We start from the raw sequence: 55,266 nt of genomic DNA on the forward strand, positions 1-55,266 counted from the left end.
CTATCGCTTTCGTTTCGAACCATGAAATCCGGCCATCTCGTTTGTCGTCACCCGGCTACCGAATTTGTCGTTGCACATGTCTGCCGTTCGAGGTCGGCCTCCACGCCTTGCCGGAGGAACGAATGGCGCTGTCAGCGCCCACTCCGCGTCCGTCATATCCGATGGATATCGCAGTCCCTCCCGGCTATGCTCGCGCCGGGCAATACCAGTCCATGTCACCATTCACTCCATCTCTTCGCAAAGAGGTGTGAATCACAACATGCTGGTATTGCTCAACAACTTTCGGTTCGGGCACTGAGCCGCGGACGGCTCTCACTGTGACCATTTTTGTGACCTGACACCTCCAGCTTTTCTGGGCAGTTAGACTTTTTCGTGTCTGTGACCGGATTAATCAGCGGGTCTGTGCCCGGTAAAATCAGCTGGTCGGCATAGGGCTGGAGATGCTTCACCGACATGTGCGCATAACGCCGCACCATCGACTCCGATTTCCATCCCCCCAGCTCCTGAAGCACCCAGGTGGGCACATCATTCTGCCGGAGCCAGGTCGCCCAGATGTGCCCCAGATCGTGTCGGCGCAAATCCTCGATCCCGCAGGCCTTCAATGCCGCACGCCAGGTCCGCGTGTTCGCATCGGCAAGGCGCTTGCCCCGAAATGTGAACACATGAACCGGATGCTTGCCCCTCTGCCGCCGTAACACGCCAAGGGCACCCTCGTTCAGGGGAACGCCAAGCGCCTCCCCGTTCTTGGTCTCGCCATGCCCGATCGTGACGATGCGCCGGGTCATATCGACCTGATCCCATCGCAGATGGAGTATGTTGCCCTGACGCAGGCCGGTCGACAAAGGGAACAGCACCACCTTGCGCTGGTGTTCAGGAAGCCGATCCATGAGCTCGGCAGCCTGATCGTGGGTGAGAAACCGCACCCTGACCCGGCCACTACGCGCATAGGTCTTGAACGCTGGCACATGCGCAATCCATTCCCATTCCCGCATCGCCTTCCGGAAGATCGCGCGGATGGCCCAAACAGTGCTTCGAGCTGCTCGCGCGTGGTCATGTAGGTCATAAATTCTCAGCTTTCAGCCATGCGCCCAGTAGGGCCCCTGAACGCCATGCTACTTGTATTGCGCTGATCTTGAGCCCCCCCTGCGCCAAAGGACGATCCAGCCAAGCAAAATCTGGCGCTTCCGTCTGACCATCCGAGCGAAGACCTACAGGATGGCCTTGAACTTGAGGTAGCAAAATGCCACCTCTAAAATAAGAGGTGATCCATGGCCCAGTCCATCAAGCTTGGCGACGACATCATGAAGATCGTGCGCCGGGAGTCCGAGTTGCAGAGCCGCTCGATTGCCGGCCAGATCGCGCATTGGGTCCGCATTGGCCGCGCTATCGAAAAATCCGGCAATTTCGATCACGCCCGCATTACTGCGGCCCTGGCTGGCGAGATGGAGACCACCGACCTCACCGACGAGGAGAAGGATGTCTGGCTCGACAGCTTTGTCGAGCAAATGGGGCAGCCCAGTCCGGACGAGACTGCCTTCTTTGCCCGGCGGCGGCTTGGTCTGGGCGTTGGTCTCGATGAGAGCGGCAATCTGGTGCGTGAGAAGACTGCACGCAAGGCATGAAGCCGACGATAATCGTGCTTGCCGGGCCAAACGGTGCTGGCAAGTCCACGCTCTACGAGACCCGCGTAGCGCCGGGTTTCGCCGGTCCGTTCATCAACGCCGACATCATCCAGCGCGACGAACTGCGCGACCCCTCCCCAGCCGCGTCCTACGAAGCGGCCAATATCGCTTCTGCGCGCCGGGCCGACTATCTCGCCCAGGGCCGTGATTTCGTGACCGAGACCGTCTTCTCGCACCCGTCCAAGCTTGAACTCATCGACAAACGGGCAACCGAGGATTCACGGTCATCGTGATGCATGTGGGCGTCGATACGCCGGACATCTCCGTCGCACGTGTCGGCACGCGCATCCAGGAAGGCGGGCATATCGTACCCGAGGGCAAGATTCGTACCCGTTATGCGCGCGGCGCCCCTCTCATCCGCGCCGCAACCCTCAACGCGGATCGCGGCATGGTCTTCGACAACTCCCGCCTCAACCAGCCGCCGAGCCATTGCCTGACATTTGCGAGCGGGCGTCTGGTCTTCGCGTTGCCGCGCCTTCCTGGCTGGATCAGATCGATTTATGAAGCCAACCTTGAGGTCTATGGCACCACAGTCGGTAAGACGGGGCCGGAAAACCAGTGAATGGCGTAGCGCTAACCAAGCACGCAAAGCCGATGTGGGTCCGGTCCGCGAACTCCCATACGGGGGCCGCAGCCATAGGCTGCATCGGAGGCCGGACAGACGAGAGCAGCTAACTACGTGCCAGACCTCATTTAACGCTTACATCTATCGGGGCGTCCACAGACGATCAATCGGCATCGGATTACTCGCGGACATGAAAGGATGGGTTGCCGACCTTTGCGCCATGAACGAAGCCCGAAGGTGATGTGCCAAAGCTCTTGAACGGAATAACAGATGGAAAAGACAACGGCTGAAATGCTCGGACAGCACATCGCTGGTCGGCTTGTCGCCGGGGAAGGCATGCATTCATCGCGGAGTGCGCTGGCGCAGATATTTTCCCGCGATCCGGCGCAGGACAGCTTCATCGTGCCCGCAGTCGCCGAACCGCTGCTGGTCTGTTTCCTCACTGGCATGGTGTCCGTGGAGGAAAGATCACCGGGCGAGGACTGGCTGGGGAGCGAGGTCGGCGCGGGCAGCTTCTTCATTATTGATTCAGATGAACCCTATGCGCTGCGCTGGCGGTCGCATTCGGGCGAGCCGTTCGACGTACTGCACCTTTATCTGAGCTTGCCAATGCTGGAGCGCGCAGCAAGCGAGCTTTCCGGCACGGCCGAACGTCCGGCGCTTCGCGAGGTATCCGGTGCGCGCGACGCGGCCCTGGAACGTCTGATCGCGACACTGTTGGACGAACTTACCGCGCCGCACCCGAACAGCGCGCTTGTGATCGACAACATCGCGCAAGTCATCGCCATACATCTGGTGCGTCACTATCGTGATCCGGCACGTCGCACGGTTCATCGTCGCAACGCGCTACCCGCCCTCAGGCTTCGCCGCGCTACCGAGCTGATGGCGGCGGAACTGACCGAGGATTTCAGTCTCGCTCGCTGCGCGGCGGCGGCCGGGATGAGCGAGGCGCATTTCAGCCGCCAGTTCAAGCGCGCGACCGGCTATGCCCCATCGCAATATTTCATCCGGATGCGGATTGCCGAGGCACGCCGCTTGTTGCGCGAAACCAATCGATCGATCATCGAGATCGGCATGGAAGTCGGTTATTCCAGCCCAAGCCATTTTGCGCAGGTGTTCCGCAAGGAAACTGGTCGATCGCCAAGTGCCTATCGCAACGGCTGATTTGAACGCCACAATTCACGCCTTCATCAATTCGATTTGAGCAAAATGCCGACAGGGTCCGCAAGACCCCAAGCGAAGTGCCCGCCAGTCAGCGGCATATCGGCCGAGACGCCACCAAGGCGACGGGCCAAATCGTTCAGGGGATCAGCGCATTGGCCATATTCAGCAGCGATCCCAATCTGGAGAAATTCAATGACCAGCATCGCATCGAATATAAATGAGGTGGGCGGCAAGGTCGCCATTGTTACAGGCGCGGCCAGCGGCATCGGGCGGGCCATCACCGAACTGCTGCATGCGCGCGGTGCCAAAGTTGTGGCCGAGGACATCCACCCGGCAGTCAAGGAACTGGAACGTGATGGCATCGTCACACTGGTCGCCGACGTGACGGTTGATGGGACAGCCGAACAGGCCGTTGCTCTGGCACTCAGCACGTTCGGAACGCTCGACATCCTGGTAAACAATGCCGGTCGCATCCTGTACAAGAACATGGTCGACATGACTCGTGAGGAATGGGACTGGCAGATGCAGACCAACGTCACCGGCGCCTTCATGCACTCCCGCGAAGCGCAAAAGGCGATGATGGCCAACAGGTCGGGCGCTATCGTCAACATTGCCTCTTATGCGTCCTACTTTGCCTTTCCCGGCATCGCTGCATACACAGCGTCGAAGGGCGCGCTCGCCCAGTTGACCCGTACCCAGGCGCTGGAAGCCATAGAATATGGTATTCGCGTCAACGCAATCGGCGTGGGAGATGTCGTTACGAACATCCTCAACCATTTCCGCGACGATGGTCGCGAGTTCCTTGCCGAACATGGCAAGTCGGCCCCGATCGGTCGTGCGGCCGACCCGCTTGAAATTGCTGAGGTGGTTGCCTTTCTGGCCTCAGATCGAGCGAGCTTCATCGTCGGCGCGGTCGTCATGGCTGATGGCGGTATGACTGTCCCTGTCGGATGATAGTGACGACGGCATGGCTTCCAGCGGACCAGGAGTTCCTACGACCATCAATGGCAAGGCTGAAAATGCCGCCGCAAGGATCATGAACCTTACCGATGGACAAAGAGTGGACCGCATCGTCGGGGTCGATTTTGGCACCAATCTCGACCTCGACGTGGCAGTTCTCAAGTGCAACGCAACGATTGCGGCATATTCATCGATCGACAGCCGCGAACCAGTGCTGCCGTTCATGCCAATTGAATCATCAAGGCATTTCGAGAGGAAGATACTACCTACGCATTCGTGCCCAATCGCAAATTTTTCGCCGCAAAATCTAATATTTTGTTTCGTCCGCTCCGCATACATACTTCTCTGCGCTTCGCAGAGCTTTTCACGGGCGATCAGATCAAGCCTCGAAAGGCCAAAGCAGGGGCTGATCAGCCGCCGGAAACAAAAAAAGATATGTGACCAGGTTTTTTCGATATACCCAGATCAAACAACAAGGTTGATGCAGATGCTCATCCGCCCTCTTCGGGCATATGCGAGTTTTTGCGGCTGTCCCGGCTACTCACTTGTTCATCACCTTGCCTGCCATAGACCCTCTCTTTCAGGAGCGGTGCCTCCCAACAAACGCCGCGCGATTCACTTCTCGCTAAGCATCCAGCTTAACGTATCGCGCAAATCACAAAGAGGGCGTTGCCCCAACACGCCCTCAAGCTTGCTGCGGTCACCCCATAATGTTTTGACTTCATTCGCCCGAACAAAGGCCGGATTGACCCTGACCGAAAAGTCATGCCCTGAAATCTGCTGGATCAAGGCGATCACATCGCGCAGGGAATAGGCAGTGCCGGAACATATGTTGAACGTTTCGCCCAGAGCCGCAGGCTGATCCAAAAGCGCGGCATAGGCCGATGCAACATCTCGCACATCGGAGAAATCACGGGAAACATCCAGATTGCCCAACTCAATCTCCTTCGCGCCCTGTCGCACATGATGGACGATTTTGGGTATGAGGAAATCGATCGACTGCCCGACGCCTGTATAGTTGAACGGCCGGGCGATGATGATGGGCAAACGATCGCGATAGAGTTTCGCAACAAATTCCATCGACAATTTACTGACCGCATAGTCATTGACGGGGTCAGGGGAAACAGTTTCGGATATCGCCCCACTGACGCGATTGCCGTAAATGTTCGCACTGCTCGCCAGCAGTACGGCATCCACATTGCCGACCGTGTTGACAGCCTCCAGCAGATTGCGACTACCCAAGATGTTCGTGCGATATATGTCTTCGACAACCCCATGCGCGACATAGGCGATCGCCGCCAGATGGACGACCTTATCAGGCTTGAGGTCTGCAACCGCATCCGTAAGTGCTTGCGTATCGGTCAAATCGCACACGCGCGACGCCAATAAACCGTCGACAGGATTGCTTGCTGGCTTGTGCGACAGGCCCATGACGTCATGGCCCTGGCGGGCCAACAGGGGGGTCAGATAGCGTCCGGTGAACCCATCTGCGCCTGTGATCAATATTCTGCTCATAGGTTTCCCACCCTGGCTGCGACATCGGGACGATGGCGGTTACCCATGCGTTGGGCGATCGCCGCGCACCTGATTTTTACCATCGACTGTTCGTACGAGCATCAGAATGATGCGTTCATCCGATTTCGTACAATGTCAGCGTCCACCATCATCTTGCACAGTTGTTCCAAGCTCGTCTCCGGCTTCCAGCCAAGTTTGGCGGTCGCCTTTTCGGGATTGCCGATCAAAAGATCGACCTCCGCCGGACGATAAAAACGCGGATTTACGCGCATGACGGTCTTGCCCGTGGCGACATCCTTGGCGACTTCCGTATCTTCGGCACCGGAAAATTCGACCTCAATCTCCGCAGCCTTGAATGCCATCCGCACGAAATCGCGGACCGTCTCCGTGCGGTTAGTGGCCAGTACATAGGTGTCAGGCTCATCAGCCTGCAGCATGCGCCACATGCCTTCGACATATTCCTTGGCAAAACCCCAGTCACGCTTCGGGTCGAGATTGCCCAGTTCCAGGCAATCCAGCTTGCCGAGTTTAATCTTGGCAACCGCGTCGGTGATCTTCCTGGTCACAAACTCACGGCCGCGCAGCGGGCTTTCATGGTTGAACAAAATGCCGCTACACCCGAAAATATCGTAGCTTTCACGATAGTTCACGGTGATCCAATGCGCATAAAGTTTGGCGACGCCATAGGGGCTGCGCGGGTAAAAGGGTGTATCCTCGGCCTGCGGCACGGCCTGGACCTTGCCGAACATTTCCGAGGTACTGGCTTGGTAGAAACGGATTTTGGGGTCTACGATCCGGATCGCTTCGAGAAGGTTAAGCGGTCCAACGCCCGTAATCTGGGCGGTGGTGATTGGCTGATCGAAGGAAACCCCGACAAAGCTCTGCGCGGCAAGGTTATACACTTCGCTCGCATTGGCGGTCTGCAACAGGCGGATGCTTGAAGCCAGATCCGTAAGATCATATTCCACAAGCTTGAGATTGGGATGCTGGCTGATCCCAAGCTCTTCAATCCGCCAGAAATTAACGGAGCTGGTGCGGCGATATGTGCCGTAAACTTCATAGCCTTTTTCCAAAAGCAATTCGGCAAGATAGGCACCGTCCTGACCAGTTATGCCGGTAATTATTGCGGACTTCATATAGACCTCACGATGAATATTTTGTTTATTTCTAATTTAATTAAATAATATTCAAATGCTTATCTGGCGACATGTCATCTTTATCCAAAGATTTCATACCCCTTTTTCGGCATTGTCCCTGACAATTCTCAATACCGCACCATTGAGCGATGCCGCCCGTTCGCTATCCGCGCTTTCCGTATAACAACGCAATTCGGGCGCATTGCCGCTGGGGCGCAGGTGAACAATATCGCCGCTGTCAAAAGAAATACGCAAACCATCGGTTGTGTCGAAATGGATGGCTTGTCCGCATAGTGCGCCAAACATATGCGTAAGACGAGCCAAAATATCCGCGTCACTGCCCGTTTGAAGACGGCGGATCAGCGACTGACTTTGCGCCGTTGGAACATTCTGCAGGCGATCGCTGAACGTGTAGCGCTGCGGCAATTGATCCTGCAACATGGACAGCGCCAGCCCTCGTCGCTTGGCATCCACCAGCACGGCCATGATCGGCAACACCGCGTCGCGCGTCGGCAGCGCGGTCAGATGCCGCCCCCCCATGTCGACCGGCGTGGCCAGCAGGAAACCGCCATTGGCTTCATAGCCGCATATCGTGGTATGCTTGGCCTTAGCCAATTCCTGCATGGCCTCTATGACGAAGGGAGAGCCGATGCGGGTTCGGCGCACGTCGTCGAACATGCCGCACAGTTCAACCGCACTGTTGCAACTGACCGGCGTGGCCACTGCCTTAATCCCTAAGGCGCGGGCACATAAGATACCCAGTATATCGCCCCGCATCCAGTTGCCATTTTCATCCGCCAGCAACGGCCGGTCCGAATCGCCATCGGTGGAAAGGATTGCATCCAGATGCAATTCGTCAGCCCATTGGCGCGCCAATATCTGATCTTCCGGGCGAACAGCTTCGGTATCAACCGGAATGAATGTCTCGGACCGGCCCAGCCGATAGGCCTGCCCGCCCATCTGTTCGACCAGCATGACCAGCAAGTCACGACCGACGGCCGAATGTTCATAAATGCCCAGACGCAATCCTTGCAGCGCCTGCGCACCGAAAAAATCGACGTAACGCGCCACATAGGCCGCCGTGACATCGACAAGCGGGTCCATCTCCGGGGTCGCCAGCAGCATTTCGTGCGCATCGAATATATCCGGCACGTTCACACGCTGGGCGCGCATGGCCAGTTCGTCCGCCTTGAGGATTTCGCCATCCGGGCGATTAAATTTGATGCCATTGCGATCGTCCGGAATATGGCTGCCAGTCACCATCATCGACGCCATGCCCCGTGCAAAGCCGTAGGCTGCAACGGCAGGCGACGGCACGAAGCCGCAATAGTCGACATGGCCGCCCATATGGATGATGGCTGCGGCACAGGCCGCCATGATCCGGGTTGAAGACGGGCGAAGATCGCCGGCGATGGCAACATGCTGGCCGGGCGAAAACAGTCCTTCCGCTTCAAGATGTTGCAGAAAACCCATAGTGTAGGCGAAGCATACACGATCGGTCATGGCGCTCACCAGGCCACGGGCACCGCTTGTCCCGAACGCAACCCCCGAATGGGACATGATATCCGCGACGGACATATTCTGCGTCATAAAATCCCATATGTGCCAGTGATGATAATATTGGTGCAGGGAACAAAGATTATTGCACGACCCGTTGCCCTGCGTTCTTGATCGCTTCCGTGACACTGCGGACCTTCTGAGAGTCACCGCGACGCATTATCATGACCTCGCCCTTGGACACTATGACGATAAGATCGTCCATATCCACCAAGGTAACGCGCGGTCCATCGCTGTGGACCAGGCAGTTACGCGCGTCCAGCAACAGGGCATCCCCGCGCACGGCATTATCCTGCGCATCCTTTGCGCTGACCGCATGCAAAGAGTCCCAACTCCCTACGTCGGACCATCCCATATTGACCGGCGCGCAGGCGATGCGCGCTTCACGCTCCATGATCGCATAGTCAATCGAGTCCGATGGGCAGGCGGCAAAAGCCTCCGGCGCAGGGAAAATATGCAGGCCCTTGCGTTCGGCTTGCACCATAGAGGCCTCTACCGCAGCCATCATCTCTGGCTGGTGATGCGCAAGCGCCTCCAGATAGGCACCTGCACGGAACAGGAATATACCGGCATTCCAGACATATGTTCCAGCCGCGACCATCTTTGCCGCCGTCGCCGCATCCGGCTTTTCGACAAAACTGACCACTTTGTGGACCAGAGGGCCGACAGGATCACCCATCTCGATATAGCCATAGCCCGTCTCCGGGGACTCGGCCTCAATCCCGAATGTGACAAGCAGGCCTTCGGAAACCAATGGCAGCGCGCGGGTTATGGCATCGTGAAAAGCTGGCAGATCAGCGATGATATGATCGCTCGGCATAACGAGCAGAATATCGTCCGGTCTTGCGTCCAGCGCGGCAAGTCCGATCGCAGGGGCCGTGTTGCGGCCTGATGGTTCGAGAATGAGGCGATAATCATCGACCCCGATCGCGCGCAACTGCTCATCGACAACAGCGGCATGCGCGGCATTGGCGACGATAATCGGATTGCCCACCAAAGCACCGGCATAGCCAGCCGTGCGTTCTACCGTAAGTTGCAGCATCGTCTCATCCGCCGTCAACGGTAGTAATTGTTTGGGCCTTTCGGGCGTAGACACTGGCCACAACCGAGTTCCCGATCCACCAGAAAGAATAACCGGGATAATACACACAGATTTGCTGGCCATATTTCGCCTAGTTAGCACATCAAACTTTAATCGCCTGTAACGCTATCGTAACAGTGTTTTATCGACGATATGCCGTCCTATGAGCGTAAATCGCAGACTTGCCAAGCCTTTACGGCGAGCGGAAAGCAAAGCCCGGCAGACATAATTGGCGGGCAAAGCGGACCCCAAGGAGGGGCCGTTCGCACAATGGACGGCAGAAACCGACCGAGGCGTTCCAAAGCCGGGCCAACCTGCGTTGCGCCGCCAAGGGCATGGTTTTGGGCATAGCCAAAATTCCCATCCTCATGACCTTGATCGCTCTGCTTTACTGTCGGCATGATGGATACAGATAGATTGGGGCCTGGAATGCCTGCCCCTCCCCGCCACATCCCCCTTGCAACCCCTACGACACCCCGCCTATCAGCGGCGCAAAGGGATAAAGAGGATTGCGGGCCGATGAGCTATTATGATGTTCTGATCGTGGGTGCGGGCCATGCCGGGGCGCAGGCGGCGATTTCATTGCGCCAGCATGGCTTTGAAGGCAGCGTCGCGATGATCGGCGACGAAAAAGACCCGCCCTATGAGCGCCCACCCTTGTCCAAGGAATATTTCGCAGGCGACAAGAGTTTCGACCGCATCCTGATCCGTCCGGCCACCTTCTGGGGCGAACGCAATATCGACATGTTGCTGGGCCGCCGCGTCAAGAGCGTCGATCCGGTCGGCAAGTTCGTGACGGTGGGTGGCGAAGAAATCGGCTATGGCAAGCTGATCTGGTGCACCGGCGGCACCCCCCGCATGCTGACCTGCAACGGCGCGGATGCGTCCAACGTCCATGCCGTCCGCCGCCGCGACGATGTCGATGCGATGATGGCGAAGCTCGACAGCATCAGCCATGTCACGATCATCGGTGGCGGCTATATCGGCCTGGAAGCCGCCGCCGTGCTGACCAAATTCGGCAAGACCGTAGTTCTGCTCGAAGCACTCGACCGCGTGCTGGCGCGGGTCGCGGGCGAACAATTGTCGCGCTTCTACGAAGCCGAACATCGCGCCCATGGCGTCGACCTGCGCACCGGCGCGCGAATGGATTGTATCGAAGTGGTCGACGGTAAGGCGACCGCTGTCTTGATGGAAGATGGCGAGCGGATCGAGACCGACATGGTGATCGTCGGCATCGGCATCATCCCCGAAACCGGCCCGCTCATCGCGGCGGGCGCGGCGGGCGGCAATGGCGTGGATGTCGACGAATATTGCCGCACCAGCCTGCCCGACATCTATGCCGTGGGCGATTGCGCCGCCCATGCCAACCGCTTTGCCGGTGGCGCGCAGATGCGGCTGGAGTCGGTGCAGAATGCCAATGATCAGGCCAAGGTCGCGGTCGCGCACATATTGGGCAAGGAAGAGGCCTATGACGCGGTGCCCTGGTTCTGGTCGAACCAATATGATCTCAAGCTCCAGACCGTCGGCCTCTCCACCGGCTTCGATCAGGCGATCACCCGCGGCGACCCGGCGACGCGCAGCTTCTCCGTCGTGTATTTGAAAGGCGGCAAAGTCATCGCGCTCGACTGCGTCAACATGGTCAAGGATTATGTCCAGGGCCGCGCCCATGTCCTGTCCGGCGCGGCACTCGACCTCACACAACTCGCCGATGCCAGCGTGCCGTTGAAAGAAGTCGGGCTGGCCTGAAAATCTCATCCTCCCCTGGTAGGGGAGGTGGCTGGCCAAAGGCCAGACGGAGGGGTGTCACGCCATCAAGCTGGTGACACCCCTACCCCCGAAAACTGGCCTTCATCGCCAACTCCCACGGCCCCCCGCGATAATGCCACGCCGCCAGCCCGGCGATCGCGAACGGGCGTGGCACAAATTCCGCGCGTAACCGCTCCGCCAGCGCCTTCGCCTCGGCCGGCGCAACTTTGTTCTGCACGGTAACATGCAGCCGGGGTCGCGCCTGGTCCTGCGGCGTCAACAGGCCCGTAAACGCCTCCGCCAATTCGTCGCGCATGGCCGCCAGTTCCGGGCTGTCGATGCGATACCCCACCCCCCGCCCCAGCATCATGACCTCGCTCAACCGGGCAGCCGGTGCCGGGCCACGACACAAGGCCTTGAGCCGATCGCTCACCTCCCCCAACAGCGAAGGCGGCAAATGATGGAACAGCGTGATATGCGCCGACAGAAAATTGCGCTCCGGCGGAAAATGCGCGCGGCGCAGCCCGTCCGCCCAGGCGAAGTCCGCCGCCCCCATCAGCGCGCTGACGATGATGGGGGCCGGTGAGGCCGCCTCAACCAGCCGGATGCGCCTTCAGCCATTCCAGCACGGGTTCGGGCTGGGTTTCGCCATAGGGGTCTTCATCTTCGCCGCTATCGTTGATCCCCGGTTCCTCGAACCAGGCGACGATCTTGCCGTCTTCCACGACCATGGCGTAGCGCCAACTGCGATCGCCAAAGCCCAGATGGTTCTTCTTGATCAACATGCCCATCCGCCGGGTGAAATCCCCCGACCCATCGGGCAACAGCTTCACATTTTTGAGGCCCAATTGCTTGCCCCACTGGAACATGACGAAAGCGTCATTGACCGAGATGCAATAGACATCATCTACGCCCACCGCCTTGAAATCCTCATAATAGCGTTCGAACGCCGGGCATTGCTCGGTCGAACAGGTCGGCGTGAAAGCACCGGGCAGCGAGAACACCACGGCGCGCTTGCCCGCGAACAGATCGCCGGTCTGGACATCCTGCCAGCGATAGGGGTTCGGCCCCTCGACGCTTTCGTCGCGCACCCGCGTCTTGAGCGTCACATTCGGTACGGTTCTTCCCAGCATAGCGCGTCTCCAGATAAGGACTGCCACTTTTGCGCGGCGGCAATTGGGTATATGGTGCCTCTGCGGCGGAACGGCAATCGCCCGCCGCTCCTTGGGGGAGGAGGATATCCATGCACACGCCACGATTCTTCATCATCATCGCCGTCATCCTGCTGCTATGGAACCTGATGGGCGTCGCCGCTTTCATCATGCAATATGGCGCGGACCTGACCGAACTGGCCAAGACCGATCCGACCACTGCCCAGGCCTTCGCGACCATGCCCAACTGGGTCTGGCTGATCTACGCCATTGCGGTCGGCGCGGGGGCGATCGGCGCGTTATTGCTGTTGATGCGCAAGGCAGCAGCGGCAAGCCTATTCCTCGTCTCGCTGATCGCGGTGCTGGTCCAGTTCGGCTATACGCTGCTGGGCACCGATCTGGTCGCGATCAAGGGGGTAAGCGCTTTAACCTTCCCCGCGGTGATCATCCTGATCGCGGTCGTACAACTCCTCTATGCCCGCGCCTTGGTGGCAAAGGGCGCGCTGCGCTAAGGGCGTCAAAGCTCGCCGCGCGCCCGGCGAATCTCAAACCATTTGCGCACATTCTCATTATGCTGCTGATAGGTGTCGGCAAAAATGTGGCCGCCCTTCCCGTCCGCAACAAAATAGAGCGCCTTGGTTTCGGCCGGATGCAGCACGGCGAGGATCGACAACCGCCCCGGATTGGCGATCGGCCCCTTGGGCAGGCCGACCATTGCATAAGTATTATAATCGTTGACGTCGGCAATCTCCGACTTGCGGATGCGACGGCCCAGCGGCTTGCCGCGCGTGATCGGGTAGATGATCGTCGGGTCAGCCTGCAACATCATATTGGCGCGCAGGCGATTGCTGTAGACGCCCGCCACCGTTGGCCGTTCGGCGGCAACAGCGGTTTCTTTCTCGACGATGCTGGCCAGTATGATGGCTTCCTTGGGCGTCTTGGCAATCGTGTTGGGCGCGCGTTCGGCCCATAATTTGGTGAGTTCCTTGTCCATCGCCGCCTGCATGCGCTTCAATACGGCCGCGCGCGGCTCACCCTTGTCAAAGGCATAGCTGTCGGGCAGCACGCTCCCCTCCTCCGGCACGGGAATGTCGCCAGTCAGTTGGTCGTTCGCCATCAACCGCTCATGCACCAATATGGAGGGCATGCCTTCGGGAATGGTGATGAGCCGGGTCAGCGTCTTGCCACCCTGCAGGATGGACAGGATGTCGCTGTTGCTGGCCCCGGCGGGAATGACGAACTCCCCCGCCTTGATCGGCTTACCCGCCCCGAATATCTTGGCCCGCGTCAGGAAGGCATCGGCCGACCGCACCGCGCCCGCCTGTTTCAGCAACACCGCCGCATCGGACAGCGTAGACCCTTCGCGCACGACCACGCTGACATCCTGGGTAGCCGGTCCCTGTTCGGTCCAGCCAGCGACAAAGCGAAAGGCAATGAAGGCCGCAACGGCCAGGCCGATCAGCAGGACGATACAGCCCAGTCGTTGCTTCGAATTCCGGCCAGATCGTCTTGCCATCATCACCATCGCCCCAGAGGAATATCCACGACCCTAAATCTTCCTCTTATATGCAGGGCTATCGTATATGGCACCCAACCTATCAAAAGTCGTCACCCTGAACTTGTTTCAGGGTCCATTTCTCCCCACGAGCCGCCGCTGGTGGGGCATAATGGATGCTGAAACAAGTTCAGCATGACGAAGGAAAATGGGGGCGTTCCATATGCGATAGCCCTCCCCTTACGGGGGAGGATTTTCGTCCTCAGATCGCCTTCATGATCAGCGAAGCATTTGTGCCGCCAAAGCCGAACGAATTGTTCAGCACCGCGCGAACCTTCCGCTCCTTGGCGACATGCGGGACGAGGTCGACCCCCTTGCAGCTTTCGCTTGGTTCATCCAGGTTCAGCGTCGGCGGCACGATGCCGTCGCGCATGGCGAGGATACAGAAGATGCTTTCCACCGCGCCCGCGCCACCCAGCAAATGGCCGATCGCCGACTTGGTCGAACTCATCGACATCGCGCCGATCTGGTCGCCGAACAACTTGCGCACCGCGCCCAGTTCCAGTTCGTCGCCCATCGGCGTCGACGTGCCATGCGCATTCACATAGTCAATATCTTCAAGGCTCAGGCCCGACTTTTTGAGCGCCATCTGCATAGACCGGAACGCGCCGGAGCCTTCCGGATGCGGCGCGGTAACATGGTAAGCATCGCCCGACAGGCCATAGCCCAGCACTTCGGCATAGATTTTCGCGCCGCGTGCCTTGGCCCGCTCATATTCTTCCAGAACGACGACGCCCGCGCCTTCGCCCATCACGAAGCCATCCCGGTTGACGTCATAGGGACGGCTGGCGCGCGTCGGATCGTCGTTGAAATTGGTGCTGAGCGCGCGCGCCTGCGAGAAACCGGCGATACCGATCGGGCAGATCGCGCTTTCCGCGCCGCCCGCCAGCATCACATCGGCATCGTCCATCGCGATCATGCGCGCGGCGTCACCGATCGAGTGGGCGCCGGTCGAGCAAGCGGTGACGACCGCATGGTTCGGCCCCATCAGGCCATATTTGATGCTGACCTGGCCGGAGATCAGGTTGATCAGGCGGCCATGAACGAAATGCGGGCTGACCCGGCTCGGTCCCTTGTTCGCCAGCACCAGCGATTCGCTCTCGATGCCCGGCAGGCCGCCGATACCCGACCCGATCGAACAACCGGCGCGCAGCCGCTCTTCTTCGGTCATGTTGAGCAGGCCCGCGTCGCGCAGCGCCTCGCTCGCGGCGGCGATACCGAAGACGATGAACAGATCGACCTGGCGCTGAATCTTGTGATCCACTTCCAGATAGGGGTCGAAGCCATATTCATGCTCTTTGGGCTTCACTTCGCACGCGATGCGGCACTTATAGTCGGTCGGGTCGAACCGCGTGATCGTCGCCGCGCCCGATTTGGACGCAATGATGTTCTTCCATGTGGTTTCCACATCCCCGCCAAGCGGGCTGACCATGCCAAGGCCGGTTACGACGACGCGACGCATATATTTGCTCCGAAATAGTCTCTTTGACGCAATGTAGGTATGGCCAATCCGCCCTGCAAACGCTGCATCAGATACGAAAAAGCTCCCCGCGCTCCGGGGTTACCGGACAGGAGGAGCCATTTCCTAACACGAAAGGCGGCCCGCATCTGCGGGCCGCGAAACGCCTTACTGCTTGCTGTCGATATAATCGATGGCATCCTTGACGGTGGCGATCTTCTCGGCCGCATCGTCGGGGATTTCGACGCCGAATTCTTCTTCGAACGCCATGACCAGCTCAACGATGTCGAGGCTGTCAGCGCCCAGATCGTCGATGAAGCTTGCATCCTCGGTCACCTTGTCGGCTTCAACGCCCAGATGCTCGACGACGATTTTCTTTACGCGATCCGCGGTCTCACTCATGAGTGGTCCTTCTTGACTGGTATCGTTGGTGGTTGTGAATAACCGTTAAGGCAATGCCCTAGTGCCATGCGCCGATAGAGGCAAGAGGCAAGGCCGCCAAGTCCTTTTCAATCTGCCGGTCGATCATTTCCCAACGATCTCGACCTTATCGCGCCATTTACCAAAATTTCAGCCGGATCTGCAAGGGTGGCCGCCATGGCCGCCCTCTCCCTTACCGATCAATGGGTCACACGCGCGCGGACGCGGCTGGTGGCCTGCTGCATGCTGGCGGCCACCATCCTTGGCCTGCTCTTCCTGTTCGCAAGCGCGCACGGCACGGTGGATTCGCTGGGGCGGCCGCTTGGCACCGACTTCTCCAATGTCTGGACCGCCGGGTGGATGGCCGATCATGGCCGCGCTGCGGAGGCATGGGACTGGACGATCCAGCATGATGTGCAGCGACAGGTGCATCATGATCCGGCCATTCCCTTCTATGGCTGGCATTATCCGCCACCCTTTCTCATCATTGCCACCTTGCTGGCGCAACTTCCCTATGTCGCGGCATTGCTGATCTGGCAGGGCGTGACGCTCTCGCTCACCCTGTTGCTGGTCAAGCATATCCTACCTGCGGAACGCGATGCCTGGCTGCTGGCGCTGGGTGCGCCTGTGGTGTTGATCTGTCTTGGCCATGGCCAAAATGCCTTCCTCACGGCCAGCCTGCTGGGCGGCGGGATGCTGCTGCTCGATAGGCGCCCCTGGGTGGCAGGCATGTTGCTTGGTGCGCTCGTCTACAAGCCGCAATTCGCTGTGCTGATCCCCGTCCTCATCCTGGCGCGCGGCAATCTGCGCGCCTTCATCGCGGCGAGCCTGACCGTCGTCGCGCTGTGCCTGCTGACATGGGCGATATGGGGTTGGGCGGTGTGGCAGGCGTTCATCGATTCCCTGCCGCTGACCCGCCATATCATCGTCGAAGCGGGCGCGACCGGCTGGGCAAAGATTCAAAGCCCCTTCGCCGCCATCCGCCAATGGGGCGGATCAATCCCCCTCGCCTATGGCGTGCAGGCGGTGGTTACCATCTGCGCCATCATCGCCGCAGCACTGATTGCGCGCCGGGGGAGCATGGCCTTGCGCGGCGCGGCCGCCCTCAGCGCGGCCCTGCTCTGCACCCCTTATGTGCTGGATTACGACCATGTGTTGCTCGGCGTCGCCATAGCCTTTGTCGCGGCGGACATGCTCAAACGCGGCACGTTGCGGTGGGAGCCGACATGGCTCGCTTATGCCTGGCTCGCGCCGCTCTTCGGACGGGCGGTGTCTGACCTGACCCTGATCCCCGTCAACCTGATCGCGGCGATCGCGATCCTCGCCATCACCGCACGTCGCGCAGCACATTTCGACGCGCTGACCTTGCCATGGGCCGCGCGCCTCACCGCCTATCGGCAATAGCCTTCCTGCCCGGCTACCACGATCAGGCAATCGGTCTTGTCGGCGAGATATTTGAATCCCGTCTCCGCGCCCGTGCCCGGCCGGATCGTCAGCGCCACCCCATCGCGCGTAAAGCGGATCATCGGCCCCTCAGCCATGCCCGCATAATCGCCCTGCCGATCGAGAGTATCCTTGTTGGTCAACGCATAGCTGCCGGGCTTGCCGTCAGGGGCGGGCTGAATATCGAGGAACAGCCCTTCCGGCCCCGTCCAGCGGCCGATCCAGTCATCGGTGGGCAAGCGCCCAGCCGGGCCATCCGCGCTATTGATCGCATCGCTATCCTCGATCGTCTCGACCGTCGGCACGCTGGCCGTGGCGTTAGCGACATTGTTCGTCTCGGCGCCAGGACCACATCCGGTCAGCAGCGCGCCAGTCAGCAGCAACGGCAGCGTGAAGCGAGGCGAAAGGCGGCAGGTCATCGGTCAGTCTCCTTGGCTATCGGGACGAACAAGTCGCGAAACGGCACATTCGATCCCTCTGCGCCAAGACGTCACCTTGCCAGCGCCGCCGTCTATCGCCAAACAGGCCATGTGTGGGGGATGGCGATGATGGGCAGCAAATATAGACCAAGGGCGAAGTTCGTCCGGGAAACACCCGACGTCCGGCGTCAGGCATTGATCGAGGCGACAGCCCGCTGCCTCGCGGAAAAGGGCGTCGGCGGAACCTCCGTCCGCGCAATCTGCGCCCGCGCTGGCGTGTCCTCCGGCCTGCTCACCCATTATTTCGAGGGCGTCAATGCGCTCATCCTCGCCACTTATCTTGATGTCGGCGCGACCGTCTCCGCCGCGCTCGACCAGGCGGTGGAGGAGGCCGGCGATGACCCGCGCGACCGGCTGCGCGCCTGCCTCCAGGCCAATTTCCGCGCGCCCATATTGGACCCGGACCTGCTCGCCACCTGGATCGCCTTCTGGAGCCTTGTCAAAAGCGATCCCGCCATCGCCGCCGTCCATGCGCAAGTCTATGCCGCCACCCGCGCCCAGCTCGAAACGCTGCTGCTCGCCGCCGTGCCGGAAATGCCGCCCGCCCGCGCCCGGCTCGCCGCGATCAGCCTGACCGCGCTGGTCGATGGCCTCTGGCTCGAAATCTGCCTCGATCCCTCGACCTTTTCGGCGGAAGAAGCCCAGGCCATGGTCGAACGCGCGATGATGCTGGCGCTTGGCCAATGGCGCGGTGAGTGGGTCGATCAATCCGATCGGCTGTGATCGCTTTTCTCACTCACCCCATCCGAGAAAACCAATTTCCCTCGACTCGCCCGCTTCCCTACATGGGTCAGGCAACAGCAACCCACATAAGGAACTGGACAGCCCATGGCTCTCATCAACACCACCATCAAGCCGTTCGCAGCGACCGCCTATAAGGAAGGCAAGTTCGTCGACGTCACCGATGCCGACGTGAAGGGCAAGTGGGCGATCTTCTTCTTCTACCCCGCCGACTTCACCTTCGTCTGTCCCACCGAACTGGAAGACCTGGCCGGCATCTACCCGACCCTCCAGTCGCTGAACGTCGAAGTCTATTCGGTCTCGACCGACACGCATTTCAGCCACAAGGCCTGGCACGACACCTCGCCCGCCATCGGCAAGATCAACTATTACATGCTGGGTGACCAGTCGGGCCAGATCACCAACAATTTCGATGTGATGCGCCCCGGCGTCGGCCTCGCCGACCGCGCGACCTTCCTGGTCGATCCCGAAGGCGTGATCCAGTTCATGGAAATTACCTCGGAAGGCGTCGGCCGCAACGCGACCGAACTGCTCCGCAAGGTGAAGGCTGCGCAGTACGTCGCCGCCCATCCCGGCGAAGTATGCCCCGCCAAGTGGGAAGAAGGCGAAACCACCCTCGCCCCTTCGCTCGACCTCGTCGGCAAGATCTAAAAGACGATCCGCAGCGCGGCCCCTTGGTCGCGCTGCCCTGAACGGCCGCCGGGTTGCCCCAAAGGGCACGGAACCCGGCGGACCCTTCAACGCTATCTAAACCGTCATCCTATTCTCATCGGGGTCTTTGGGTCGCACCATCCCCCGAAGGGCCGCCGCACGCCCCCCTCCCTCATATGCGGCGGCGGCCCGCTTTCATGCAACGGAGCAAGGCACGATGTTGGACGCAAATCTCAAAGGACAGCTGAAAGGCTATCTGGCGAACATCACTCAGCCGATCGAGCTGGTGGCTTCGCTGGATGAAGGCGCAAAGTCGCGCGAACTGGGCGAATTGCTGGGCGACATCGCCGAGCTGTCGGACAAGGTGACTATGGTCACCGGCATCGACAAGCGCGTCCCCAGCTTCATGATCCGCCGCGTGGGCACCGACATCGGCGTGCGGTTCGCGGGCCTGCCGATGGGCCATGAATTCACTTCGCTGGTCCTGGCGCTACTGCAGGTCGGGGGCCACCCGTCAAAGGCGGCGCAGGACTTGATTCAGCAGATCAAGGACATTGACGGCGATTTCGCCTTCGAAACCTATTTCTCGCTCTCCTGCCAGAACTGCCCCGACGTGGTGCAGGCGCTCAACCTCATGAGCGTCCTCAACCCCCGCATCAGCCACGTCGCCATCGACGGCGCACTGTTCAAGGATGAGGTCGACAGCCGCAAGGTCATGGCCGTCCCCACCGTCTTCCTCAACGGCGAACCCTTCGCCAGCGGCCGGATGGAACTGGAACAGATCGTCGCCAAGATCGACAGCGGCGCCGCCACCCGCGCCGCCGAAAAGATCAAGGCCCAGGAACCCTTCGAAGTCCTCATCGTCGGCGGCGGTCCCGCAGGCGCAGCGGCGGCCATCTACACCGCGCGCAAGGGCATCCGCACCGGCGTCGCAGCCGAACGGTTCGGCGGCCAGGTGCTCGACACGATGGATATCGAAAATTTCATCTCCGTCTCGCGCACCGAAGGGCCAAAGCTCGCCTCCGCCATGGAAGCGCACGTCAAGGATTATGACGTCGAGATCATGAACCTGCAAAAGGCGGCGAAGCTGATCCCGGCCCGCACCGAAGGCGGCTATCATGAGGTCGTGCTGGAAAATGGCGCTTCGCTGAAGGGCCGCACCCTCATCCTCTCCACCGGCGCGCGCTGGCGGCAGATGGGCGTGCCCGGCGAAGAGGAATATCGCAACAAGGGCGTCGCCTATTGCCCGCATTGCGATGGCCCGCTCTACAAGGGCAAGCGCGTCGCGGTGATCGGCGGCGGCAATAGCGGCGTCGAAGCCGCGATCGACCTCGCCGGCATCGTCGCCCATGTGACGCTGATCGAATTTGACAGCCAGCTCCGCGCCGACGCGGTGCTGCAACGCAAGCTCGCCAGCCTGCCCAACGTCAAGATCATCACCTCGGCGCTCACGACCAAGGTGGATGGCGATGGCGACCGCGTCACCGGCCTGTCCTACAAAGACCGCAACAGCGGAATCGAACATGACGTCGCGCTGGAAGGCATCTTCGTCCAAATCGGCCTCGTCCCCAACACCGAATGGTTGAAGGACGCGGTCGCTTTGTCCCCTCGCGGCGAGATCGAAATCGACGCCCGCGGCGAAACCAGCGTCCCCGGCGTGTTTGCCGCAGGCGACTGCACGACGGTCCCCTACAAGCAGATCGTCATCGCCATGGGCGCGGGCTCGACGGCGGGGTTGTCGGCGTTCGATTACCTGATCCGCCTGCCCGCGAGCGAAGAGGCGGCGCAAGCGGCGTGAGGCCGGGTGCATTGTGCAGGGTTTGAAAGAACGGCCGATCCGGCAACGGGTCGGCCGTTTTTTTGTGAGGGATGAAGAGTGGCTGTTTTGCGTACTTTGCCGCCGTTAAAATGCGCGAGTGGCGATCTGCAATGCAGTCATGTAAGCTCAGTAAGCTCGCCCGGATTGGCTGATCTGCCTTTACTAAGTCTGCAAAGGGTGCCGCGGAAGCGTATAAGACCAGCATACAATCGGTCTCATAGAAACATACCCATAACGGACCAGCCTATCTCGAACTCCGCGTCAGCCCGATTGCGCCGAACACTGCCATGGAATAGCTAAGACACATAGCCGGTCGATTTCTCGATAGGCCGAAGGAGAATTTTTTGATGCTGCTGGAGAGCATTAAGCTCGTCAACTTCCTGAGCTACGGGAAGGACAATCAGGCAATCGAATTGCGGCCGTTGAACGTCATCGTCGGCCCTAACGGGTCTGGCAAATCCAACCTCATGGAAGCAATTGAGCTTCTGCGCGCCACGCCGAAGGATCTGCTAACTCCCATTAGAGACGGCGGCGGGGTGAGAGATTGGCTGTGGAAAGGCGCTACGAAGCCTGTCGCAGAGATAGAGGCTGTGGTGGCTTACCCCAAGCGTAGCGTACCACTTCGCTATATCTTGCGATTTACAGAAGTCGGCCAGCGCTTTGAGATAGTTGACGAACGACTAGAAAACGAAAAGCCAGATCAAGGCCACAAAACGCCTTATCTATACTATCGTTTTGAAAACGGCCACGGCGTTCTGAACATAAATGGAACTAGCCGCCAGCTTCAACACGAGGATATTGACCCAGTTGCATCTATCTTATCGCAAAGAAAAGACCCAATTCAATATCCAGAGCTGACCTATTTGGGAAACACCTTCGGTAAGATACGCCTTTATAGAGAATGGAGCTTTGGGCGTTATACGGTGCCTCGTATGCCTCAGAAGGCGGATTTGCCGAATGAACATCTTGAACCAGATGGCAGCAACCTAGGATTAGTTTTAAATCGACTCCGAAGGGACCCCATGGTCAAGAAGAAACTTCTTGAAGCCCTTCGAACACTGTACGATGGTATTGATGATTTTGATGTGCAAATTGAGGGCGGCACTGTGCAAGTGTTCTTCCACGAAGGGCGATATACAGTTCCGGCGACAAGATTATCTGATGGAACTTTGCGCTACCTCTGTTTACTTGCCGTCCTATGTCACCCCGACCCTGGCCCCCTAATTTGTATAGAAGAACCTGAACTTGGCCTGCATCCTGACGTGTTACCGAAACTTGCCGAGCTTTTAAAAGATGCATCCACTAGGACGCAGTTGATTGTGACGACTCACTCTGATGTACTAGTCGATGCGATGACTGATATGCCGGAAGCAGTGATGGTGGCCGAACGAACGAATGAGGGCACTCGGCTCGAAAGACTGGATAGTAAGAAGCTCAAACCTTGGCTGGAGAAATACCGCTTAGGGCAACTATGGACGCGGGGCGATATTGGGGGAACTCGCTGGTGAAACTTTTTGTAGAAGGCGGCGGAAGCTCAACAGCGTTGAAGTCTGAATGCCGGGAAGGTTTCAAAAACTTTATAACCAACGCTGGAATTGGGAAACGTCCACGCATCGTAGCTTGTGGGAGCCGGTCTGAAGCATATAGTGACTTTTGCACAGCGATAAAAAATAAAGAAGATGCGATGCTTTTAGTTGACAGCGAAGAAGGCGTTTTATCGGGAAGTCAAGAAGGTAATGATAAATCCCGATGGCTACCATGGAACCATCTTGTTAAGAGAGAAGGTGATCTATGGACAAGGCCAAAGGGTAGCGTCGATCTTGACTGCCATATGATGGTTCAAATTATGGAAAGCTGGTTTCTTGCTGATCGCCGCGCGTTGGTAGCATTTTTTGGCAGCGGTTTTAAGGAGGGAAAGCTGCCGGCCGCAGAGCGTGCGGTAGAGGAGATTCCGAAGAACGAAGTATATCGGTCTCTCAAGGATGCCACTGCTGACTGCAAGACCAAAGCACCATACGGTAAGGGTGCCCATTCCTTTAAAATTTTGGCGAGCCTTGATCCCGCGATTGTCACTGCGGCCTCTCCCTGGGCAGCGCGATTTGTAGACGCGCTCAAACAGAAAATGGTATGAAATGAAGAAAGCTGAGTATCTTGTCTGACAATTAAACCACATTTTGGTAACACGGGTTCATGAGTGGCGGCTTTTTGCGGTCACTGCCCCACAAGCGGCCTCTGAAATCCGCTAGTGTTCGCCAAAAGCTCTTCAGTTTTTGACCACCGCCTCTTTCTATCAAACCACCTCCTGCAACCGCCGCACCACCGGCTGCCCATTCTCACGCGCACGCCAAAGGTCGTAATTGGCCTGCATGGCCAGCCACGCGCGCGCTGTGCTTGTCCCCGCCTGTTCCAGCCGCAGCGCCAGATCAGGGCTGATCGCCGCTTTGCCATTCAGCACGCGCGAAAGGGCGACGCGCGAAAGGGCGAGACGGCTGGCCGCTTCGGTGACGGACAGGCCGAGCGCCACAATGACTTCATCACGCAGCAATTCGCCGGGATGGGGAGGGTTATGCATCATCATCATGGCCTCAATGATAATCCTGATAATCGACAAGTTCGGCATCGGTGCCGACAAAGCGGAACGTCACGCGCCAATTGCCATTGACCCACACCGACCAGTGCCCCTTCAAATCGCCCTTCAGCGCGTGCAGTTTGAAGGACGGCAAATTCATATCCGCTGGCCCCGCCGCCACGTCGAGCAGGCCCCGGATATTGCGAATTTTCTTCGCATGGGCAGCCTGGATGCCCCGCGTCGTGCCGCTGGTATAAAAGGCCTCAAGCCCCTTGTGCCGGAACCCGATGATTGTGACAGATTGTATCGCGTATCGTTACACGATGCAAGTGCGATTGGGATGGGCCTTGATCCCGGTCGATACCCCTGTCCTACATCCCCCAACCTATGCCATGCTCGCCCGGCTCTTTCTCCCGGTCCGCCCTCTCATCCCTTTCGCGCGCCCGCACGCCACCCCACACTTCGCAAAAATTCTCCTATTGCGAAGTTCACGCCACCCGTCCGTCCCCCGCACAAACGCTGGGCCAGCGACGGTGTGAACTTCGCATATTTGGCAAGCGCCGCCGCATTGCGGCGGGAACGACACCTATGCGATGGACGTTGCACGCGGAATGACAGGATAGTGGCGAGATTTTTGGAACCTGCATGATCACTTGCCTCTCCCTGCGCCAAGGCGGCAGGGGATTTCGATGGATAGTGGCGGGCGCGGCCCTGACCCTCGGTCTGGCTGGCTGCGCCGTGGAACCGCCGTCCCGCATCATGGCCTGTAGCGCGGCCACCCCGCCCCAGGTCACCGTCTCGCCAGACGGGCGAACGGCCAGCACCATGCTGAGCGTCCTGACCTATAATATCGAAGGTCTGGGCTGGCCCGCGCGCAAAGGCCGGGCGCGGAAACTGGCGGAGATCGGCGAAAGGCTGTCGGCCATGCGCGCGGCCGGAACAGCCCCGGACATCGTCATGTTTCAGGAGATGTTCAGCGGCGCGGCCAAGAACGCCGTCGACGCGGCGGGCTATCCGGCCTTGGTCGCCGGACCCCGCCGAACCACCCGGCCGCAAGATCCGGTAACCGAACCGCTACCGGGCAAAGCGAAGGCAAAGCGCGGCGAGCTTGGCCTTCACCTGCTTGGCAGCGGTCTTGCCATCGCATCGCGCTATCCCATCATCCACAGCGACCAGCGCGCCTATGGTCGCCGCTCCTGTGCCGGGTTCGACTGCCTCGCCAACAAGGGAATTGTGCAGGCGCGTATTCAGATCCCCGGCGTGCCGACCCCGGTGGATCTCTACAATACGCATATGAATGCCCGCCGGGCGTCCCGCGCGCCGCCGCGACGGCATCTGGCGGCCCATGAGCGGCAGGTGCTGGAAGCATCGCGTTTCATCGAGCGAAACTATGACCAAAGCCACCCGTTGATCTTCGGCGGTGACTTCAACATGCGAAGCTCGGAGGAACGGTGGGAGAGTTTCTCCCGCTACCAATCGCTCCTGCTGGTCCACCGCCTATGCGCCGACCCGGCCTCAGGCTGCGATGTCCGCCTGTCCTGGGATGGCGATGCGCCATGGATGGACACGCAGGATCTGCAGTTCTTCTGGAGCGGATCGCTGGTGTCGGTTCGACCGATCCGGGTCGAAGCCATGTTCGACGGCGGCGATAGCGGCCCGTTGCTGTCCGATCATGATGGCTTTCTGGTCACCTACCGGCTGGAATGGCCTGCAACCGCCAAAGCAAGGGTCGGCTGCTGACCAGGCTGCCTGGGGTTTAGCGAAAAATACCGGGATCAATGGCCAGCACCGGCACCCGGCCGATCCCCGTGCCGCCCCCCATCCCAAAGGTCACCACGCTGCTGCCAGCATCACCCAGCACCAGCGGATCGAGCATCAGCGCGGCGCTCAGCCGGTCGGTCGTCACTTGCGTCAACGTGCCGATCTGCGTCAGCGCAAACAGCTTTTGCGCAAAAGCATAAGGGAGCCGGATGCAGCCATGGCTGGCGGGATAGCCCGGATTATGCCCCGCATGCAGCGCGATCCCGTCCCAGGTCAGCCGCTGCATGAAGGGCATCGGCGCATTGCTATAGAGGTTGGAGCGGTGCCACTGCCGCTTTTGCAGGATCGGGAAGCTGCCGGTCGGCGTGGCCTTGTTTTTCGTCCCCGTCGACACGCTGGCCGCGCCGATCAGCCGATCACCGCGATAGACATGGACCTGTTGGCGCGCGAGGCTGACGATCAGGTAGAGCGGCCCGTCCGCGACCCCATCGTCGCTCCAGCTAAATGCCCCCGGCTTGAGCGGCCCATCGGCAACCTGCGCCCGCACGGACGGCACACAGAAAGATGCGCAACACAGGAGAATAAGCAGCCGGAAGAAAAGCATAAGCCTTTCTTAACCATAACCCCGCCCCGCGCCAGAGGCAGACAAGCGCTTTATCGCATCGGTCCCGCCTTGGGACAGGGAGATAAGGTTGGATCAGGAGAGTAAAGATGAACATTGATCCCGCGCGACCAAACCCCTCCCCCTTGAGGGGGAGGTTGGGTGGGGGTGTACCGCCGCCAGCGTGGACGCTCGGCTTCGCCTCACTCCCCCTCCCCCGGCCCCTCCCCGCCGGGGAGGGGAGAAAAGTCACAGTGGCGCGTGGCGCTGCGGGAATGCCCCCCTAAAGCAGCACCAATTGCGCAACCGGCGCAAAGCTGCGCCGATGCAACGGGGTCGGCCCATGCGTCCGCAGCGCCGCGAGATGCTGCGCGCTGCCATAGCCCTTGTTGCTCGCCCAGCCATAATGCGGATGCCGCACTGCTGCCTCAACCATCATCCGGTCCCGCGCTTCCTTGGCCAGGATCGAGGCCGCAGCGATCGACAGGCTCTTGGCATCGCCGCCGACAATCGCGCTCGATGCATGCTCCCAGTCCGGGCAGCGATTGCCATCGACCAGCACATGCGCGCAATCCCGCCCCAGCGCAGCAACCGCACGGGTCATGGCCAGCATCGTCGCCCACAAGATGTTGAGTTGGTCAATCTCCTCGACACTGGCAACCCCCAGCCCCCAGCACAGCGCCCGATCCTTGATCTCCACCTCCAGCGCGGCGCGGCGGGTCGCCGACAATTTCTTGCTGTCGTCCAACCCTTGCGGACAATCTTCAACGCGCAAGATCACGGCAGCGGCCACCACCGGCCCCGCCAACGGCCCCCGCCCCGCTTCATCCACCCCGGCGACGAGGCCGGGATGGTGCAGGCTTTCATGCGCAAAATCAGGCATGGAAAGTGAACGGTGCCCCCATCGGCCCATGCCCACCGCCAAAGCCCGGCGCCAGCATCAACGCCGCCCGCACATAGTCCCGCGCCCGCGTGGTCGCGCCGGTCAGGTCCATCCCCTGCCCCAACCCGGTCGCAATCGCGCTGGCCATGGTGCAGCCGGTGCCATGCGTGTGCGGCGTGTCGATCCGCACATCGCTCCATGTCTCTGCGACGCCATGGGGGCCGATCAGCCGGTCAGTGAGCATCGCCCCCTCCCCATGCCCGCCCTTGGCGAGGACATGGGTGCCAAATCGCGCCGCGATCTCCTCCCCACCAAGCGCCGCCAGTTCAGGAATATTCGGCGTGACCAAAGTGGCGATGGCCATCAACTTGTGGAACGCGGCAATCGTATCCGCATCCGCCAACAACGACCCACTCGTCGCGACCATGACAGGATCGAAGACGATCGGGATTTCTCGCTCACCGCCCCCTATCCCAACCCTGTCATCCCCGCGAAGGCGGGGATCCATCTCCCCGCCTTGCAGCGCGGGGGTAGATTGGGAGATGGGTTCCCGCCTGCGCGGGAATGACGTCGTAAGAAGCTCCGCCACCGCCATCGCCGTCTGCGCCGACCCGATCATACCGATCTTGATCGCATCAACGCCGATGTCGCTGATACAGCTTTCCATCTGCGCCAGCACCATGTCGGTCGGGATCGGATGAACGCCCTGCACCCCCAACGTATTCTGCGCCGTGATCGCCGTGATCGCCGTCATGGCAAAGCCGCCCAGCAACGTCACCGTCTTGAGGTCCGCCTGAATCCCCGCGCCCCCGCCACTATCAGACCCGGCGATGATCAAAATCCGCGCAGGCGTCATGGCTTATACCTGCGCACGGTGGCAGCAGGATTGGCGGCCAGCGCCTTGCCCGTTCGCGTCGGCCGGTCCATCAACTCGCCGCCGCAATTGGGGCAACGATCGTCCAGCGCCTCCGCACAGGTCGCGCAAAAGGTGCATTCGAACGAACAGATAAACGCGCCCGGCACATCGGCCGGCAAGTCCGCGCCACAGCGCTCGCAATCGGGGTGCATGTCAAGCATCGCCCATCTCCGTCATGCCAGCGCACGCTGGCATCTCTCTTTTCTTTTTGCTCGAACCAAAACAAGCAAGATCCCAGCGTTCGCTGGGATGACGGCGGGAATGGAGACTCACGCCGCCGCCTTCTCGACCGCGGCGCAGATCCGCTCGACCACGTCCCTCACCTGATCCGCGCTGTCGCCCTCGGCCATCACCCGGATCACAGGCTCCGTCCCCGACGGGCGGATGACGAGGCGACCCACACCGGCCAGTTCCGCCTCCGCCTCCGCAATGACGCGCTGCACGTCTCCATGCTCCAGCGGCTTGCCCCCGGCAAAGCGCACATTTTTGAGCAATTGCGGCACCGGATCGAACTGATGCAACGTCTCGCTGGCGGGCTTGCCGGACCGGACCAGCGCGGCCAGCACCTGCAACGCCGCGACCGTGCCGTCGCCGGTGGTCGCATAGTCGGACAGGATCATATGCCCCGACTGTTCACCCCCGACATTGAAGCCCCCCTCGCGCATCCGCTCCAGCACATAGCGATCGCCAACCTTGGTCCGCTCCAGCGCGATCCCCTGCCCGGCCAGACAGCGTTCCAGCCCCAGGTTCGACATCACCGTCGCCACCAACCCGCCGCCGCGCAACATCCCGTCGCGCGCGAAATTGGTCGCGATCAGCGCCATGATCTGATCGCCATCGACGATCTGGCCTTTCTCATCGACCACGATCAGCCTGTCCGCATCGCCGTCCAGCGCAATGCCGATATCCGCGCCCGACGAGACGACCGTTTCCTGGCACAGCAAGGGCGATGTCGATCCACAGCCGTCGTTGATATTCGTGCCATTGGGGCTGACCCCCACCGCCACGACGGTCGCGCCCAATTCCCACAGTGCGGACGGCGCGACCTGATAGGCTGCGCCATTGGCACAATCGACCACGATCTTGAGGCCGTCGAGCCGCAAATCTGCAGGGAAGCTGGACTTGACCGCATGGATATAGCGCCCGCGCGCATCCTCGACCCGGCGCGCGCGACCAATATCCTTGGATGGCGCGAGCGGAATCTCCTGCCCGATCAGCGCCTCGATCTTCAGTTCATCCTCATCCGACAGTTTGTACCCATCCGGCCCGAACAGCTTGATACCATTGTCGAAATAGGGATTGTGGCTGGCCGAAATCATGACGCCCAGGTCCGCGCGCATTGAATGGGCAAGCAGCGCGACGGCCGGCGTCGGGATCGGCCCGAACTGCACCACGTCCATGCCAACGGCCGTAAAGCCCGCGACCAGCGCATTTTCGACCATATAGCCCGACAGCCGCGTATCCTTGCCGATCACCACGCGATGGCGATGGGCACCGCGCAGGAAATGCGTGCCCGCCGCCATGCCGACCTTCATCGCCAGATCGGGGGTCATGGGCCATTGGTTGGTACGCCCGCGGATACCGTCGGTGCCAAAATATTGCCTGCTCACATATTTCTCTCATGCTTTGGGGATGATCCCCATAAATCCGTTCGTCCTGAGTAACCGCTGAGCGAAGTCGAAGCGGTGTATCGAAGGACATGTGCAGCGCGAGACCCTTCGATACGGGCCTTCGACTTCGCTCAGACCCTACTCAGGGCGAACGGAGGGGGAAAGAGCAATCTTTGTTCGACTTTCTCGCAGGCACGCGCCATCGGCGCAGGATGGAAAATTTCAACGCCATCGTCGATGCCATCTCGGCCGCCGTGTTCTTCAAGCTGCCGATGTTGGGCACGCAGATCGAACTGATCGTCCTCTACCTCGCGCTGCCGATGCTCTTCTTCACGCTATGGCTGGGCTTCCCCAATATCACCCAGGTTGGCCGCGCGATCCGCATCCTACGCACCCAGCCCGACAAGGGCGAAGCGCAGGGTGATGTCAGCCAATGGGCCGCGCTCAGCACCGCGCTGTCGGGCACGATCGGCCTTGGCAATATTGCGGGTGTCGCCGTCGCCCTGACGATGGGCGGGCCGGGCGCGATCCTGTGGATGTTCGTCATCGGCTGGTTCGCGATGACGGTGAAGATGGCGGAAGTCACGCTCGGCCTCAAATATCGCGTGTTCGACGCGCAGGGCCATGTCCATGGCGGGCCAATGTATGTCTTGAAGGCCGTTGGCGCAGCGCGCGGCTGGCCCAAGGTCGGGCTTGCACTGGGCGGCGCCTACGCCTTCTTCGCGCTGTTCGGGGCGATCCCGATGGTGCAGGTCAACCAGAGTTTCGCGCAGGTGAAGGTCGTCACAGGTCTCACCAACGGCTGGGGCTACGGCATTTTCCTGGCCTGTGCCGTGGCGCTGGTGACGCTGGGCGGTGCGGCCTGGCTGGGCGAAGTCGCCAAGCGGCTGACCCCGCTTAAAGTCGCGATCTATCTGTTCGGGGTGTTTGCGATTCTGATCCTGCACCTGGGCGCCATCCCCGGTGCGCTGGCGCTGATCTGGGACGGGGCATGGACCGGCAATGCGGCCACCGGCGGCGCGGTCGGCACCTTCGTCGCAGGCATGCGCCGCGCGGTGTTCGCCAGCGAAGCCGGTGTCGGCTCAGCGGTGATGGCGCACAGCCTCGCCCGCGCGCGCCATCCCGTATCCGAAGGCCTGGTCGCGCTATTGGAGCCGCTACTCGGCACGATGATCGTGTGCGGCCTCGGCGGCTTGGCGCTAGTCGTGGCGGACACATGGAATAGCGGGCTGGAGGGGATAGCCATCACCTCGGCGGCCTTCGCGCAGGTTTCACCCTGGTTTCCCTGGCTGCTGGCTGTCGTGGTGTTCCTGTTCGCTTATTCGACGCTGGTCGCTTGGGGCTTTTACGGCCTGCAGGCCTGGGGCTATCTGTTCGGGCACGGCGCGCGCGCGCAATGGACCTACAAGATCCTCTATGTCGTCGCTTTGCCCCCTGCCGCCGCGATCGACCTCGGCAGGGTCGTCGGCATCGTTGATTCCAGCTTCTTCCTGATGGCCATTCCCAACGTCATCGCGCTCTATCTATGCGCAGGGGAATTGCGGCGGGACGTCAAAGCCTATCTCACGCAAAAAGAAAGCCCCGCCGGTTAGGGCGGGGCTTCCTATTCATTTGGCAGCGGTGGCGTCAGATCTTGTCGCCGAACGCGCCCTTGACCGAACCAGCCACATCCTGACCAGTGCCCTTGACCTGCTGGGCCTTGCCCTCGGCTTCCAGACGCTCATTGTCCGTCGCCTTGCCAACGGCTTCCTTGACGTTGCCGGCGACTTTGTTGCCAGCGGCCTTCAGCTTGTCAGTTGCTTCACCCATGTTCAGTCTCCTGTTGGTTGGTGTTGCCTATTCAACCGACAATCAGAATAAAGGTTGCCGTCAAACCGCTCCCGTAACGAAATCGCCGATAGCTGTTGCGATGATCACGGCTTGATGCCGAACCGCGCATAGTCCGCGTCGATGCGGGGGTTGATGCGGCGCGCGATGGCGATGTCCTTGTCACCGTCGCTGGCCCGGCCGAGCCGATGCAGCACGATCCCGCGCATGAATTGACTCTCGTCCTTGCCTGGCACCTGGTCGAGGACGGCGGTCAAATCCTGAAGCGCGTCTTCATATTTGCCCATGCGGAACGACACCATGGCACGACTGTCGAGCGCCGCCACGCTGTACGTGCTTGTCTCGATCGCACGCGTGCAATCCTTGAGCGCGCTATCGAGCATGATGTTTCGCGTGCCCTTGATCCAGCAGCGCTCGTTGAGCAGCATGGTCAGGCCAGGCTTTTCCGCAATATGCGCGTCGAGCAGTTCCACCGCCTTGGCCGCGTCGCTATAAGTGCCCAGCAGGCTGGTCTTGAGACGGCGATAAGCGTCACGGGTTTCGCCGCCAATGGCGATCCGCTGATCCACCATCACCAGCGCCTCGTCCAGTTTCCCGCTTTCGGCAAGATAAGTGGTAACCGCATTGATCGCGCCAAAGGCAGAGGGATCGAGCTGGCGCGCCATCCGTGCATCTGCCAGCGCGCCGGGCACGTCCCCCAGCCTGAAGCGCCGGTCAGCGCGGCTGAGATAAAGATCGACATCCGGCTCGATGGCAATCGCCTTGTCCAGATCGGCCAACGCCTTCTTTCGATCACCTACGCCCCAGCGGAAATTGGCGCGACTGCTATAGCCCGACACTTCCTCCGGGTCTTCGGCGATCGCCTTGGTGAACGCCTGCTCCCCCGCTTTGACCTGCGACCAGTTTGCCAACACCTCGTAAGGGGCATCCCAGTAGAAGGTCGGCTTGGCCGGGGCGATCAAGCGCGGGGCCAAGGCCTGCGCCGTGGCAAGCCGATCACGCTCGTCGGGCACCTGCGCCGCCGCAATCTCGACCCCGGTCGAATCCATCCGCTCATCCAGTTCGAGCAGCCCGTCGCGCAACTGGACGTTGCGCTTGATCGTGAAGGCGGCGATCGACTGGCTGACATTCTGGTCGCCTTCCAGCACATAGCCCTTGCCGCCATCGGGCAAGCGCAATTTGAGCCGATAGCGCACCCCCGACGGCGGCGGCGTCGCCACTGGAATATCGATCCATGCCGGACGCCCGCGATCGGGCGCGAAGCTGATGTCGTTGACGCCCCGGCCAATGCTACGTCGATGACGATTATCCTCCAGGCGCCAGGGCGTCGTCGTGACGCCATGCGCTTTCAGCGTCGTGGTCGCCGTAGCGGCATCCATCGCCACGCTGACATCACTGAACTGCGACTGCCCCATCTGCCGCATAAAAAAGCCACGCACCATGTCGGCGCGTTGCTTGGTGTCGAGTTGCCCCAACGCGACATTGATCATCGACGCCGCCGGCCCCCGCAACACCGCCACCGCATCGAAGACGCTGGGCAAGCGGATGCTACCGCTCTCGTCCGCCTCGATCGTGATGTCGATGATCGGCCGGGCGTTGGCGCGGGTCTGGATCGGCAGCAGGTCCGCCCCCACCGTCCGCACCGGCAGCACCGTGCCGAAAGGCGGCGTATCGGCCAGATCGTCGATCCGCGCCCCGCTGCCCGTGCCGTCCATCCACAGCGTCTCGCCGTCGATGGTCGCGCGCACCAGCACATGGTCGAACGCGGCAACGCTCGGCAACCGTTCCGGCACGAAATCGCCCATGGAGGAACTCGCCAGCACCGGCTCAGCCTCTATCCCCATGCCCCGCAGCAACGCCAGCAACAGCAGTGTCTTGGCCTTGCAATCGCCATAGCGCAGCGTCCAGGTCTGCGCCGGGGTCTGGGGCACATAATTGCCGCCATTCATGCCGATCGCCAGATAGCGGATACTATCCTGCACCAGTTGCAGCGCCGCCGCCGCCTTCGCACGCGGCGACCCGCCCGACGCCTTGAGCTTGTCCAACTCGCCCGCCAGCCCGCTACCCGGCGCGATCAGCCCCTCGGTCGCATAAAGCGGCGCCATCGTCTTGGACACATCCGCCCACGAGGCAAAGGTCGAAAGCTCGAACAAAGGCGGATGCCGATAGCGCAGCGGCGCATCCTCCGGCATCTCCGGCTGCTTGACCAACGGCAGGGCGACGGTCAGTTCATTAAACCCGCCCTTCTTCTGCTGCTTGACCACTGCATCCTTGGCCAGCAATTTCCACTTCGCCCCGCTGCGCTCATCCCATTGGACACGCAGCCGCCCCTGCCCCATCCGCAACGGCGCGGCGAACAATGGCATCTCACCCTGAACATGGCCCGCTAAAGCCTCATCCTTCATCGTCGTTGTATAACGCACACGGACGATATCGCCCACCTGAACACCTTCGGCTGCCAGCGTCGCGGTAAGAATGCCGTTGATCTGGCGCGCCTCCAGATTTTCTTCCCGGCGCAAGATGGCAAAGCGTTTGTCACCCGCCAGCGCGTCGATCGTCTCATCCCCGCGCAGGATCGACACTTCATGAATGATCAGGTCGCCCTTGTCGGGTGACCATAGCAAGGTGAGCGACGATAGCTGTGCCAGCACCTCTGCCGACCCGGCGCGGGTAGCCACATCGGCATAGCGCCATAAGCGGCCATCCTCCACCCGTTGCTGGATGTCGAACAGCATCATCATCGGCAGTTCGCCCTCGAAACGCGACAGCGGCGGCACGCTGGCCTTCTCCACCCAGGCGGGCGCCGCCTGATAGAGCGGCACTTCGCCCGCCACAGCCGGCGCAGCAACCATCAGGGCGATCGGCGCCGCCATCCACATAGCCTGTCTCATACCCCCCCAAACACCCCCCGGCATCAGCCTGTCGATACACAGGCTATTGCATCGGGCCGGGGCACTCAAGCGATCAGACGAAGCGCGCGCACGAAAAAAGGGGCCGGAAAACCGGCCCCTTTCCTGAATTTGCAGTCGGTGTCGACTTAGCGCTTCGAGAACTGGAAGCTCTTGCGCGCCTTCGCCTTGCCGTACTTCTTACGCTCGACGACGCGGCTGTCGCGGGTCAGGAAGCCTTCGGCCTTGACCGCGCTGCGCAGCGCAGGCTCATATTTGGTCAGCGCCTGGGCAATGCCATGCTTGACCGCACCGGCCTGGCCGGACAGACCGCCGCCCTTGACGGTGGCGATCACGTCATACTGACCGTTACGGTCGGTGACGCCGAAGGGCTGGTTGATGACCAGACGCAGGGTCGGGCGCGCGAAATAGATTTCCTGATCGCGGCCATTGACCGTGATCTTGCCGGTGCCGGGCTTTACCCACACGCGCGCAACGGCATCCTTACGACGGCCGGTCGCATAGGCGCGGCCCAGATTGTCGATTTCCTGCGCGCGCAGCGGCATGGTGGGCGCTGCAGGCTCGACCGGAGCGGCAGGCGCTTCGGCTTCGACCGGGGCAGCAGCCGTCGCGGCGGCTTCAGGAGCAGCAGGCGCTGCAGCCGGAGCGGCAGCCGCTTCAGCGGCGATCGCCGCGAGGTCGGACAGGGACTGGCGGTTATCGGACATTATGCACCCACCTTGTTCTTGCGGTTGCGCGACGCGAAGTCGAGCACTTCGGGGTTCTGGGCTTCATGGGGATGCTCGGCACCGGCGAAGACGCGCAGGTTGCGCATCTGCTGGCGGCCCAGCGGGCCACGGGGGATCATGCGCTCGATCGCCTTTTCAAGCACGCGCTCAGGGAAACGGCCTTCCAAAATCTTGGCAGGCGTGGTTTCCTTGATGCCACCGGCATAGCCGGTGTGCTTGTAATAGATCTTGTCGGTCAGCTTCTTGCCGGTGAACTTCACCTTGCCCGCGTTGATGATGATGACATTGTCACCGCAATCGACATGGGGCGTGAAGCTGGTCTTGTGCTTGCCACGCAGGATATTTGCCACGGTCGAAGCGAGACGGCCGACGACGAGGCCTTCCGCGTCGATCAGGACCCACTTCTTATCAACCGTTGCCGGGCTTGCCGACTTGGTCGTCTTCATCAGCGCCTTCATGGTGCCAATACTCCAGAATGAATTAAAGAACCGCAGGCCGTTACCGACCCCCGGAAGTGGGGCGCTAATGACTGGGGAAGCCGTCCAAGTCAAGCGATATGGCGGCTTTCCTGACGGGTAAAATAATACCCGTCCCTAAATCGCACTCAATCCGGCGTCCGCCAACCCCCGCCACAGGTGTAGGGCCTGGACGCTTTCCTTCACGTCATGGACCCGCACCATCTGCGCGCCGAGTTGCGCCGCCCGGAACGCCAGCGCGATGGAACCACCCAGTCGATCGGCAGCAGGCGCTTCGTTCGACAGCGCGCCGATCAGCCTTTTGCGGCTGCCCGCAAACAGCAATGGCACGCCCAACGCCTGAAACGTCGCCAGGCCATTTACCAGCGCCAGATTGTCAGCCAGCGACTTGCCAAAGCCAAGCCCCGGATCGACCATGATCCGATCGCGCGCGATGCCCGCGTCCAGGCAAGCGGCAATTCGCCCTTCGAGATGATCGAACACGTCCGCCACGACATCGCCATAGCCCGCAGGATTGTCATGCGGATCGTCGCCCGCTGACGGCGCATGCATCAGGATGACAGGGCAGCCTGCCCCGGCCACGACCTCCATACTGCGCGGATCATGCGCCAGCGCACTGACATCATTGACGATCTTCGCGCCCGCCGCCAGCGCCGCCTCCATCACCGCCGCCTTGCGCGTGTCCACCGACACCGGCACGCCCGCCGCCGCCAGTCGCTCGATCACCGGCGCGATGCGGGCGATCTCATCGCCTTCCCACACCTTGTCGGCGCGCGGCCGGGTGGACTCGCCCCCCACATCGATCAACGCCGCGCCCGCCGCCGCCATCGCGAACCCCGCATCGGCCGCCGCCTGCGGCTCGCCGACATGCTTGCCGCCGTCCGAAAAACTGTCGGGCGTGACGTTCAGGATCGCCATCACCTGTGGCGCATCGAAACGGATGGTGCGTTCGCCCAGCATCAGCGGCGCGCGGGTCGCGGAGATATTGGCGGACAGCGCCTGCGCCCGCTCCGCCAAAACATCAGGCAAGCTGGCGATCGCATCGGCGAAACCGGCCACCGGCACCGTCACCCGCGCCACCCGGTCCCGCCCCGCAAAGGCGCTGACTTCATAGCCCTGAAACCAGATCAGCCCATTGCCCATCCGCGCCACCGACCCGTCCGGCAGGCCGATCGGCGACGGCACGAACCATGTCGGCCGCAGGTACAGGCGCGCATCGGCGGGGATGGCGGGCAATGTCATCGAGCGGGACTCCCCTCTTTCGTCATGCTGAACTTGTTTCAGCATCCATTGGCTCTAGCCCTGCAGAAACGCGCAACGCCAGAGCCAATGGATCCTGACTTTCGTCAGGATGACGGCGTAGTCGTGGCGGCGCTTAAGGCTCGTTCGCCAACAAATAGGTCTGACGCAGCGTATCGATCGGCTTCAACCCGCCCTCGGCCTCATGATGCCAGAAGGTCCAGCCATTACAGCTCGGCGCATTTTGCAGCGTCGCGCCGATCTTGTGGATCGACCCAGTGTCGCTCCCCACAGCCAGCGACCCGTCGGCGCGCACCACCGCCTGCCAGCGCCGCTTGGCGTCGGTCAGGATCGCGCCGGGCTTCAAATAGCCCGTTTCGACCAGCGTGCCGAACGCAACCTTGGGCTGCGACCGCGCGCTCTGCATGATGGTGAGCGCGGACTCATCCAACGGCAGCGCCGCCTCGATCCGCTCCAGTGCAACTTCGATATAGGATTCCTCCCGTTCGATGCCGATCCATTTGCGCCCCAACCGCTTGGCCACCGCGCCGGTGGTCCCGGTCCCAAAGAAAGGATCAAGCACCACATCGCCCGGCTTGGTGCAGGACAGCATCACGCGATAGAGCAGCGACTCCGGTTTCTGCGTCGGATGCGCCTTGGTCCCGTTGCGCTTCAACCGCTCCTGCCCGCCGCAGATCGGCAGCACCCAGTCGGAGCGCATCTGCAACTCGTCGTTGAGCGTCTTCATCGCCTTATAGTTGAACGTATATTTGGCGTCCTCGCCCTGGCTGGCCCAGATCAGCGTCTCATGCGCGTTGGTAAAGCGCGTGCCCTTAAAATTGGGCATCGGGTTCGCCTTGCGCCAGATGATATCGTTGAGTATCCAGAAACCTTCATCCTGCAACGCCGTGCCGACGCGGAAGATGTTGTGATAGCTGCCGATCACCCAGATGCTGCCATTGGGTTTCAGGATGCGGCGCGCCTGTTTCAGCCATGCCTTGGTGAAGCGGTCATAGGCGCCCAGCGTATCGAATTTGTCCCAGTCATTATCGACCGCATCGACCCGGCCGCCTTCGGGCCGGAACAAATCGCCGCCGAGCTGCAGATTATAGGGCGGATCGGCAAAGATCATGTCGATGCAATTGTCGGGCAGCGCCGCCATCTGCGCGATGCAATCGCCCCGCAGCAGGCAATCGGTCGCAATCTCGGCCGCTGCGACCGCGATCGGTGCGATCGCCTTTTTCCGTCGCGCCGGTGCGACCCGCTCCATGACACCCATGCGTAAAAACCCCCGTTCGTCTTGAACAACAGCGATGAGTCCTTGGGAGTCCGGCGTCAAGCCCGGCACCCTGGCCTGCCCGATGCCGAACGACGCAGATGTCGGGGAGAACGAAGCGGGGAACCACAAGATATGGAGTCTGGCGAGTCGCGCGGGACTCAAGATAGGGCGGTGTGACTCAAAAGACTCACGCGCATCCTGTCCCAAAGTTTTTTTGGTTAACGGCGCGCGACGGCCCAAATCAGCGACAATGGTTGACCCATTGATAACCCTATGGTTATGGCTGGCCGATGACAGTTGGATTACAGGAAGATAATCGCGGCGCGACGATCGACGCCCAGTTCAAGGCCTTGTCGGACGGCACCCGCCGCGCGCTGCTGGAATATCTCGTGCGCGAAGGCGAACAGAGCGTCCATGCGCTCACCGCGATCGCGGGCGTATCGCAACCGATGGTATCGCGCCACCTGGGCAAGCTGAAACGCGCCAGGCTCGTGACGGCCCGCAAGGCCGGACGCGAAACCTTCTACAGCGCCCGCGCCAAGGGGTTGGCCCCGGTGGTGCAATGGATGGCGGTCTATGGCGCGCTCTGGTCGCAACGCTTCACCGCGCTGGAGGATATGGGGGCTTGAGACCAAGCCCCCGCAATCCCTATCAAATCATCGCCATGCCGCCATTCACATGCAGCGTCTGGCCGTTGACATAGCCCGCCTCGCGGCTGGCGAGATAGACCACTGCCGCGCCGATATCGGCGCCTTCGCCCAGATCGCCGACCGGGATCTTCTGCAGGATCGCGCCCTTCTGCGCGTCGTTCAGCGCATCGGTCATCGCCGAACGAATGAAGCCCGGCGCGACGCAATTGACGGTGATGCCCCGGCTCGCCAGTTCCTGGCCCAGCGACTTGGACATGCCGATGATCCCGGCCTTCGACGCGCAATAATTGGACTGGCCCGGATTGCCGGTGACGCCCACGACCGACGTGATCGAGATGATGCGGCCAAAGCGCGCCTTCATCATCGGCTTGGCGGCGGCACGGCACAGCCGGAATGCGGCTTCCAGATTGACCGCAATCACGGTCGACCATTCCTCATCCTTCATCCGCAGGATCAGATTGTCGCGCGTCACCCCGGCATTGTTGACCAATATGTCGAGCTTGCCGCCCAGCGCCTCGACCGCCTGCGGCACCAGCGCATCGACCGCAGCCGGGTCCGACAGGTTGCACACCAAAGTCTTATGATCTCCGCCCAGCTCCGCCGCGAAGGCCTTGAGCTTCTCCTCATTGCTGCCCGACAACGCCAGCGTAGCCCCCTGCGCGGCCAGCGACCGGGCAATCTCGGACCCGATCCCGCCCGAAGCGCCCGTCACCAGCGCGGTCATTCCTGTGAGGTCAAACATGGTCAGTCTCCTTATTCTATTTGGTTCACGCGGAGGCGCGAAGACGCGGAGGGGACATAGTCGTTGACTATGCGCTTCACCCCTTCCTTGAGCGTGGCGCCACCGAAGTTAATCAGAAGCCCTACGGGCTGGTTGGTCAGGCGAAGATAGGTCAGCAATTGTTTGGCATGGGCAGGGTGGAGGCGTTCGGTCGACTTGATCTCTACCAGCAAGCGGCCATCGACCAGGAGGTCGATCCTGAAAGCCGCCGTGAAATCCAAACCATCATAGCTGATATCCACGGGTTTCTGCCGTTCAACGCGATGGCCCATGGCCACAAGCTTGGCCGCCAGTATCATTTCGTACACATTTTCGAGCAGTCCCGGTCCCAGATCGCGATGCATCCGCAAGGCGAGGTCAAGAACGTCTCCGCTGATGCGATCGATATCCGCCAAATTCCCTCCGCGTCTCCGCGCCTCCGCGTGCCCAAAATCCTGTACCCGCAACCCTATAGCATGGCCGGTCAGTCTCCTTTGAACATTGGTGGGCGGCGGTCGAAGAAGGCGTCTATCGCCTCGTCATGGTCCGCCGTCGCATGGGCCAGCGCCTGCATCGCGCCTGCCATTTCGAGTATTTGGCTTAATTCCGCCGTCTGCGCCGCGCGCAACAGCCGTTTGGTCATACGGGTCGCGTGAGGCGGATTGGCGGCGATGGCGTCGGCCTGCGCGCGGGCGACATCCATCAGGTCCGCGTCAGGAACCACGGCACCCACCAACCCGATGCGCAGCGCTTCGTCCGCATCGATCGTCTCGCCGGTCAGCGACAATTGGCTGGCCTTGGAGAAACCGACGATACGCGGCAACAGCCAGGCCCCGCCATCCCCCGACACCAGCCCCAGCTTCACGAAACTCTCGGCAAAGCGCGCCGATTGTGCCGCAATGCGCAGGTCGCACATACAGGCCAGATCCATCCCCGCACCGATCGCCGGGCCATTGACCGCCGCGATCACCGGCAGTTCGATCGCCTGGAACAACAAGGGCAAGCGCTGGATACCCGCCCGATAATTGCGCCGCGTCTGCGCCGGCAGTCCCGCGCGCAGGCCTCCCGCATCGGGCCGCATGGCATTGAGGTCACCACCCGACGAAAATGCGCTCCCTGCACCTGTCAAAATCGCGACATGGATCGACAGGTCGCGATCCGCCGCCTCGAACACGGCACACAGCGCATCGACCATCGCCGGGTCGGAAATGGGATTGCGCCGGTCGGGCTGGTTCAGCGTGACCGTCAGGACCGCGCCATCCCGCTGGGTGAGGACAGCGCTCACAGCGCGCCCAGCGCCGCCTCGATATCGTCCATCGTCACGATGCTGCGCACCGTGGCGTCGGGGGCGATGCGCTTGATCATCGGGGTCAGCACCTTGCCGCCTATTTCGACAAATTCGGTGACGCCTGCGCCCCACATCGCCGCCACGGATTCACGCCAGCGCACCCGCCCCGTGACCTGCTCGACCAGCCGCAGCTTGATCTCATCCGGCTCGGCGATCGGCGCGGCCAACACATTGGCGTAAACCGGCAGCAGCGGCGCGACCAACGCAACCTCGGCCAAGGCCTGCGCCATCGCATCGGCCGCAGGCTGCATCAATTCGCAATGGAAGGGCGCGGACACCGGCAGCAAGATGCCGCGCTTGATGCCATGCTCCTTCACCATCGCCACGGCGCGGTCGATCGCGCCCTTGTGCCCTGAAATCACGACCTGGCTCGGATCATTGTCGTTGGCGATGGCGCAAACCTCGCCCTGCGCCGCGGCATCGGCCAAAGCCTGCGCTTTCTCGATGTCGGCACCCAGCAAAGCGGCCATTGCCCCCTCGCCCACCGGCACCGCCGCCTGCATCGCCTGCCCCCGCAGCCGCAGCATCCGCGCCGTCGTGCCAGCGTCGAACGCCTCGGCAGCACACAGCGCGCTATATTCGCCCAGGCTATGGCCCGCGACATAATCGCCCTTCTGCGCGATCGAAAAACCGCCCTCGCGCTGCATCACCCGCAGCGTCGCGATGGCATTGGCCATGATCGCGGGCTGGGCATTTTCGGTGAGGGTCAGGTGATCCTCCGGCCCCTCCGCCATCAGCCGGAACAGGTTGAAGGACAGGGCGTCATCGACCTCCTGAAACAGTTCCCGCGCGGCCGGGCTGGCGTCGGCCAGGGCCTTGCCCATGCCAACCGACTGGCTGCCCTGACCCGGAAATACAAATGCGCGCATCATCCATCCTCTAACCATCAACCAAAAAAGTGCCGATATTCAACGTCGTTACACTTTGAGACATAAATGCCATTGAGACGTACACGACCCTGCGGCAGTCAGGGCGCGCACGCTTTACCGCCATCTGTTCTGGCGCGTGGCGGCCCCTTTAACGATGACGGAGTGCTAGGAAAAGGTGCGATATCGCTTTGCAGGGATATGTGGGACGGCGCTGAGCCTGTCGGCCTGCGCCGTCGGCCCGGACTATCGACCGCCACAGGCCATATCGATGGGGGTGCCCGCCACCTATTATCAAAATGTCGGCACCGCCCAGAATGAGGCTGATCTCGCCCTTTGGTGGACCCGGCTCAATGATCCGACGCTCTCGGCACTGATCGACACGGCCATCGCCAACAATCTGGACATCGTCCAGGCCCAGGCGCGGCTGCGCCAAGCACGCGAAAGTCTGGCGCAAAGCAATGCAGCCTTCCTGCCGCAGCTCAATGCGTCGGGCAATGGCGGCAAAAATTACCGCAGTCAGGCGGGCGGCACGCGGGTTGATGACAGCGGCAACGTCATCAGCACGGGCGAGAGCAATTGGTCGAGCAGCTATTCGGCCAATACGTCAGCCAGTTGGCAGATCGACCTGTTCGGACGCCTTTCTCGAACGGCGGAGGCCGCGCGGGCGGAACTTGCCGCGTCCGGTTATGACCTTGCAACGGTTCGACTAACGATCATTTCCGAACTGGTCACCAACTATGTACAGGCGCGGCTCGCGCAGGAACAGTTGCGGATCGCGCGGGAAACGGAACGGGTTCAGCAGGATAATTTCGACATTGCCGGGTGGCGCTTGCAGGCCGGTCTCGTCTCCTCGCTGGACGAGCAGCAGGCCCGCGCCCAACTGGCGCAAACCCGTGCCTCCATCCCGCAGCAGGAAGCCAATCTGCGCGGCAGCCTCAACCGCATTGCCGTCCTGACCGGACAGGCCCCCGGCGAAGCAACCCGTACGCTCGAAATCCCCGCCCCTATCCCGACCGCCGCACCGCAAATCGCCCTCGGCATCCCCGCCGACACCTTGCGCCAGCGACCCGATGTGCGCAGCGCCGAACGGTCGCTCGCGGCTGCGACCGCGCGGATCGGCGTGGCACAGGCGCAGCTTTACCCCTCGCTCGGAATCAGCGGCAATCTGGCGACAACGTCGAACGCTTTCAGTGATCTGTTCAGCCTCATTACGGGCGGCGTGTTCGCCAATGTGTCGCAGGTCATCTTCGACGGCGGCCGCCTTGCCTCGCAGGTCCGCTCGCAACGGGCCGCAACCGACGCCGCTTTTGCCGCCTACAAGCAAAGCGTGCTGACCGCACTGGAAGATGTCGAAAATGCCATGGCTTCGCTCGCCAGCGCGCGGACGCGGCAGGCCGAATTTGCCATCGCTTATGATGCGTCGAACAACGCCGCGCTGCTGGCGCGCAGCCAATATCAGGCGGGCCTTATCGACTTTCAGACGCTGTCGAATACCGAAACCACCCTTTTGAACGCGCGCAACAGCCTCGCCACCGCCCGGTCCGACGAAATTCTGGCCATCGCCCGCCTCTATGACGCGCTGGGCGGCGGCTGGCAGAGCATGGACAACCGCCCCATCGATGAGCAAAAATCATGAGCAATGACGTGACCACCGATCCGGCCCTCGACGAATTTCTCGGCGCCAAGCCCGCCAGACCATGGCGCAAATGGGCGATCAGGGGCGGCGTCGGTGCCGTGCTACTCATCGTCATCTTGTTGCTGGCACAGTGCTTCTCCGGTGACGACCAGCCTAATTACGCGACCCGTGAAGTGCGCAAGGGCAGCCTGACCGTTGCCGTGTCCGCCACCGGGAATCTCAAACCCGTCAATCAGGTCGATGTGGGGTCCGAACAGTCGGGCAAGATCACCGCCGTCTATGTCGACGTCAATGATCGCGTGACGCGCGGCCAGCGGCTGGCCGAACTGGACACCCGCCGACTGGTCGATTCCGTGAACCAGAATCGCGCGCAGCTCTCGTCCAGCCAGGCCAGTGTGGCCCAGGCTGAGGCCCAGGTCGCGCTCGCCAAGGCGACGCTCGATCGTCAGCTCAACGTCTATCAATTGTCCGGCGGCAAAGTGCCCGCCAAGACCGAGATCGACACGGCACGCGCCAATCATCAAAGCGCGGTCGCCAGCCTGCGATCAGCGCAGGCACAGGTCGATGTCGCCCGCGCACAGTTGTCCTCCGCGCAGACCAACCTGTCGATCGCGCAGATTGTTTCGCCGGTAACCGGCGTGGTCCTCTCGCGCGATATCGAACCGGGCCAGACTGTTGCAGCGTCGTTCAACGCCCCTGTGCTGTTCACCATCGCCGAAGACCTGACCGAGATGGAGGTCGAGGTGTCGGTCGATGAAGCTGATGTCGGTCAGGTGAAGGACGGCCAGAGCGCGACCTTCGCGGTCGATGCCTTCCCTGGCCGCACCTTCCCAGCCAAGGTCAGCCGCGTGAATGTCGGCTCGAACGCCAGCAGCACCTCGTCATCCTCTACCACCACGACCAGCACGACGGGCACCGTGGTCGCATACACCGCCGTTCTGACGGTGAATAATGAGGATGAAACGCTGCGTCCCGGCATGACCGCCACCGCTGACATCGTGACCCAGGAACTGCGCGACGTGCTGCTGATCCCCAACAGCGCCCTGCGCTTCAAGCCCAGCGCAGGCGCAAAGGGCGGCGGCATCACCAGCGTCCTGCCCGGCCCCGGCCGGATGCGGCGCGGCGGCAATACCCGTCAGGTCAATTTCGGCGCGGGCAGCAGCCAGACCGTCTATGTGCTGGATGCAGACGGCAATCCCAAGGCGGTGCAGGTCACCATCGGCGCCAGCGACGGATCGCGCACAGCCATCACCGGCGGCGAGATCAAGGAAGGGATGCGCGTCATCACCGGGCAATTGGCCGCCGGCCAGGAAGCCCCGGCCGAGGACCAGCGCCCCGCTGACACCGATGCCAAGGCATCCGACCGCCAACGCAATCCGGCAGCGGACGGCAAGCCCGCCAGCGTCGGCACGCTCGGCAATTCGGGTGACAAAGCCCCCGAAACCGCGCCTGTCGCCCCCACCGAAACGCGCGGCACTGGCCGACCGAGCGGGACGTAAGGCGCATGGCGATCGCACCGATCATCTCCTTGCGCGGAGTCACCAAAGTCTATGGCGAAGGCCCGACCGCCTTTCAGGCATTGAAGGGCATCGACCTCGACATCGAACAGGGTGATTTCGTCGCGGTGATGGGGCCATCCGGCTCCGGCAAATCGACGACGATGAACATTCTGGGCTGCCTCGACGTGCCCTCGGCGGGCACCTTCCTGTTCAAGGGGCACCATGTCGAAACGCTCGACCGCGACCAGCGCGCCCTGCTGCGCCGCCGCTATCTTGGCTTCGTGTTCCAGGGCTTCAACCTGCTCTCCCGCACCACCGCGCTCGAAAATGTTGAACTGCCGCTCATCTATCGCGGCGAGGACAAGAAGACGCGCTATGACCTCGGCATGGCCGCGCTCGACAAGGTGGGCCTCAAGGAGTGGTGGGACCATACTCCCGCCGAACTGTCGGGCGGCCAGCAACAGCGCGTCGCCATCGCCCGCGCCATCGTCACCAGCCCCGACGTGCTGCTGGCGGACGAGCCGACCGGCAATCTCGATTCGGAACGATCGGTGGAAATCATGGAATTGCTGACCGACCTCAATCAGAACAGCGGCATCACCGTGCTGATGGTCACCCACGAACCCGACATGGCCGCCTTCGCGCGGACCATCGTCCATTTCAAGGACGGTCTGGTCGAACGGATCGACAATGAGGTGACGGCGTGATGGGGATAGCGATCAAGCCTTCTCCCCGTGGGGGAGAAGGATACGCAGCCTTAGGCGCGAAGCGACTTAGGCGGAGTTGGAAGAGGGGGATAGGCCCTCGCGGCGGATCGCTGCCCCCTCTCCAAGCGACGCTAGCCAGCAAGCTGGCAAGCTTGGCTATCCTCTCCCCCAAGGGGCGAGGAGAGTTCGGATGCTAGGCACCACCATCACCCTCGCCTTCCGCGCGATCAACCGGCACAAGCTGCGCAGCTTCCTCACCACGCTGGGCATCATCATCGGCGTTTCCGCCGTCGTGACCATGGTGACGCTGGGCAATGGCGCGACGGCGGCCGTGCGCGAGCAGATCAGTTCGCTCGGCGCCAACGTCCTGCAATTGCGACCCGGCCAGGGCTTTGGTCGCGGTGGCGGTGGCCCTCGCCCCCCCGACTTCAAGCCCGCCGACCTGACCGCGATCGAAAATCAGTTGACTGGCGTCCGCGCGGTCGCGCCACTGGTCCAGTCCAGCGGCACCGCCATTTATGAAGGCAATAACTGGTCCACCACCGTCTATGGCACCACATCGGCCTATTCCGAGGTTCAGCAATGGACCACCGATGTCGGCCGCCTGTTCCTGCCCGAAGAAGAAGAGGCCGGACGCCCGGTCTGCATCATCGGCAATACCGTGCGCACCAACCTATTTCAGGGCGCGGACCCGGTGGGTCAGCGGATGCGGATCAAGGGCGTCTCCTGCCAGGTGATCGGCGCGCTCAAGACGCGCGGCCAGGGCGGCTTTGGCGATCAGGACGATGTCGTCGTCATGCCGATCAAATTCGTGCAGCGTCGCTTCACCGGGAACCGCGACATCAGCCAGATCATGGTCGCGGTCGACGACGCCTATGACACCGCTGCGGTGCAGACCAGCCTTGAAGAACTCATGCGCGAACGGCGCAAGATCAAGGCCGGGTCTGAGGATAATTTCAACGTGTTCGACACCAAGCAGATCAGCGACACGCTCACCGGCACCACCACCATCCTGACCCAGATCGTCGGCGCGGTGGCGGCCATCTCGCTGCTCGTCGGCGGCATCGGCATCATGAACATCATGCTGGTGTCCGTGACGGAGCGGACCCGCGAAATCGGCATCCGCCTCGCCATCGGCGCGGTCGCGCGCGAAGTGCTGATGCAGTTTCTGGTCGAAGCGATCGTGCTGTCCTGTCTTGGCGGCCTGATCGGGCTGTTGCTGGCACTGGTTGCCACTTTCGCCATCGCGCCGTTGATGCAGGTGCCCTTCCTCTTCGACATCAAGGTCAACCTGATCGCCTTCCTCTTCTCTGCGGCAATCGGCGTCGTGTTCGGCTATTTCCCGGCACGGCGAGCAGCAGCCCTCAACCCCATCGACGCGCTACGGCACGAATAAGCAATAAGCCCATCCTCCCCCGGCGGGGGAGGTGGCTGGCGCAGCCAGACGGAGGGGTGTCCGGCTATCCATCTAGCGCCCAAACCCCTGAAATCCCGCCTTTCCTGAACAGCCATTCAGCCAAAACACCCGCTTGATACAATTTCCGACATCTTCGCCTCTTCCTGGCACATCCTCGCGACAAGCGCGGCCTATCTCTGTTCTCGACGCCGCAGAGGGCGCCAGAAACACAGGCAAAGGAGCAAGCTCATGTTCAAGAAGATCATCATGGCCCTGGCCACCACAACCCTGGTCGCCAGCCCCATCATCAGCGCGCAGGCCCAGGCCCAGAGCTACGGCCCGCAGCACCGCCAGCAGCAGACCCGCACGGTCGTCAAGCAACAGCCCAACGGCCGCACCGTGGTCAAGCAGAAGACGACCGTCCGCAACAACGGCAATGTCTATCGTCCCAACCGCAATGCGGTGGTCAATCATCGCTGGGCCAAGGGTCAGCGCTTCGACCGTCGCCAGGCTACCAACTACCGGGTGATCAACAATTATCGCGGCTATCGCTTGAACGCCCCACCGCGCGGCTATCAGTGGGTCCAGTCGGGTAACGACGCGGTCCTGATCGCCCTCACCAGCGGCATCATCGGCGCCGTCATCGGCGGCGCGATCCGCTAAATCCCATACCTCCCGACAGCCGGAGGGTCGCATGGATGCCCCAGGGGTTCTCTCTCCCCCCTGGGGCATTTCCCTGTCTGATCCAGGTTAAATACCCAATATTAAGGGATTTTCCCCTATAGGGATGCAAACGGGCCGAACCGGGAAAGTCCATGTCACTGCATCAGATCATGTATATCAGCACCGTCGTCGGCACGGTCACGCTGCAGGAATGCGCTGAAGTCGCGCAACTCTCCGCCGTCAACAATCAGCGCGACGATGTGACCGGCCTCCTGCTGTTCAACTCGCGCCGCTTCCTCCAGGTGCTGGAAGGGCCAAAGGATGCCGTCGAACGCATCTTCGCCCGCATCTATGACGACCCACGCCACCGCGCCGTCGTCAAATTGCGCGAAGGGGCTATCGACACGCGCGAATTTGGCCAATGGGCAATGGCCTATGACGACCCCACTCGGCCGTCGCACAGCCTGAAGGACAAGGTGGCCGCCTTGCTCGAACGGGCCGGTCCCTCGACCCGCGCCCATTTCATCGGCTCGGCAGACCTGCACCGCTCGGCCGCCCGATAAGGGATCAGACCATCCCGGTCAGATAATAGACCGCGATCACCACGAAGACGGTCAGCGTCTTGATGAGCGTCAGCGCGAAAATATCCTTATAGGCCTGCCGGTGGGTCAGCCCCGTCACCGCCAGCAGGGTAATGACCGCGCCATTATGCGGCAGACTATCCATGCCCCCCGACGCCATCGACGCCACCCGGTGCAGCACCTCGCGCGGGATGCCCGCCGCGTCGCCCGCCAGCATGAACTGGTCCGCCATCGCGGCCAGCGCGATCGACAGGCCGCCCGAAGCCGATCCGGTGATCCCGGCAAGCGACGTCACGGTGATCGCCTCATTGATCAACGGATTGGGGATCGCCTTGAGCGCTTCCCTGACGACCAGAAAGCCGGGCAGCGCCGCGATCACCGCGCCGAAGCCATATTCCACCGCCGTATTCATGCCCGCCAGCAAAGCGCCCCCCACCGCCGCCTTCGACCCTTCGGCAAAGCGCTTGGCCACGGTACGGAAAGCAAACATCAGGATCGTCGCAATGCCGAGCAGCAACGCGCCCTCCACCGCCCACAGCGCGGAAACCTGCGCCACCTGCACCTCAACCGGCGCGGCCATCCCCACCAGCGACAAGGTGACGACATCGCCGCTCACCCAGCGCGGAATCGCCATCGTCAGCAACAAATTGCCGACCCCCACCACCAGGAGCGGCAGCAGCGCGATCAGCGGATGCACCGGGGCGGCGTCCTCCACCGGCTCCGGCTCGTTCACCAGCGTTTCAGGCGCACCATAGCCCTCGCCCGCCGCCATCAACGTCCGCCGCCGCCAGCCCAGATAAGCCAGCCCCATCGCCGCGATGCAGATCGACCCGATCGTCCCCAGCACCGGCGCGGCCCAGGTGGTCGTGCCAAAGAAACTGGTCGGAATGATATTCTGGATCTGCGGCGTGCCGGGCAGCGCATCCATGGTGAAGGTGATCGCGCCAAGGCCGATGGTCGCTGGCACCAGCCGCTTGGGAATGTCGGCGCGGCGAAACATCTCGGCGGCGAAGGGATAGACGGCGAACACCGCCACGAACACCGACACCCCGCCATAGGTCAGCAGCGCCGTCACCAGCATGATCGCCGGAATCGCCCGCCCCGCGCCCACCACGCCGATCACCGCCGTCACGATCGCGCGGGAAAAGCCCGAAATCTCGACCAGCTTGCCAAACAGCGCGCCCAGCAGGAACACGGGGAAATAGAGTTTCAGGAAACTCGCGACCTTCTCCATGAACAGGCCGGAAAAAGCAGCAGGCACGGCGGCTGGATCAGTCAGGAACACCGCCAGCATCGCCAGCAACGGCGCCATGATGATGACGCTCATCCCCCGATAGGCCGCGATCATCAGCAGGATCAGTGATAAGGCAGCAATCGCAACGGCCATATACTCTCCTGCTCCTCAAATTTTATGTCCGTTCCCCGGCGAAGGCCGGGATCCAGTCCAAACGTAACAACTCGACCCCGGCCTTCGCCGGGGAACGCTTTGCCATGGTGGCGCACTATCTATATTCAGTCTGCGCTGGCAAGTCTGGCGGATCACATAGCCACGCGAGCCCCTTGCCATTCCCCCGCATTTCCGCCATAGGCCCGCCTTCGCGACGGACCGGGGTGACTCGCTCTAGTGCGAAGATACGGAACGAGACGACAGCCGGAGGGGCGCTGCACATGGGGTGCGCGTCAGCAATCGGCCAACAGAAAAGGCATTATCATGGCTCTGTACGAGCATGTGTTCCTTGCGCGCCAGGATCTGGCACAGGCGCAGGTGGACGCGCTGGCGGAAATCGCCACCAAGATCGTCGAAGAGAATGAAGGCAAGGTTACCAAGGTCGAGACCTGGGGCCTGCGTTCGCTCGCCTACAAGATCGCGAAGAACCGCAAGGCGCACTACGTCATGCTGAACATCGACGCGCCGGGCAATGTGATCGCGGAGCTGGAGCGCCAGACCCAGATCAACGAAGACATCATCCGCTACATGACCGTCAAGGTCGACGAGCTGGAAACCGGCCCGTCGGTGATGATGCGCAAGCAGGAGCGTTCGGAACGTGGTGATCGCGGTCCCCGCGGTGATCGTGGCGACCGGGGCGATCGTGGCCCGCGCGAAGACCGTGGTGATCGTGGCCCCCGCCGCGACCGCGACGAAACCGCTGGCGAATAAGGAGACCTGAACCATGGCACGCCCATTTTTCCGCCGCCGCAAGAGCTGCCCCTTCGCCGCCAAGGATGCGCCGAAGATTGATTATAAGGACGTCCGTCTGCTGCAGGGCTTCGTGTCCGAACGCGGCAAGATCGTCCCCAGCCGCATCACGGCCGTTTCGGCCAAGAAGCAGCGCGAACTGTCCCAGGCCATCAAGCGCGCCCGTCATCTGGGCCTGCTGCCCTACATCGTGAAGTAAGGGAGTAAGCCCCATGGAAATCATTCTGCTCGAACGCATCGAGAAGCTCGGCGCCATTGGCGACATCGTAACCGTCAAGGACGGCTATGCCCGTAACTTCCTGCTGCCGAACAAGAAGGCGCTGCGCTCCAACAACGCTAACAAGAAGCTGTTCGAGGCCAACCGCGCCAAGATCGAAGCCGACAATGCTGCCCGTCGTGCCGACGCGGAAGCCGCGGCCGATGGTGTCAACGGCACCCAGATCGTCCTGATCCGCCAGTCGTCCAACGCTGGCGCGCTTTATGGGTCGGTTGCGGTTCGCGACATTCTCGAAGCGCTCAACGCGCAGGGCATCAGCAATGTGACCAAGTCGATGATCGTGCTGGAACGCCCGATCAAGACGCTCGGCGTGTTCGACGTCAAGGTTGCGCTGCACCCTGAAGTCGTGACCACGATCCAGGTCAACGTCGCCCGCTCGCCGGAAGAAGCCGATCTCCAGTCGCAAGGCGTGGACGTGATGGCTGACCTGTTCGAAAAGGACGAGAGCGGCTTCACCGAAGACTATGATCCTAACGCTGAACCAGGCGAAATCGCCACGGACAAGGCTGAAGACGAAGCCCCGGCCGAAGACGCCTGAGCCTCCTCTTCCGATCAAACGAGAAAGCCGCCCCGCAACGGGCGGCTTTTTTGTTGATACCGCACAAAGGGTTGGCCCTTGACGTGCAAGTAAATGCTGCACTGCAGGATCAAACCCGCGCGCAGCCCGTTACCCTTGTCTGGCTTGCATCTTGGTTGGCCAACAACCTGTCGCCAGCAAGGGACATCCCATGAAAAATCCGTTCGTGTCGGCCATGAAGGCCGCGAAACTGATGCAGAAAGGCCGCCCGATGTCGGCCGCCTTTGCCATGCATGGGCTACTGACAACCCCGGCCAAGCCCCCAAAAAAGGCTCCGACCCGCAAACCTGCCGTCAAGCGGACGCCCAAGCCGTCCCCGCCTGCCCGCCCCCTGCCCGGCAGCTTCATCGACGGCCTGTTCGAAAGCAAGCATGGCGCGATCCGCTATAAGCTCTACACCCCGACCGGCTCCGCGCGCCGCCGCATGCCGATCGTCGTGATGCTCCATGGCTGCTCGCAATCGGCAGGCGATTTCGCAACCGGCACCGGCATGAACGAGCTTGCCGACGAACGCGGCGTCATCATGCTCTATCCCGAACAATCCCGGTCGGCCAACATGGCCCGCTGCTGGAACTGGCACCGCCCCGGCGACCAGTTGCGCGGCAAGGGCGAACCGGCCCTGATTGCCGGGCTGACCCGCCACGCCATCGCGCTGTCCCGCGCCGATCCCACGCGCGTCTATATCGCGGGCATCTCGGCCGGCGGCGTAGCGGCCGCGATCATCGGCCAGGCCTATCCCGAACTCTTCGTCGCGGTCGGCATCCATTCCGCCCTGACCCGTGGCGACGTCAGCACCGTCAGCGGCGCGCTGGCCGCCATGCGGGGTCGCTCGACGAGCGAGACTCCGACCGGCCGCACACCCCGCCCCCGCCCAACCATCGTCTTTCATGGCGATGCCGATACGGTCGTCCACCCCTCCAATGCAGACGGCTTCCGGTCGCTGCTCGAACGATCGGCCCATGGCCCGCTGGTCAGCCAATCGGAACAGGGCACATCGGCAGGGGGTCGCGCCTTCACCCGCACCGAACATCGCGATGGGAAGGGCGACGTCATGCTGGAAAACTGGACCATTCATGGCAGCAGCCACGCCTGGTCGGGTGGCGCGCGCGCGGGTTCCTATACCGATCCCGCCGGTCCCGACGCCTCGCGCGAAATGCTGCGCTTCTTCCTCGCCCGCCGACGCAAGCCCGTGCGCAAGGCTGCACCCTGACGCCACGGAACGCCGTCCCGCGCGGCGCGTTGCGCTTGCATGAAAAACCCTGCCCTGATCGAAAAGCTGGCCCGCCATCTTGCCACGGACGCACCCGACGACTGGCCCGCCCGCGTTCAGGATGCGGCCAGCATCCTTGCGCTGATGAAAGAACCGGACGAAGCCATGCGCGCCGTCGGCGATGCGGCGATCTGGGAAGCGATGATTGACGCGGCGCTGCGCGAACGCTGGACTGTGGCGCAGCCAAACGCAACCGATAGCGATTCGGGCGGGTCGGACGAAGAAGGTGAAATCCGGTTAACCTGCGAAGCGGTCGGCCATGATCGGGCTGATTGGGTCCACATTCATCACGAGCGGGAGAATTGAACATGAAGGGTCTGTTCAAACTGGCCATCGTCACCGGCCTGGGTGCCATTGCGCTCAAGGGCTGGCGCGCATGGATGGGCGACGGCAAGGTGGCCGATGATCGCGGTGCCGTAGGCTCGTCAGGAATCGTACGTGACGCCGGGCCACAAGAAGGTATCGCCGAAGCGGATTGGGACAAGGTCGATGAACAGTCGGACCAGAGCTTTCCCGCCAGCGATCCGCCGGGCAATTACTAACCTATACACGCCATTGCTCCCCAGTCGCCCGGCCTCTATGAAGCGCGCACAAGGGGCGGCCGATCTCCGCCCATAATAGGGGAATAACCGTCCATGCCTTCGGGTCTGATTGCGCTGCTCGACGATGTCGCGGGCATTGCTCGCCTTGCCGCGACATCTTTGGACGACGTCGCCGCCGCAGCGGGCAAGGCGGGCACGAAGGCGGCGGGCGTGGTGATAGACGACACCGCCGTGACGCCCAATTATGTCATGGGCCTCAGCCCGGAGCGCGAGTTGCCGATCATCTGGCGGATCGCCAAGGGGTCGCTCCGCAACAAACTGCTCTTCCTTCTACCCGCCGCACTGCTCATCAGCGCCCTGGCACCATGGTTATTGCCACCCCTGCTGATGGTAGGCGGCGCTTTCCTCTGTTTCGAAGCGGCGGAAAAACTGCTGGAAGCGTTCCAGGGTGGTCATGACGTTGTCGAAGAAGCACTGGCGACCCTCAATTCCACTGATCTTGAAAATCAGAAAGTGTCGAGCGCGATCCGCACCGATTTCATCCTGTCGGGCGAAATCATGGCCATTTCGCTCGGCACCGTGGCGGACAAGCCGATCTGGGAGCAGGCGATCGTCCTGTTCGTCGTCGCCATCGCCATCACCGCGGGCGTCTATGGCGTCGTCGGTCTGATCGTGAAGATGGACGATATCGGCCTCCACCTCGCCCAGCGCGCCTCCTATGTCACCCGCGCGATCGGCCGTGGCCTCGTCAAGGCGATGCCGATCCTCATGAAGATCTTAAGCGTCGTCGGCACCGCTGCGATGCTGTGGGTCGGCGGCGGCCTCATCGTCCACGGCCTGCACGAATATCATCTCGATCTGATCCCGGACATGATCCACCATCTGGCGCAGGGCGCGGCCCAGGCCCTGCCCGCCATCGGCCCCGTGGTCGATTGGGTGGTGAATGCCATCGGCGCAGGCATTGTCGGCCTGATAATCGGTGCCATCATCGTCGCCGTGCTCCATCTCATTCCTCATAAAACGCATTAAGGCGCGGCCCTTGGCGTCCCCCTGGCGCATTGAAGCCAGCGCCCTCATCGTGCTGGCCCTGCCGATGATCGCGGGCAATATCGCCTGGTCGGCGATCGCTGCGACAGACCTGCTGCTGCTCGGCCGCCTCGGCGCGGAAGCGGTCGCAGCGGGCGCGCTCGCCATCAACCTCTTCCACGCCTTCCTGCTGTTCGGCATGGGTCTCGTCACCGCCGCCTCGCCGCTGATCGCCAGCGAGCGCGGCCGCCGCCGCCATTCGGTGCGCGACGTGCGCCGCACCGTTCAGCAGACGCTGCGCGCCGCCCTCTTCTTCGTCCTGCCCGCATGGGCGATCCTGTGGCAGTGCGAGGCGATATTGCTCGCCATGGGGCAGGATGCCGACCTGTCGCGCAATGCCGGACATCTCATGCACGGCATGCAATGGGCGCTGCTCCCTTTCCTCGGCTTCACCACGCTGCGAACCTTCATCGCCGCGTTGGAACGGCCGATCTGGGGCTTGCTCGTCATGCTGTGCGCGCTGCCGTTCAACCTGCTCATTGGCTGGGCGCTGATCTTCGGCCATCTCGGCTTTCCGCCGCTTGGCCTGTTCGGTGCCGGGCTGGCTGGCACCGTCTCATCGGCCTTCCTCTTCTTCGGCCTGCTCGGCGTCATCCTCATTGACCGGCGCTTCCGCCGCTATCGCATCCTGGGGCGTTTCTGGACCCGCGACCGTGAGCGGCAGCGACAGGTATGGGCGCTCGGCCTGCCGATCGCGATCACGCTCGGCTTTGAAACCACCGTGTTCAACGCCTCGGCGCTGCTCATGGGACTGATCGACCGCGATTCGCTCGCCGCCCATGCGGTCGCCATCCAGATCGCCGCCTTGGTGTTCATGGTGCCCATGGGCATAGGCCAGGCTGCCACCGTGCGCGTCGGCATCGCCCATGGACGGCATGATCGCGCCGGGATCGGCCGCGCTGGCTGGTTGGCGCTGATCCTGGGCACAGGCTTTGCCGCCGCCGCCGCCGCCGCGCTCATCCTGATGCCGCGAACCCTTGTCTCCGTGTTCCTCGACCTCGATAACCCCGCCAATGCCCAGACGATCAGCCTCGCCATCAGCTTCCTCGCCATCGCCGCCCTGTTTCAGCTTGTCGATGCCGCGCAGGCCGTTGGCGCGGGCGTGCTGCGCGGGTTGCAGGACACGACCATCCCGATGATCTTCGCACTCATCGGCTATTGGGTGGTGGGGATCGGCGTCGGCAGCCTGCTCGCCTTTCCGCTCGGCATGGACGGCCTCGGCATCTGGCTCGGCCTTGCCAGTGGCCTTGGCGTCGTCGCGATAATGCTGGTCATCCGCTGGTCCT

General features: G+C 61.8%; 60 protein-coding genes and 1 pseudogene (1 of these 61 only partly in view). 31 read left to right on the top strand and 30 right to left on the bottom strand.

Going from position 1 to position 55,266, the window contains the following annotated elements; genetic code table 11:
- Positions 1 to 75 precede the first annotated feature (75 nt).
- Both V2I08_RS06905 and V2I08_RS06910 read right to left on the bottom strand, forming a co-directional pair.
- A pseudogene (locus tag V2I08_RS06905) lies at positions 76 to 222 on the bottom strand (transposase); the annotation flags it as partial.
- 50 nt (positions 223 to 272) lie between these two features.
- Positions 273 to 992, bottom strand: a complete 720-nt coding sequence (locus V2I08_RS06910) for a site-specific integrase (RefSeq protein WP_349634458.1) — start codon at positions 990 to 992, stop codon at positions 273 to 275.
- 276 nt (positions 993 to 1,268) lie between these two features.
- Between V2I08_RS06910 and V2I08_RS06915 the strand changes: the two genes are divergently transcribed.
- From V2I08_RS06915 to V2I08_RS06940, 6 genes are all read left to right on the top strand, one after another.
- Positions 1,269 to 1,622, top strand: coding sequence for a ParD-like family protein (locus tag V2I08_RS06915; RefSeq protein WP_349634459.1), 354 nt, complete (start codon positions 1,269 to 1,271; stop codon positions 1,620 to 1,622).
- Positions 1,619 to 1,915 carry a hypothetical protein gene (locus V2I08_RS06920; protein ID WP_349634460.1) on the top strand — a complete coding sequence of 99 codons (297 nt, stop codon included), beginning with the start codon at positions 1,619 to 1,621 and terminating at the stop codon, positions 1,913 to 1,915. The genes V2I08_RS06915 and V2I08_RS06920 overlap by 4 nt, the downstream gene beginning before the upstream one ends.
- Complete coding sequence (locus V2I08_RS06925) at positions 1,915 to 2,244, top strand: hypothetical protein (RefSeq protein WP_349634461.1); 330 nt, start codon at positions 1,915 to 1,917, stop codon at positions 2,242 to 2,244. The genes V2I08_RS06920 and V2I08_RS06925 overlap by 1 nt, the downstream gene beginning before the upstream one ends.
- A 273-nt stretch (positions 2,245 to 2,517) precedes the next feature.
- Positions 2,518 to 3,411 (top strand): AraC family transcriptional regulator, encoded by an 894-nt coding sequence (locus tag V2I08_RS06930; RefSeq protein WP_349634462.1) that lies wholly within the window; start codon positions 2,518 to 2,520, stop codon positions 3,409 to 3,411.
- Positions 3,412 to 3,488: 77 nt separating this feature from the next.
- Positions 3,489 to 3,632: a hypothetical protein gene (locus tag V2I08_RS06935; RefSeq protein ID WP_349634463.1), complete on the top strand. Its 144-nt coding sequence runs from the start codon at positions 3,489 to 3,491 to the stop codon at positions 3,630 to 3,632.
- Between the two features lies 1 nt (position 3,633).
- Positions 3,634 to 4,365 (top strand): SDR family oxidoreductase, encoded by a 732-nt coding sequence (locus V2I08_RS06940; protein ID WP_349634464.1) that lies wholly within the window; start codon positions 3,634 to 3,636, stop codon positions 4,363 to 4,365.
- Positions 4,366 to 4,986: 621 nt separating this feature from the next.
- Here V2I08_RS06940 and V2I08_RS06945 read toward each other — a convergent pair.
- From V2I08_RS06945 to V2I08_RS06960, 4 genes are all read right to left on the bottom strand, one after another.
- On the bottom strand, positions 4,987 to 5,886 hold the full coding sequence (locus V2I08_RS06945; RefSeq protein WP_349634465.1) for a GDP-mannose 4,6-dehydratase: 900 nt from the start codon (positions 5,884 to 5,886) through the stop codon (positions 4,987 to 4,989).
- 101 nt (positions 5,887 to 5,987) lie between these two features.
- Positions 5,988 to 7,022: a GDP-mannose 4,6-dehydratase gene (gmd, locus tag V2I08_RS06950; protein WP_349634466.1), complete on the bottom strand. Its 1,035-nt coding sequence runs from the start codon at positions 7,020 to 7,022 to the stop codon at positions 5,988 to 5,990.
- 93 nt (positions 7,023 to 7,115) lie between these two features.
- A complete protein-coding gene (locus tag V2I08_RS06955) occupies positions 7,116 to 8,612 on the bottom strand; it encodes a phosphomannomutase (RefSeq protein ID WP_349634467.1) in 1,497 nt (498 codons plus the stop codon).
- Positions 8,613 to 8,661: 49 nt separating this feature from the next.
- A complete protein-coding gene (locus V2I08_RS06960) occupies positions 8,662 to 9,744 on the bottom strand; it encodes a mannose-1-phosphate guanylyltransferase/mannose-6-phosphate isomerase (RefSeq protein WP_349634468.1) in 1,083 nt (360 codons plus the stop codon).
- Between the two features lie 435 nt (positions 9,745 to 10,179).
- Between V2I08_RS06960 and V2I08_RS06965 the strand changes: the two genes are divergently transcribed.
- Complete coding sequence (locus V2I08_RS06965) at positions 10,180 to 11,406, top strand: FAD/NAD(P)-binding oxidoreductase (RefSeq protein ID WP_349634469.1); 1,227 nt, start codon at positions 10,180 to 10,182, stop codon at positions 11,404 to 11,406.
- Positions 11,407 to 11,488: 82 nt separating this feature from the next.
- Here the strand turns inward: V2I08_RS06965 and V2I08_RS06970 are convergent, their stop codons facing one another.
- Positions 11,489 to 11,962 carry a 2'-5' RNA ligase family protein gene (locus V2I08_RS06970; protein ID WP_349634470.1) on the bottom strand — a complete coding sequence of 158 codons (474 nt, stop codon included), beginning with the start codon at positions 11,960 to 11,962 and terminating at the stop codon, positions 11,489 to 11,491.
- Positions 11,963 to 11,999: 37 nt separating this feature from the next.
- Entirely contained in the window at positions 12,000 to 12,539 is a 540-nt protein-coding gene (locus V2I08_RS06975; RefSeq protein WP_310223011.1) for a peroxiredoxin, read from the bottom strand.
- 110 nt (positions 12,540 to 12,649) lie between these two features.
- On the opposite strand from V2I08_RS06975, the gene V2I08_RS06980 reads away from it, so the two are divergent.
- Positions 12,650 to 13,069 carry a sugar transporter gene (locus V2I08_RS06980; RefSeq protein WP_349634471.1) on the top strand — a complete coding sequence of 140 codons (420 nt, stop codon included), beginning with the start codon at positions 12,650 to 12,652 and terminating at the stop codon, positions 13,067 to 13,069.
- A 5-nt stretch (positions 13,070 to 13,074) separates the two neighbouring features.
- Here the strand turns inward: V2I08_RS06980 and mltG are convergent, their stop codons facing one another.
- The 3 genes from mltG to V2I08_RS06995 form a co-directional block, all read right to left on the bottom strand.
- Positions 13,075 to 14,076 (bottom strand): endolytic transglycosylase MltG, encoded by a 1,002-nt coding sequence (mltG, locus tag V2I08_RS06985; RefSeq protein ID WP_349634472.1) that lies wholly within the window; start codon positions 14,074 to 14,076, stop codon positions 13,075 to 13,077.
- Between the two features lie 238 nt (positions 14,077 to 14,314).
- Positions 14,315 to 15,574, bottom strand: coding sequence for a beta-ketoacyl-ACP synthase II (gene fabF / locus V2I08_RS06990; protein WP_349634473.1), 1,260 nt, complete (start codon positions 15,572 to 15,574; stop codon positions 14,315 to 14,317).
- A gap of 165 nt (positions 15,575 to 15,739) precedes the next feature.
- Positions 15,740 to 15,973 (bottom strand): acyl carrier protein, encoded by a 234-nt coding sequence (locus V2I08_RS06995; protein ID WP_310223017.1) that lies wholly within the window; start codon positions 15,971 to 15,973, stop codon positions 15,740 to 15,742.
- 195 nt (positions 15,974 to 16,168) lie between these two features.
- On the opposite strand from V2I08_RS06995, the gene V2I08_RS07000 reads away from it, so the two are divergent.
- On the top strand, positions 16,169 to 17,395 hold the full coding sequence (locus V2I08_RS07000; RefSeq protein ID WP_349634474.1) for a glycosyltransferase family 87 protein: 1,227 nt from the start codon (positions 16,169 to 16,171) through the stop codon (positions 17,393 to 17,395).
- Here the strand turns inward: V2I08_RS07000 and V2I08_RS07005 are convergent.
- A complete protein-coding gene (locus tag V2I08_RS07005) occupies positions 17,383 to 17,853 on the bottom strand; it encodes a hypothetical protein (RefSeq protein WP_349634475.1) in 471 nt (156 codons plus the stop codon). The genes V2I08_RS07000 and V2I08_RS07005 overlap by 13 nt on opposite strands.
- 120 nt (positions 17,854 to 17,973) lie before the next feature.
- Here V2I08_RS07005 and betI point away from each other — a divergent pair, with 120 nt between their 5' ends.
- The 5 genes from betI (at position 17,974) to V2I08_RS07030 (ending at position 23,255) form a co-directional block, all read left to right on the top strand.
- Entirely contained in the window at positions 17,974 to 18,636 is a 663-nt protein-coding gene (gene betI, locus V2I08_RS07010; protein WP_349634584.1) for a transcriptional regulator BetI, read from the top strand.
- 105 nt (positions 18,637 to 18,741) lie between these two features.
- Positions 18,742 to 19,305: an alkyl hydroperoxide reductase subunit C gene (gene ahpC / locus V2I08_RS07015; protein WP_069066515.1), complete on the top strand. Its 564-nt coding sequence runs from the start codon at positions 18,742 to 18,744 to the stop codon at positions 19,303 to 19,305.
- 217 nt (positions 19,306 to 19,522) lie between these two features.
- Positions 19,523 to 21,103 (top strand): alkyl hydroperoxide reductase subunit F, encoded by a 1,581-nt coding sequence (gene ahpF / locus V2I08_RS07020; RefSeq protein WP_349634476.1) that lies wholly within the window; start codon positions 19,523 to 19,525, stop codon positions 21,101 to 21,103.
- A gap of 368 nt (positions 21,104 to 21,471) precedes the next feature.
- Complete coding sequence (locus tag V2I08_RS07025) at positions 21,472 to 22,632, top strand: AAA family ATPase (protein ID WP_349634477.1); 1,161 nt, start codon at positions 21,472 to 21,474, stop codon at positions 22,630 to 22,632.
- The gene (locus V2I08_RS07030) at positions 22,629 to 23,255 is read left to right on the top strand and encodes a DUF4276 family protein (RefSeq protein ID WP_349634478.1); all 627 of its coding nucleotides are present in this window, start codon (positions 22,629 to 22,631) and stop codon (positions 23,253 to 23,255) included. Before V2I08_RS07025 ends, V2I08_RS07030 begins: the two co-directional genes overlap by 4 nt.
- A gap of 159 nt (positions 23,256 to 23,414) precedes the next feature.
- Here the strand turns inward: V2I08_RS07030 and V2I08_RS07035 are convergent, their stop codons facing one another.
- Entirely contained in the window at positions 23,415 to 23,705 is a 291-nt protein-coding gene (locus V2I08_RS07035; RefSeq protein ID WP_349634479.1) for a HigA family addiction module antitoxin, read from the bottom strand.
- Positions 23,706 to 23,709: 4 nt separating this feature from the next.
- Entirely contained in the window at positions 23,710 to 24,000 is a 291-nt protein-coding gene (locus V2I08_RS07040) for a type II toxin-antitoxin system RelE/ParE family toxin (RefSeq protein ID WP_349634585.1), read from the bottom strand.
- A 452-nt stretch (positions 24,001 to 24,452) separates the two neighbouring features.
- Here V2I08_RS07040 and V2I08_RS07045 point away from each other — a divergent pair, with 452 nt between their 5' ends.
- On the top strand, positions 24,453 to 25,433 hold the full coding sequence (locus V2I08_RS07045) for an endonuclease/exonuclease/phosphatase family protein (protein WP_349634480.1): 981 nt from the start codon (positions 24,453 to 24,455) through the stop codon (positions 25,431 to 25,433).
- A gap of 16 nt (positions 25,434 to 25,449) precedes the next feature.
- On the opposite strand, the gene V2I08_RS07050 is transcribed toward V2I08_RS07045, so the two are convergent.
- The 5 genes from V2I08_RS07050 to glmM form a co-directional block, all read right to left on the bottom strand.
- On the bottom strand, positions 25,450 to 26,058 hold the full coding sequence (locus V2I08_RS07050; RefSeq protein WP_349634481.1) for a L,D-transpeptidase family protein: 609 nt from the start codon (positions 26,056 to 26,058) through the stop codon (positions 25,450 to 25,452).
- A 280-nt stretch (positions 26,059 to 26,338) separates the two neighbouring features.
- On the bottom strand, positions 26,339 to 26,938 hold the full coding sequence (locus tag V2I08_RS07055; RefSeq protein ID WP_349634482.1) for a ribonuclease HII: 600 nt from the start codon (positions 26,936 to 26,938) through the stop codon (positions 26,339 to 26,341).
- Positions 26,931 to 27,794: a hydroxymethylpyrimidine/phosphomethylpyrimidine kinase gene (locus tag V2I08_RS07060; protein ID WP_349634483.1), complete on the bottom strand. Its 864-nt coding sequence runs from the start codon at positions 27,792 to 27,794 to the stop codon at positions 26,931 to 26,933. Before V2I08_RS07060 ends, V2I08_RS07055 begins: the two co-directional genes overlap by 8 nt.
- Positions 27,791 to 28,015, bottom strand: coding sequence for a DUF1272 domain-containing protein (locus tag V2I08_RS07065; RefSeq protein ID WP_349634484.1), 225 nt, complete (start codon positions 28,013 to 28,015; stop codon positions 27,791 to 27,793). Before V2I08_RS07065 ends, V2I08_RS07060 begins: the two co-directional genes overlap by 4 nt.
- A gap of 108 nt (positions 28,016 to 28,123) precedes the next feature.
- Positions 28,124 to 29,464: a phosphoglucosamine mutase gene (glmM, locus tag V2I08_RS07070; RefSeq protein WP_349634485.1), complete on the bottom strand. Its 1,341-nt coding sequence runs from the start codon at positions 29,462 to 29,464 to the stop codon at positions 28,124 to 28,126.
- 212 nt (positions 29,465 to 29,676) lie between these two features.
- Between glmM and V2I08_RS07075 the strand changes: the two genes are divergently transcribed.
- Positions 29,677 to 31,056, top strand: coding sequence for an amino acid carrier protein (locus tag V2I08_RS07075; protein ID WP_349634586.1), 1,380 nt, complete (start codon positions 29,677 to 29,679; stop codon positions 31,054 to 31,056).
- A 34-nt stretch (positions 31,057 to 31,090) separates the two neighbouring features.
- Here V2I08_RS07075 and V2I08_RS07080 read toward each other — a convergent pair whose 3' ends face one another.
- The 6 genes from V2I08_RS07080 to V2I08_RS07105 all read right to left on the bottom strand — a co-directional run bounded on the left by V2I08_RS07080 (position 31,091) and on the right by V2I08_RS07105 (position 37,922).
- Positions 31,091 to 31,273: a CsbD family protein gene (locus tag V2I08_RS07080; RefSeq protein ID WP_333973939.1), complete on the bottom strand. Its 183-nt coding sequence runs from the start codon at positions 31,271 to 31,273 to the stop codon at positions 31,091 to 31,093.
- Positions 31,274 to 31,377: 104 nt separating this feature from the next.
- Positions 31,378 to 34,182: a DUF3857 domain-containing protein gene (locus tag V2I08_RS07085; RefSeq protein ID WP_349634486.1), complete on the bottom strand. Its 2,805-nt coding sequence runs from the start codon at positions 34,180 to 34,182 to the stop codon at positions 31,378 to 31,380.
- A 146-nt stretch (positions 34,183 to 34,328) separates the two neighbouring features.
- Positions 34,329 to 34,907: a 30S ribosomal protein S9 gene (gene rpsI / locus V2I08_RS07090; protein WP_069066504.1), complete on the bottom strand. Its 579-nt coding sequence runs from the start codon at positions 34,905 to 34,907 to the stop codon at positions 34,329 to 34,331.
- Positions 34,907 to 35,386, bottom strand: a complete 480-nt coding sequence (rplM, locus tag V2I08_RS07095; protein ID WP_037473167.1) for a 50S ribosomal protein L13 — start codon at positions 35,384 to 35,386, stop codon at positions 34,907 to 34,909. Before rplM ends, rpsI begins: the two co-directional genes overlap by 1 nt.
- 135 nt (positions 35,387 to 35,521) lie before the next feature.
- Entirely contained in the window at positions 35,522 to 36,646 is a 1,125-nt protein-coding gene (gene folP / locus V2I08_RS07100) for a dihydropteroate synthase (RefSeq protein ID WP_349634487.1), read from the bottom strand.
- A gap of 133 nt (positions 36,647 to 36,779) precedes the next feature.
- On the bottom strand, positions 36,780 to 37,922 hold the full coding sequence (locus V2I08_RS07105) for a site-specific DNA-methyltransferase (RefSeq protein WP_349634488.1): 1,143 nt from the start codon (positions 37,920 to 37,922) through the stop codon (positions 36,780 to 36,782).
- 290 nt (positions 37,923 to 38,212) lie between these two features.
- Here V2I08_RS07105 and V2I08_RS07110 point away from each other — a divergent pair, with 290 nt between their 5' ends.
- Positions 38,213 to 38,551 carry a metalloregulator ArsR/SmtB family transcription factor gene (locus V2I08_RS07110; protein WP_349634489.1) on the top strand — a complete coding sequence of 113 codons (339 nt, stop codon included), beginning with the start codon at positions 38,213 to 38,215 and terminating at the stop codon, positions 38,549 to 38,551.
- 22 nt (positions 38,552 to 38,573) lie between these two features.
- Here the strand turns inward: V2I08_RS07110 and fabG are convergent, their stop codons facing one another.
- The 4 genes from fabG to fabD form a co-directional block, all read right to left on the bottom strand.
- A complete protein-coding gene (gene fabG / locus V2I08_RS07115) occupies positions 38,574 to 39,314 on the bottom strand; it encodes a 3-oxoacyl-[acyl-carrier-protein] reductase (RefSeq protein ID WP_349634490.1) in 741 nt (246 codons plus the stop codon).
- 11 nt (positions 39,315 to 39,325) lie between these two features.
- Entirely contained in the window at positions 39,326 to 39,748 is a 423-nt protein-coding gene (locus V2I08_RS07120; protein WP_310224501.1) for a GxxExxY protein, read from the bottom strand.
- Positions 39,749 to 39,816: 68 nt separating this feature from the next.
- Positions 39,817 to 40,617 (bottom strand): crotonase/enoyl-CoA hydratase family protein, encoded by an 801-nt coding sequence (locus V2I08_RS07125; protein ID WP_349634491.1) that lies wholly within the window; start codon positions 40,615 to 40,617, stop codon positions 39,817 to 39,819.
- Complete coding sequence (fabD, locus tag V2I08_RS07130) at positions 40,614 to 41,549, bottom strand: ACP S-malonyltransferase (RefSeq protein ID WP_349634587.1); 936 nt, start codon at positions 41,547 to 41,549, stop codon at positions 40,614 to 40,616. The genes V2I08_RS07125 and fabD overlap by 4 nt, the downstream gene beginning before the upstream one ends.
- Before the next feature lie 175 nt (positions 41,550 to 41,724).
- On the opposite strand from fabD, the gene V2I08_RS07135 reads away from it, so the two are divergent.
- The 6 genes from V2I08_RS07135 to V2I08_RS07160 all read left to right on the top strand — a co-directional run bounded on the left by V2I08_RS07135 (position 41,725) and on the right by V2I08_RS07160 (position 48,013).
- A complete protein-coding gene (locus V2I08_RS07135; protein WP_349634492.1) occupies positions 41,725 to 43,185 on the top strand; it encodes an efflux transporter outer membrane subunit in 1,461 nt (486 codons plus the stop codon).
- Positions 43,182 to 44,684, top strand: a complete 1,503-nt coding sequence (locus tag V2I08_RS07140) for an efflux RND transporter periplasmic adaptor subunit (RefSeq protein ID WP_349634493.1) — start codon at positions 43,182 to 43,184, stop codon at positions 44,682 to 44,684. Before V2I08_RS07135 ends, V2I08_RS07140 begins: the two co-directional genes overlap by 4 nt.
- A gap of 5 nt (positions 44,685 to 44,689) precedes the next feature.
- Positions 44,690 to 45,391 (top strand): ABC transporter ATP-binding protein, encoded by a 702-nt coding sequence (locus V2I08_RS07145; protein WP_349634494.1) that lies wholly within the window; start codon positions 44,690 to 44,692, stop codon positions 45,389 to 45,391.
- Between the two features lie 190 nt (positions 45,392 to 45,581).
- Positions 45,582 to 46,787: an ABC transporter permease gene (locus V2I08_RS07150; RefSeq protein WP_349634495.1), complete on the top strand. Its 1,206-nt coding sequence runs from the start codon at positions 45,582 to 45,584 to the stop codon at positions 46,785 to 46,787.
- A 249-nt stretch (positions 46,788 to 47,036) separates the two neighbouring features.
- Complete coding sequence (locus V2I08_RS07155) at positions 47,037 to 47,450, top strand: RcnB family protein (RefSeq protein ID WP_349634496.1); 414 nt, start codon at positions 47,037 to 47,039, stop codon at positions 47,448 to 47,450.
- Positions 47,451 to 47,602: 152 nt separating this feature from the next.
- Complete coding sequence (locus tag V2I08_RS07160) at positions 47,603 to 48,013, top strand: BLUF domain-containing protein (RefSeq protein ID WP_349634497.1); 411 nt, start codon at positions 47,603 to 47,605, stop codon at positions 48,011 to 48,013.
- Between the two features lie 4 nt (positions 48,014 to 48,017).
- Here V2I08_RS07160 and V2I08_RS07165 read toward each other — a convergent pair whose 3' ends face one another.
- Complete coding sequence (locus V2I08_RS07165) at positions 48,018 to 49,418, bottom strand: GntP family permease (protein ID WP_349634498.1); 1,401 nt, start codon at positions 49,416 to 49,418, stop codon at positions 48,018 to 48,020.
- A 324-nt stretch (positions 49,419 to 49,742) separates the two neighbouring features.
- Between V2I08_RS07165 and rpsF the strand changes: the two genes are divergently transcribed.
- From rpsF to V2I08_RS07205, 8 genes are all read left to right on the top strand, one after another.
- Positions 49,743 to 50,189 carry a 30S ribosomal protein S6 gene (gene rpsF, locus V2I08_RS07170; protein ID WP_349634499.1) on the top strand — a complete coding sequence of 149 codons (447 nt, stop codon included), beginning with the start codon at positions 49,743 to 49,745 and terminating at the stop codon, positions 50,187 to 50,189.
- Positions 50,190 to 50,202: 13 nt separating this feature from the next.
- The gene (gene rpsR, locus V2I08_RS07175; RefSeq protein WP_006950194.1) at positions 50,203 to 50,427 is read left to right on the top strand and encodes a 30S ribosomal protein S18; all 225 of its coding nucleotides are present in this window, start codon (positions 50,203 to 50,205) and stop codon (positions 50,425 to 50,427) included.
- A 13-nt stretch (positions 50,428 to 50,440) separates the two neighbouring features.
- A complete protein-coding gene (gene rplI, locus V2I08_RS07180; protein ID WP_349634500.1) occupies positions 50,441 to 51,043 on the top strand; it encodes a 50S ribosomal protein L9 in 603 nt (200 codons plus the stop codon).
- Positions 51,044 to 51,233: 190 nt separating this feature from the next.
- Entirely contained in the window at positions 51,234 to 52,292 is a 1,059-nt protein-coding gene (locus V2I08_RS07185; RefSeq protein ID WP_349634501.1) for a PHB depolymerase family esterase, read from the top strand.
- A 39-nt stretch (positions 52,293 to 52,331) separates the two neighbouring features.
- Entirely contained in the window at positions 52,332 to 52,658 is a 327-nt protein-coding gene (locus V2I08_RS07190; RefSeq protein ID WP_349634502.1) for a hypothetical protein, read from the top strand.
- A 2-nt stretch (positions 52,659 to 52,660) separates the two neighbouring features.
- On the top strand, positions 52,661 to 52,894 hold the full coding sequence (locus V2I08_RS07195; RefSeq protein ID WP_310224527.1) for a hypothetical protein: 234 nt from the start codon (positions 52,661 to 52,663) through the stop codon (positions 52,892 to 52,894).
- A gap of 93 nt (positions 52,895 to 52,987) precedes the next feature.
- Positions 52,988 to 53,923 (top strand): DUF808 domain-containing protein, encoded by a 936-nt coding sequence (locus tag V2I08_RS07200; RefSeq protein WP_349634503.1) that lies wholly within the window; start codon positions 52,988 to 52,990, stop codon positions 53,921 to 53,923.
- A gap of 10 nt (positions 53,924 to 53,933) precedes the next feature.
- Positions 53,934 to 55,266 carry the 5' portion of an MATE family efflux transporter gene (locus tag V2I08_RS07205; RefSeq protein ID WP_349634504.1) on the top strand. 32 nt of this gene lie beyond the right edge of the window, so the window shows 1,333 of its 1,365 coding nt (coding positions 1-1,333); its start codon is at positions 53,934 to 53,936; its stop codon lies beyond the right edge, outside the window.

Source organism: Sphingobium sp. MK2, from assembly GCF_040170545.1.
Lineage (GTDB): Bacteria > Pseudomonadota > Alphaproteobacteria > Sphingomonadales > Sphingomonadaceae > Sphingobium.

Excerpts from the sequence above, each read along its gene's own strand:
- V2I08_RS06955 (WP_349634467.1), bottom strand. The coding sequence starts at position 8,612 with ATGACGCAGAATATGTCCGTCGCGGATATCATGTCCCATTCGGGGGTT.
- V2I08_RS07060 (WP_349634483.1), bottom strand. The coding sequence starts at position 27,794 with ATGACGCCTGCGCGGATTTTGATCATCGCCGGGTCTGATAGTGGCGGG.
- V2I08_RS07075 (WP_349634586.1), top strand. The coding sequence starts at position 29,677 with ATGGAAAATTTCAACGCCATCGTCGATGCCATCTCGGCCGCCGTGTTC.
- V2I08_RS06915 (WP_349634459.1), top strand. The coding sequence starts at position 1,269 with ATGGCCCAGTCCATCAAGCTTGGCGACGACATCATGAAGATCGTGCGC.
- gmd (WP_349634466.1), bottom strand. The coding sequence starts at position 7,022 with ATGAAGTCCGCAATAATTACCGGCATAACTGGTCAGGACGGTGCCTAT.
- V2I08_RS07185 (WP_349634501.1), top strand. The coding sequence starts at position 51,234 with ATGAAAAATCCGTTCGTGTCGGCCATGAAGGCCGCGAAACTGATGCAG.
- ahpC (WP_069066515.1), top strand. The coding sequence starts at position 18,742 with ATGGCTCTCATCAACACCACCATCAAGCCGTTCGCAGCGACCGCCTAT.
- rpsR (WP_006950194.1), top strand. The coding sequence starts at position 50,203 with ATGGCACGCCCATTTTTCCGCCGCCGCAAGAGCTGCCCCTTCGCCGCC.
- fabD (WP_349634587.1), bottom strand. The coding sequence starts at position 41,549 with ATGCGCGCATTTGTATTTCCGGGTCAGGGCAGCCAGTCGGTTGGCATG.
- V2I08_RS07195 (WP_310224527.1), top strand. The coding sequence starts at position 52,661 with ATGAAGGGTCTGTTCAAACTGGCCATCGTCACCGGCCTGGGTGCCATT.
- V2I08_RS07200 (WP_349634503.1), top strand. The coding sequence starts at position 52,988 with ATGCCTTCGGGTCTGATTGCGCTGCTCGACGATGTCGCGGGCATTGCT.
- V2I08_RS07005 (WP_349634475.1), bottom strand. The coding sequence starts at position 17,853 with ATGACCTGCCGCCTTTCGCCTCGCTTCACGCTGCCGTTGCTGCTGACT.
- V2I08_RS07050 (WP_349634481.1), bottom strand. The coding sequence starts at position 26,058 with ATGCTTTTCTTCCGGCTGCTTATTCTCCTGTGTTGCGCATCTTTCTGT.
- V2I08_RS07190 (WP_349634502.1), top strand. The coding sequence starts at position 52,332 with ATGAAAAACCCTGCCCTGATCGAAAAGCTGGCCCGCCATCTTGCCACG.
- V2I08_RS06970 (WP_349634470.1), bottom strand. The coding sequence starts at position 11,962 with ATGGGGGCGGCGGACTTCGCCTGGGCGGACGGGCTGCGCCGCGCGCAT.
- V2I08_RS06965 (WP_349634469.1), top strand. The coding sequence starts at position 10,180 with ATGAGCTATTATGATGTTCTGATCGTGGGTGCGGGCCATGCCGGGGCG.
- V2I08_RS07165 (WP_349634498.1), bottom strand. The coding sequence starts at position 49,418 with ATGGCCGTTGCGATTGCTGCCTTATCACTGATCCTGCTGATGATCGCG.
- V2I08_RS06960 (WP_349634468.1), bottom strand. The coding sequence starts at position 9,744 with ATGGCCAGCAAATCTGTGTGTATTATCCCGGTTATTCTTTCTGGTGGA.
- V2I08_RS06975 (WP_310223011.1), bottom strand. The coding sequence starts at position 12,539 with ATGCTGGGAAGAACCGTACCGAATGTGACGCTCAAGACGCGGGTGCGC.
- rpsI (WP_069066504.1), bottom strand. The coding sequence starts at position 34,907 with ATGTCCGATAACCGCCAGTCCCTGTCCGACCTCGCGGCGATCGCCGCT.
- rplM (WP_037473167.1), bottom strand. The coding sequence starts at position 35,386 with ATGAAGGCGCTGATGAAGACGACCAAGTCGGCAAGCCCGGCAACGGTT.
- fabF (WP_349634473.1), bottom strand. The coding sequence starts at position 15,574 with ATGCGTCGCGTCGTCGTAACCGGCCTTGGCATGGTCAGCCCGCTTGGC.
- ahpF (WP_349634476.1), top strand. The coding sequence starts at position 19,523 with ATGTTGGACGCAAATCTCAAAGGACAGCTGAAAGGCTATCTGGCGAAC.
- V2I08_RS07110 (WP_349634489.1), top strand. The coding sequence starts at position 38,213 with ATGACAGTTGGATTACAGGAAGATAATCGCGGCGCGACGATCGACGCC.
- rpsF (WP_349634499.1), top strand. The coding sequence starts at position 49,743 with ATGGCTCTGTACGAGCATGTGTTCCTTGCGCGCCAGGATCTGGCACAG.
- V2I08_RS07145 (WP_349634494.1), top strand. The coding sequence starts at position 44,690 with ATGGCGATCGCACCGATCATCTCCTTGCGCGGAGTCACCAAAGTCTAT.
- V2I08_RS06980 (WP_349634471.1), top strand. The coding sequence starts at position 12,650 with ATGCACACGCCACGATTCTTCATCATCATCGCCGTCATCCTGCTGCTA.
- V2I08_RS07140 (WP_349634493.1), top strand. The coding sequence starts at position 43,182 with ATGAGCAATGACGTGACCACCGATCCGGCCCTCGACGAATTTCTCGGC.
- V2I08_RS06930 (WP_349634462.1), top strand. The coding sequence starts at position 2,518 with ATGGAAAAGACAACGGCTGAAATGCTCGGACAGCACATCGCTGGTCGG.
- V2I08_RS07150 (WP_349634495.1), top strand. The coding sequence starts at position 45,582 with ATGCTAGGCACCACCATCACCCTCGCCTTCCGCGCGATCAACCGGCAC.
- rplI (WP_349634500.1), top strand. The coding sequence starts at position 50,441 with ATGGAAATCATTCTGCTCGAACGCATCGAGAAGCTCGGCGCCATTGGC.
- V2I08_RS06945 (WP_349634465.1), bottom strand. The coding sequence starts at position 5,886 with ATGAGCAGAATATTGATCACAGGCGCAGATGGGTTCACCGGACGCTAT.
- V2I08_RS06995 (WP_310223017.1), bottom strand. The coding sequence starts at position 15,973 with ATGAGTGAGACCGCGGATCGCGTAAAGAAAATCGTCGTCGAGCATCTG.
- V2I08_RS07105 (WP_349634488.1), bottom strand. The coding sequence starts at position 37,922 with ATGGGTGTCATGGAGCGGGTCGCACCGGCGCGACGGAAAAAGGCGATC.
- V2I08_RS07085 (WP_349634486.1), bottom strand. The coding sequence starts at position 34,182 with ATGAGACAGGCTATGTGGATGGCGGCGCCGATCGCCCTGATGGTTGCT.
- V2I08_RS07065 (WP_349634484.1), bottom strand. The coding sequence starts at position 28,015 with ATGCTTGACATGCACCCCGATTGCGAGCGCTGTGGCGCGGACTTGCCG.
- V2I08_RS07035 (WP_349634479.1), bottom strand. The coding sequence starts at position 23,705 with ATGATGATGATGCATAACCCTCCCCATCCCGGCGAATTGCTGCGTGAT.
- folP (WP_349634487.1), bottom strand. The coding sequence starts at position 36,646 with ATGACATTGCCCGCCATCCCCGCCGATGCGCGCCTGTACCTGCGGCCG.
- V2I08_RS07055 (WP_349634482.1), bottom strand. The coding sequence starts at position 26,938 with ATGCCTGATTTTGCGCATGAAAGCCTGCACCATCCCGGCCTCGTCGCC.
- fabG (WP_349634490.1), bottom strand. The coding sequence starts at position 39,314 with ATGTTTGACCTCACAGGAATGACCGCGCTGGTGACGGGCGCTTCGGGC.
- mltG (WP_349634472.1), bottom strand. The coding sequence starts at position 14,076 with ATGATGGCAAGACGATCTGGCCGGAATTCGAAGCAACGACTGGGCTGT.
- betI (WP_349634584.1), top strand. The coding sequence starts at position 17,974 with ATGGCGATGATGGGCAGCAAATATAGACCAAGGGCGAAGTTCGTCCGG.
- V2I08_RS06920 (WP_349634460.1), top strand. The coding sequence starts at position 1,619 with ATGAAGCCGACGATAATCGTGCTTGCCGGGCCAAACGGTGCTGGCAAG.
- V2I08_RS06925 (WP_349634461.1), top strand. The coding sequence starts at position 1,915 with ATGCATGTGGGCGTCGATACGCCGGACATCTCCGTCGCACGTGTCGGC.
- V2I08_RS07160 (WP_349634497.1), top strand. The coding sequence starts at position 47,603 with ATGTCACTGCATCAGATCATGTATATCAGCACCGTCGTCGGCACGGTC.
- V2I08_RS07025 (WP_349634477.1), top strand. The coding sequence starts at position 21,472 with ATGCTGCTGGAGAGCATTAAGCTCGTCAACTTCCTGAGCTACGGGAAG.
- V2I08_RS07155 (WP_349634496.1), top strand. The coding sequence starts at position 47,037 with ATGTTCAAGAAGATCATCATGGCCCTGGCCACCACAACCCTGGTCGCC.
- V2I08_RS07000 (WP_349634474.1), top strand. The coding sequence starts at position 16,169 with ATGGCCGCCCTCTCCCTTACCGATCAATGGGTCACACGCGCGCGGACG.
- V2I08_RS06910 (WP_349634458.1), bottom strand. The coding sequence starts at position 992 with ATGCGGGAATGGGAATGGATTGCGCATGTGCCAGCGTTCAAGACCTAT.
- V2I08_RS07080 (WP_333973939.1), bottom strand. The coding sequence starts at position 31,273 with ATGGGTGAAGCAACTGACAAGCTGAAGGCCGCTGGCAACAAAGTCGCC.
- V2I08_RS07045 (WP_349634480.1), top strand. The coding sequence starts at position 24,453 with ATGGCCTGTAGCGCGGCCACCCCGCCCCAGGTCACCGTCTCGCCAGAC.